The sequence below is a fragment of the Acinetobacter sp. YH12145 genome (genome assembly GCF_013418335.1).
Classification (GTDB): domain Bacteria; phylum Pseudomonadota; class Gammaproteobacteria; order Pseudomonadales; family Moraxellaceae; genus Acinetobacter; species Acinetobacter amyesii.
Map to the genome: position 1 here is coordinate 57,672 of NZ_VPCE01000012.1, position 57,671 is coordinate 115,342.

At 40.8% G+C, this 57,671-nt stretch carries 54 protein-coding genes (2 of these 54 cut by a window edge); 20 read left to right on the forward strand and 34 right to left on the reverse strand.

The window, feature by feature from the left end; translation table 11 throughout:
• The 8 genes from FTU80_RS12425 to FTU80_RS12460 form a co-directional block, all read right to left on the reverse strand.
• A protein-coding gene (locus tag FTU80_RS12425) for a hypothetical protein (protein WP_180085358.1) crosses the window boundary here: on the reverse strand, positions 1-175 show its 5' portion. Its footprint begins 56 nt before the window's first position; the window shows 175 of its 231 coding nt (coding positions 1-175); the start codon lies at positions 173-175; its stop codon lies off the left edge, out of view.
• Positions 176-217: 42 nt separating this feature from the next.
• Positions 218-913: a hypothetical protein gene (locus FTU80_RS12430; protein WP_180085360.1), complete on the reverse strand. Its 696-nt coding sequence runs from the start codon at positions 911-913 to the stop codon at positions 218-220.
• Between the two features lie 106 nt (positions 914-1,019).
• Complete coding sequence (gene lysM / locus FTU80_RS12435; protein ID WP_078190053.1) at positions 1,020-1,493, reverse strand: peptidoglycan-binding protein LysM; 474 nt, start codon at positions 1,491-1,493, stop codon at positions 1,020-1,022.
• Positions 1,494-1,684: 191 nt separating this feature from the next.
• A complete protein-coding gene (acpP, locus tag FTU80_RS12440; protein ID WP_078190054.1) occupies positions 1,685-1,921 on the reverse strand; it encodes an acyl carrier protein in 237 nt (78 codons plus the stop codon).
• A gap of 85 nt (positions 1,922-2,006) precedes the next feature.
• Entirely contained in the window at positions 2,007-2,741 is a 735-nt protein-coding gene (fabG, locus tag FTU80_RS12445; RefSeq protein ID WP_078190055.1) for a 3-oxoacyl-ACP reductase FabG, read from the reverse strand.
• Positions 2,738-3,718: an ACP S-malonyltransferase gene (fabD, locus tag FTU80_RS12450; RefSeq protein ID WP_168379587.1), complete on the reverse strand. Its 981-nt coding sequence runs from the start codon at positions 3,716-3,718 to the stop codon at positions 2,738-2,740. The genes fabG and fabD overlap by 4 nt, the downstream gene beginning before the upstream one ends.
• A 205-nt stretch (positions 3,719-3,923) precedes the next feature.
• The gene (gene rpmF, locus FTU80_RS12455) at positions 3,924-4,106 is read right to left on the reverse strand and encodes a 50S ribosomal protein L32 (protein WP_004279227.1); all 183 of its coding nucleotides are present in this window, start codon (positions 4,104-4,106) and stop codon (positions 3,924-3,926) included.
• Between the two features lie 77 nt (positions 4,107-4,183).
• Positions 4,184-4,741 carry a DUF177 domain-containing protein gene (locus FTU80_RS12460; protein WP_078194223.1) on the reverse strand — a complete coding sequence of 186 codons (558 nt, stop codon included), beginning with the start codon at positions 4,739-4,741 and terminating at the stop codon, positions 4,184-4,186.
• Positions 4,742-4,838: 97 nt separating this feature from the next.
• Between FTU80_RS12460 and FTU80_RS12465 the strand changes: the two genes are divergently transcribed.
• The 3 genes from FTU80_RS12465 to FTU80_RS12475 all read left to right on the forward strand — a co-directional run bounded on the left by FTU80_RS12465 (position 4,839) and on the right by FTU80_RS12475 (position 6,635).
• Complete coding sequence (locus tag FTU80_RS12465) at positions 4,839-5,501, forward strand: elongation factor P hydroxylase (RefSeq protein ID WP_180005434.1); 663 nt, start codon at positions 4,839-4,841, stop codon at positions 5,499-5,501.
• Positions 5,502-5,590: 89 nt separating this feature from the next.
• Positions 5,591-6,208, forward strand: coding sequence for an L-threonylcarbamoyladenylate synthase (locus tag FTU80_RS12470; RefSeq protein WP_078190059.1), 618 nt, complete (start codon positions 5,591-5,593; stop codon positions 6,206-6,208).
• A gap of 100 nt (positions 6,209-6,308) precedes the next feature.
• Positions 6,309-6,635, forward strand: coding sequence for a hypothetical protein (locus FTU80_RS12475; protein ID WP_180085363.1), 327 nt, complete (start codon positions 6,309-6,311; stop codon positions 6,633-6,635).
• A 14-nt stretch (positions 6,636-6,649) separates the two neighbouring features.
• Here the strand turns inward: FTU80_RS12475 and FTU80_RS12480 are convergent, their stop codons facing one another.
• On the reverse strand, positions 6,650-7,369 hold the full coding sequence (locus tag FTU80_RS12480) for a GNAT family N-acetyltransferase (RefSeq protein ID WP_180085365.1): 720 nt from the start codon (positions 7,367-7,369) through the stop codon (positions 6,650-6,652).
• A gap of 339 nt (positions 7,370-7,708) precedes the next feature.
• Between FTU80_RS12480 and FTU80_RS12485 the strand changes: the two genes are divergently transcribed.
• Genes FTU80_RS12485 through rluB form a run of 3 tightly spaced genes read left to right on the forward strand, consistent with a single transcriptional unit; the run spans position 7,709 to position 10,256 of the window.
• Positions 7,709-8,503 (forward strand): ScpA family protein, encoded by a 795-nt coding sequence (locus FTU80_RS12485; protein WP_180085368.1) that lies wholly within the window; start codon positions 7,709-7,711, stop codon positions 8,501-8,503.
• Positions 8,500-9,096, forward strand: coding sequence for an SMC-Scp complex subunit ScpB (gene scpB, locus FTU80_RS12490; protein ID WP_078190063.1), 597 nt, complete (start codon positions 8,500-8,502; stop codon positions 9,094-9,096). Before FTU80_RS12485 ends, scpB begins: the two co-directional genes overlap by 4 nt.
• Before the next feature lie 41 nt (positions 9,097-9,137).
• Entirely contained in the window at positions 9,138-10,256 is a 1,119-nt protein-coding gene (rluB, locus tag FTU80_RS12495) for a 23S rRNA pseudouridine(2605) synthase RluB (protein WP_180085370.1), read from the forward strand.
• Between the two features lie 51 nt (positions 10,257-10,307).
• Here rluB and FTU80_RS12500 read toward each other — a convergent pair whose 3' ends face one another.
• The 6 genes from FTU80_RS12500 to FTU80_RS12525 all read right to left on the reverse strand — a co-directional run bounded on the left by FTU80_RS12500 (position 10,308) and on the right by FTU80_RS12525 (position 19,754).
• A complete protein-coding gene (locus tag FTU80_RS12500) occupies positions 10,308-12,047 on the reverse strand; it encodes an ABC transporter ATP-binding protein (RefSeq protein ID WP_180085372.1) in 1,740 nt (579 codons plus the stop codon).
• A 13-nt stretch (positions 12,048-12,060) separates the two neighbouring features.
• Positions 12,061-13,200 (reverse strand): ABC transporter permease, encoded by a 1,140-nt coding sequence (locus FTU80_RS12505; RefSeq protein ID WP_180085375.1) that lies wholly within the window; start codon positions 13,198-13,200, stop codon positions 12,061-12,063.
• Between the two features lie 7 nt (positions 13,201-13,207).
• A complete protein-coding gene (locus tag FTU80_RS12510; RefSeq protein WP_078190067.1) occupies positions 13,208-14,146 on the reverse strand; it encodes an ABC transporter permease in 939 nt (312 codons plus the stop codon).
• A 10-nt stretch (positions 14,147-14,156) separates the two neighbouring features.
• The gene (locus FTU80_RS12515; protein ID WP_180085377.1) at positions 14,157-16,172 is read right to left on the reverse strand and encodes a M3 family metallopeptidase; all 2,016 of its coding nucleotides are present in this window, start codon (positions 16,170-16,172) and stop codon (positions 14,157-14,159) included.
• 23 nt (positions 16,173-16,195) lie between these two features.
• On the reverse strand, positions 16,196-17,959 hold the full coding sequence (locus tag FTU80_RS12520; protein WP_373423847.1) for an ABC transporter substrate-binding protein: 1,764 nt from the start codon (positions 17,957-17,959) through the stop codon (positions 16,196-16,198).
• Between the two features lie 67 nt (positions 17,960-18,026).
• Positions 18,027-19,754, reverse strand: coding sequence for an ABC transporter substrate-binding protein (locus FTU80_RS12525; protein WP_180085451.1), 1,728 nt, complete (start codon positions 19,752-19,754; stop codon positions 18,027-18,029).
• Between the two features lie 773 nt (positions 19,755-20,527).
• On the opposite strand from FTU80_RS12525, the gene FTU80_RS12530 reads away from it, so the two are divergent.
• The 5 genes from FTU80_RS12530 (at position 20,528) to FTU80_RS12550 (ending at position 25,806) form a co-directional block, all read left to right on the forward strand.
• Positions 20,528-23,194, forward strand: coding sequence for a TonB-dependent receptor (locus tag FTU80_RS12530; RefSeq protein ID WP_180085379.1), 2,667 nt, complete (start codon positions 20,528-20,530; stop codon positions 23,192-23,194).
• Between the two features lie 149 nt (positions 23,195-23,343).
• Positions 23,344-24,042, forward strand: coding sequence for an energy transducer TonB (locus FTU80_RS12535; protein ID WP_180085381.1), 699 nt, complete (start codon positions 23,344-23,346; stop codon positions 24,040-24,042).
• Positions 24,043-24,079: 37 nt separating this feature from the next.
• Complete coding sequence (locus tag FTU80_RS12540) at positions 24,080-24,934, forward strand: MotA/TolQ/ExbB proton channel family protein (protein ID WP_373684559.1); 855 nt, start codon at positions 24,080-24,082, stop codon at positions 24,932-24,934.
• A gap of 14 nt (positions 24,935-24,948) precedes the next feature.
• Positions 24,949-25,374 (forward strand): biopolymer transporter ExbD, encoded by a 426-nt coding sequence (locus FTU80_RS12545; protein ID WP_078190074.1) that lies wholly within the window; start codon positions 24,949-24,951, stop codon positions 25,372-25,374.
• A gap of 18 nt (positions 25,375-25,392) precedes the next feature.
• Complete coding sequence (locus FTU80_RS12550) at positions 25,393-25,806, forward strand: biopolymer transporter ExbD (protein ID WP_078190075.1); 414 nt, start codon at positions 25,393-25,395, stop codon at positions 25,804-25,806.
• A 103-nt stretch (positions 25,807-25,909) separates the two neighbouring features.
• On the opposite strand, the gene FTU80_RS12555 is transcribed toward FTU80_RS12550, so the two are convergent.
• From FTU80_RS12555 to FTU80_RS12580, 6 genes are all read right to left on the reverse strand, one after another.
• Complete coding sequence (locus FTU80_RS12555; RefSeq protein WP_180085386.1) at positions 25,910-26,368, reverse strand: nucleoside deaminase; 459 nt, start codon at positions 26,366-26,368, stop codon at positions 25,910-25,912.
• Between the two features lie 39 nt (positions 26,369-26,407).
• A complete protein-coding gene (gene bioD / locus FTU80_RS12560; RefSeq protein WP_180085388.1) occupies positions 26,408-27,052 on the reverse strand; it encodes a dethiobiotin synthase in 645 nt (214 codons plus the stop codon).
• Positions 27,049-27,837, reverse strand: a complete 789-nt coding sequence (gene bioC / locus FTU80_RS12565; RefSeq protein WP_180085390.1) for a malonyl-ACP O-methyltransferase BioC — start codon at positions 27,835-27,837, stop codon at positions 27,049-27,051. Before bioC ends, bioD begins: the two co-directional genes overlap by 4 nt.
• A 7-nt stretch (positions 27,838-27,844) precedes the next feature.
• A complete protein-coding gene (locus FTU80_RS12570) occupies positions 27,845-29,002 on the reverse strand; it encodes an 8-amino-7-oxononanoate synthase (RefSeq protein WP_180085392.1) in 1,158 nt (385 codons plus the stop codon).
• Positions 28,999-30,291 (reverse strand): adenosylmethionine--8-amino-7-oxononanoate transaminase, encoded by a 1,293-nt coding sequence (bioA, locus tag FTU80_RS12575; RefSeq protein ID WP_180085394.1) that lies wholly within the window; start codon positions 30,289-30,291, stop codon positions 28,999-29,001. The genes FTU80_RS12570 and bioA overlap by 4 nt, the downstream gene beginning before the upstream one ends.
• A gap of 86 nt (positions 30,292-30,377) precedes the next feature.
• Entirely contained in the window at positions 30,378-31,139 is a 762-nt protein-coding gene (locus FTU80_RS12580; RefSeq protein WP_180085396.1) for a hydrolase, read from the reverse strand.
• A gap of 193 nt (positions 31,140-31,332) precedes the next feature.
• Here FTU80_RS12580 and FTU80_RS12585 point away from each other — a divergent pair, with 193 nt between their 5' ends.
• Positions 31,333-31,866: a peroxiredoxin gene (locus FTU80_RS12585; protein WP_373685224.1), complete on the forward strand. Its 534-nt coding sequence runs from the start codon at positions 31,333-31,335 to the stop codon at positions 31,864-31,866.
• A gap of 58 nt (positions 31,867-31,924) precedes the next feature.
• Here the strand turns inward: FTU80_RS12585 and bfr are convergent, their stop codons facing one another.
• The 3 genes from bfr to FTU80_RS12600 all read right to left on the reverse strand — a co-directional run bounded on the left by bfr (position 31,925) and on the right by FTU80_RS12600 (position 34,959).
• A complete protein-coding gene (gene bfr, locus FTU80_RS12590; RefSeq protein ID WP_067762676.1) occupies positions 31,925-32,389 on the reverse strand; it encodes a bacterioferritin in 465 nt (154 codons plus the stop codon).
• Between the two features lie 361 nt (positions 32,390-32,750).
• A complete protein-coding gene (gene rlmF / locus FTU80_RS12595) occupies positions 32,751-33,725 on the reverse strand; it encodes a 23S rRNA (adenine(1618)-N(6))-methyltransferase RlmF (protein WP_180085400.1) in 975 nt (324 codons plus the stop codon).
• Positions 33,726-34,092: 367 nt separating this feature from the next.
• Positions 34,093-34,959, reverse strand: a complete 867-nt coding sequence (locus FTU80_RS12600; RefSeq protein WP_180085402.1) for a hypothetical protein — start codon at positions 34,957-34,959, stop codon at positions 34,093-34,095.
• 429 nt (positions 34,960-35,388) lie between these two features.
• Between FTU80_RS12600 and FTU80_RS12605 the strand changes: the two genes are divergently transcribed.
• Positions 35,389-36,453: an aldehyde reductase gene (locus FTU80_RS12605; protein WP_249733321.1), complete on the forward strand. Its 1,065-nt coding sequence runs from the start codon at positions 35,389-35,391 to the stop codon at positions 36,451-36,453.
• Between the two features lie 65 nt (positions 36,454-36,518).
• On the opposite strand, the gene FTU80_RS12610 is transcribed toward FTU80_RS12605, so the two are convergent.
• Positions 36,519-38,696 (reverse strand): TonB-dependent siderophore receptor, encoded by a 2,178-nt coding sequence (locus FTU80_RS12610; RefSeq protein ID WP_180085407.1) that lies wholly within the window; start codon positions 38,694-38,696, stop codon positions 36,519-36,521.
• Positions 38,697-39,127: 431 nt separating this feature from the next.
• A complete protein-coding gene (gene omp38 / locus FTU80_RS12615; protein WP_180085409.1) occupies positions 39,128-40,177 on the reverse strand; it encodes an outer membrane protein Omp38 in 1,050 nt (349 codons plus the stop codon).
• Positions 40,178-40,555: 378 nt separating this feature from the next.
• Between omp38 and FTU80_RS12620 the strand changes: the two genes are divergently transcribed.
• The 3 genes from FTU80_RS12620 (at position 40,556) to FTU80_RS12630 (ending at position 43,022) form a co-directional block, all read left to right on the forward strand.
• Complete coding sequence (locus FTU80_RS12620; RefSeq protein WP_180085411.1) at positions 40,556-41,077, forward strand: GspH/FimT family pseudopilin; 522 nt, start codon at positions 40,556-40,558, stop codon at positions 41,075-41,077.
• Between the two features lie 113 nt (positions 41,078-41,190).
• Positions 41,191-42,366: a thiolase family protein gene (locus FTU80_RS12625; RefSeq protein ID WP_180085413.1), complete on the forward strand. Its 1,176-nt coding sequence runs from the start codon at positions 41,191-41,193 to the stop codon at positions 42,364-42,366.
• Positions 42,367-42,572: 206 nt separating this feature from the next.
• A complete protein-coding gene (locus tag FTU80_RS12630) occupies positions 42,573-43,022 on the forward strand; it encodes a VOC family protein (RefSeq protein WP_180085415.1) in 450 nt (149 codons plus the stop codon).
• A 69-nt stretch (positions 43,023-43,091) separates the two neighbouring features.
• Here FTU80_RS12630 and FTU80_RS12635 read toward each other — a convergent pair whose 3' ends face one another.
• From FTU80_RS12635 to FTU80_RS12655, 5 genes are all read right to left on the reverse strand, one after another.
• Positions 43,092-43,577 carry a DUF934 domain-containing protein gene (locus FTU80_RS12635; RefSeq protein WP_180085417.1) on the reverse strand — a complete coding sequence of 162 codons (486 nt, stop codon included), beginning with the start codon at positions 43,575-43,577 and terminating at the stop codon, positions 43,092-43,094.
• Positions 43,570-45,213 carry a nitrite/sulfite reductase gene (locus FTU80_RS12640; protein ID WP_078190090.1) on the reverse strand — a complete coding sequence of 548 codons (1,644 nt, stop codon included), beginning with the start codon at positions 45,211-45,213 and terminating at the stop codon, positions 43,570-43,572. The genes FTU80_RS12635 and FTU80_RS12640 overlap by 8 nt, the downstream gene beginning before the upstream one ends.
• A gap of 265 nt (positions 45,214-45,478) precedes the next feature.
• Positions 45,479-47,884 (reverse strand): glucose/quinate/shikimate family membrane-bound PQQ-dependent dehydrogenase, encoded by a 2,406-nt coding sequence (locus tag FTU80_RS12645; protein WP_180085419.1) that lies wholly within the window; start codon positions 47,882-47,884, stop codon positions 45,479-45,481.
• Positions 47,885-48,054: 170 nt separating this feature from the next.
• Positions 48,055-49,293: a carbohydrate porin gene (locus FTU80_RS12650; RefSeq protein WP_257221519.1), complete on the reverse strand. Its 1,239-nt coding sequence runs from the start codon at positions 49,291-49,293 to the stop codon at positions 48,055-48,057.
• Between the two features lie 216 nt (positions 49,294-49,509).
• Positions 49,510-50,631, reverse strand: coding sequence for a CaiB/BaiF CoA-transferase family protein (locus FTU80_RS12655; RefSeq protein WP_180055237.1), 1,122 nt, complete (start codon positions 50,629-50,631; stop codon positions 49,510-49,512).
• Between the two features lie 210 nt (positions 50,632-50,841).
• Here FTU80_RS12655 and FTU80_RS12660 point away from each other — a divergent pair, with 210 nt between their 5' ends.
• A complete protein-coding gene (locus FTU80_RS12660; RefSeq protein ID WP_078190094.1) occupies positions 50,842-51,852 on the forward strand; it encodes an AraC family transcriptional regulator in 1,011 nt (336 codons plus the stop codon).
• A 50-nt stretch (positions 51,853-51,902) separates the two neighbouring features.
• On the opposite strand, the gene FTU80_RS16445 is transcribed toward FTU80_RS12660, so the two are convergent.
• Entirely contained in the window at positions 51,903-52,340 is a 438-nt protein-coding gene (locus FTU80_RS16445) for a hypothetical protein (RefSeq protein WP_257221513.1), read from the reverse strand.
• A 38-nt stretch (positions 52,341-52,378) separates the two neighbouring features.
• On the opposite strand from FTU80_RS16445, the gene FTU80_RS12670 reads away from it, so the two are divergent.
• The 3 genes from FTU80_RS12670 (at position 52,379) to FTU80_RS12680 (ending at position 56,251) form a co-directional block, all read left to right on the forward strand.
• Positions 52,379-53,584, forward strand: coding sequence for an acetyl-CoA C-acetyltransferase (locus tag FTU80_RS12670; RefSeq protein ID WP_180085421.1), 1,206 nt, complete (start codon positions 52,379-52,381; stop codon positions 53,582-53,584).
• An 11-nt stretch (positions 53,585-53,595) separates the two neighbouring features.
• On the forward strand, positions 53,596-55,728 hold the full coding sequence (locus FTU80_RS12675) for a 3-hydroxyacyl-CoA dehydrogenase NAD-binding domain-containing protein (protein ID WP_180085423.1): 2,133 nt from the start codon (positions 53,596-53,598) through the stop codon (positions 55,726-55,728).
• 184 nt (positions 55,729-55,912) lie between these two features.
• The gene (locus FTU80_RS12680; RefSeq protein ID WP_180085425.1) at positions 55,913-56,251 is read left to right on the forward strand and encodes a hypothetical protein; all 339 of its coding nucleotides are present in this window, start codon (positions 55,913-55,915) and stop codon (positions 56,249-56,251) included.
• A 77-nt stretch (positions 56,252-56,328) separates the two neighbouring features.
• Here the strand turns inward: FTU80_RS12680 and FTU80_RS12685 are convergent, their stop codons facing one another.
• Positions 56,329-56,754, reverse strand: a complete 426-nt coding sequence (locus tag FTU80_RS12685; RefSeq protein ID WP_257221514.1) for a GNAT family N-acetyltransferase — start codon at positions 56,752-56,754, stop codon at positions 56,329-56,331.
• A gap of 11 nt (positions 56,755-56,765) precedes the next feature.
• A protein-coding gene (locus tag FTU80_RS12690; RefSeq protein ID WP_180085429.1) for an SAM-dependent methyltransferase crosses the window boundary here: on the reverse strand, positions 56,766-57,671 show its 3' portion. It continues 318 nt past the right edge of the window; 906 of the gene's 1,224 nt are visible here — the last part of the coding sequence; its start codon lies beyond the right edge, outside the window; the stop codon is at positions 56,766-56,768.

Below are 57,671 nucleotides of genomic sequence, written 5' to 3' on the forward strand. Positions count from 1 at the left end.
CTTCATATTGCTTAAACAATTGATTTGCAGTTTGATTTAGCAAATACAACCAATACATCAAGGAGGTATTCCAGCCCGATGACTGCTGCACCTGATCCAACACCGCATATATGCCATAGGCTTCCAATTGTGCTGCTGAGCGCAAACTCAACTGACTGGCACTTAAAGGCTCCAAATAAACTACTTGTCCAGTCTTTAACTGCTCATTACGTATAATTCAAACATAACGTGCCAGCCAGCTTTGAATCAACATCCTTTCAACCAATGAGATCGGGCGCTCAAGCATCTGCTGCAATCTTTGATATTCAGCCATATATGCATCCAGCTTATCCTCTTTATTTAACGCAATATTGATCTGATAAAGGATCACCAACTGATTTAAATACTTAAAGTCTGGATATGCGGAATTGCTCGGCATACTTAAACTGCGGTATTGGTCTGCATGCTGCAACCATGTGTTAAAGCGCTGCAACGGCACCTTTTCTTGCTGTATCAACGCACCAAGCACCAGACGATGCTCAACAACAAATGCACTAACCGCCGTAGGATCATCGACCAGCAATTGCTGAAAGTCCGCAACTAAATTCGTCTGTTCTTCTGACCACTTTTCATGCGTTAGCTTCGCATTCAATGGCTGGCCCAATACATTCTGATGCTCTTGCCCCAACAAACTAAATGCCCAATCTTGATGATAACGATAGCGCCCAACATTCAATGCCGAAAACCGATCTCCAGCATTCAGCCCAAGCAAGTTAAAATACGGCTCTTGTGTGTAATTTGAATGATAAGAAATTTCAGACTGCTGCCACTTGAGCACCCGAGGATCAATACGCTCCTCCCACCGCAGCCAAAGACAAAAACACACAACAACTGCAAGCAACAGCAAGAAAATAAAGATGATTTTTTGTTTCATTGATTTCTTATTTTGAATTATTTCAGCCGCATTATATTCAACTCCACCATTCACGCATACAAAAAAAAGCCATCACAAGATGGCTTTTTGTTTTAAACGCAAATACTTATGCAGGAATACGCAGTACTTGCCCTGGGAAAATGTCATCGGCATTTTTTAACAAAGGACGGTTTGCTTCAAAAATTTTATTGTATTGATTTGCATCACCATAAAATTCTTTAGAGATTTTAGATAGGTTATCCCCCGACTTGACAGTATAGAACTTACTCTCAGGCTCAGGACTCGTCACTGTTAACTGATCATCCACTTGCGCCACATGATCAATATTCCCTACTGCCAAGATAATCTTTTCACGATCTGCTTGGCTTTGTACCTGACCTTTCACTGTCGCTAGATCTGAAGTCCCGTTATAACTCACAGACAAGCCTGTTACAGGTAAGCCCAGTGCTTTGATATGACCCAATAACTTATTGGCAATTTCTTGTGCAGATGGTTCAGAAGGTGTTGCTGGCGCTGCTTGAGGTTCCGCAGGTGCTGTATTTTTTTTACCAATACCTTTTACAAAATCAAAAAGACCCATATTTTTCTCCGTTGTTTTTACTGTTTTAAATCATTTAACTATTGTTCAAACTCTATTCTTATAGCTAAAAAATAACCGCTTTTGAGTTGTTGTTGGTGACAGAAACGTAAGCTAATGTAAAAACAAAATATTCGGCATAAAAAAAGCCACCGAATGGTGGCTTTTTAAATCAGCATCGCTGAAATCTAAAATCAACCTAGTTTCTTAGAAACATAGTCAATTGCAGATTGTACAGTAGTGATTTCGTTTGAATCTTCATCAGGAATAGTGATGTCGAAATCGTTTTCGAAAGACATAACTAATTCAACTAGGTCTAGAGAATCTGCACCTAAGTCATCCATGAAAGAAGCTTCGTTTTTGATCTCGTCTGCTTTAAGACCAAGTTGTTCAGCTACTGCTTGTTTTACGCGTTGTTCGATATCGCTCACAGGAATTCTCCTCATTGCTTGTGGCGTTTTTAATGCCGTTAGTTTAATTGAATCTAAATCGTTTTGAAAGTTTATACTTGAGCGCTTAGCTCATGTATAAACCACCATTTACATGTAATACAGTTCCGGTAATGTAACTTGCCTTTTCAGAAGCAAGAAAACTTACGGCATTTGCGATATCTTGCGGCTCACCTAAACGGTTTAAGGCCACTTGATCACTCATCTTTTTACGAATTTCTTCGCTTAACTGTTCTGTCATTTCTGTTGCAATAAAGCCCGGAGCCACTGCATTCACAGTGATTTGGCGGCTTCCCATCTCTTTTGCAAGGCTGCGACCAAAGGCCTCAATCCCTGCTTTTGCAGCAGAATAGTTTGCTTGTCCTGGGTTAGCAAAATGTGCAACCACAGAACTAATATTAATAATTCGGCCAAAACGTGCTTTGGTCATGCCCTTTAAAACACGTTTAGAAAGTCGATAAACGGCTTTCAAATGAATGTTGAGAATGTCATCCCAATCATCTTCTGACATACGAAGTAACAAATTATCTTTGGTAATACCCGCATTGTTCACCAAAACCAATACAGAACCAAAGTTTTGCTCAATGTCTGATACCAATGCATCAATTGCAGTTGCATCACGTACATCTAAAACTTTACCCGCACCATTTTCAGCAAAAGCAGCAGATAATTTTTCCGCACCTGCTTCTGAAGTTGCAGTACCTACAACAAAATAACCGTCTTGAATCAATTGCTGAGCAATTGCTGCTCCAATCCCACGGCTCGCACCTGTTACTAAAGCAACTTTGCGTTCTTGTGTCATGCAATTTTCCCTTCTGCCACTAAAATGGCATTCAGTGCATCTTCCATACGACCTTTCGTGTCGAGTGGGAATGCTTTTTCAATATTTGGCAAACGTTTTGCGAGATTCGCAAGGACATTACCCGGACCACATTCAGCAATGTACTGAATACCTTGGTCTTGCAAATACTGCATGGTCTTTGTCCACTGTACAGATTGGTATAACTGTGCAGTTAACGCCTGACGTAATTGCGCTACATCAGTCGCGATTTCAGCGCCTACATTTTGTATTACAGGTATAGTAGGCAGCTCAATGGCAGTTTGTTCCAATGCTGTCGCAAACTGTTCAGCAGCAGGTTTCATCAATGCACAATGCGATGGCACAGAAACCGGAAGTGCGATTGCCTTACCGCCATTTTCTTTAGCAGCAGCCATAACCGCTTCAACCATGGCTTTATCGCCCGCAATGACAACTTGACCTTGTGCATTGTAGTTTGCAGCATCTACTGAACCTGGGCCTTCTGCTTGAGCACAAAGTTCAATGACTTTGGCATCATCTAGACCCAAAATTGCCGCCATTGCACCTTGACCTTCAGGTACAGCACTTTGCATTAATTGACCACGTAGGTTCACCAGTTTAACGGCATCACCTAGGCTCATCGCACCTGCAGCAACCAAGGCGCTGTATTCACCCAATGAATGACCTGCAAGGTATTTCGGTGCAACACCACCTAACTCTAACCACACACGCCATAAAGCAATACTGGCAGTCAGTAGTACAGGTTGAGTAAATTCTGTTTGGTTTAACCCTTCACCACTTTGCGCAATCTGCCAAAGATCAAAGCCAACTGCTTCTGATGCTTCTGCAAATGTTGCTTGCACACTACTAAACTGTTCTGCAAGTTCAGCGAGCATGCCGACTTTCTGTGACCCTTGACCCGGGAACACGAATGCAGTTTTAGTAGCTTGAGCTGCTTGCTCGAGTTGTTTAGCAGACATAAAAAAATCCTTTATCAAGACTGGTGAATTTATGCTATTTGGACATTAATTCAACACAATCCCATGTAAGCTTGTTTCAGGGACGGAAATTTAACACTTAATTTTTGTCTTGGTAATTGCCAAATGCAACAAAAAATCGGTACAAAAAAAGGGAGCTTAACGCTCCCATTTTTTCTACTAAGCTTGACGCTTAATACATCACCAATTATTCAGCAGATGCTTTAGCGAATAATTGACGACCACGGTAGATACCATCTTTAGATACGTGGTGACGACGGTGAGTCTCGCCAGTAGCTTGGTCTACAGTTAATGCATTCTCGGTTAAAGCGTCATGTGAACGGCGCATGTCACGGCGAGAGCGACTTTTACGGTTTTGCTGAACGGCCATGATGGCTCCTTACAAAGATCGAAAAAATGGATCAGAACAAATTCGATTGTCTTATACTCAAGAGTATAACACAAAAATTAGTTAAGTTTACCCTTCAAACCTGCCAAAACATCAAACGGGTTGTCCCGTTTTTCTTCAACAAGCTCTTCAGCGGCAGGTTGATGCTTATGTTCACAAGCGTCGTGCTTAGGTGACAAAGGCATCAACAATAACAATTCATCCTCTATCAGTGAGAGTAAATCAGCAGTCGCAGGCGCATCATATGAACCTTTGGTTGTTGCTTCACTTTCACCTAAAACGATGAAATCAGCATCCTCATCCAAGCGCTCTATCAGTGACTCGTCATCTACAAGAGCTAGATGAAAACTTGAAACAAGTGGGATCTCAACAGTATCCAGACAACGCTGGCATTCCATTGGAACATTTGTTTCAACATGACCATCTAGCCATACAATGCGATGATAAGCATCCATTGATAGCTTACAGTCTATGTTAATCAATTGATCATCAATTGATCCAACAGCTTCACGAGCAATACGAACAAAGCGAGATAATGGCAGTGTTCCTGACCATTTAAAGCCCTGTTCAGCCCATTTAAACGGCTCAATCTGTGCCGGAAAGGTATTTGCTGACATAATTAAGGCGGCAATTCTACAAATTCATCAGTACTCTGTCAAAGATTAAGATACAATTTTGTACTTATTTAGACAGACCATTTGGGTAACTTAAGTTATGCATCTGTTGCAGCCGCAAACAGAAGTGAATGTTTCATCACTTATGAGCACAATTTCAACGCTTGATTCTGACATTTCAACTGACCAAGTGCAACTCTCGGCTTGGGAGAAACTTTCCACAGAAACAGAACACGTCGATTGGCTCATCTTACACTTTAATCATTGGTTTTCCCACCTGAATGTGAGCTTAGTGAAAGGTGACTTTGAGCCCGAGTACTTTCCTGCCGATTCAAACGGCCCTGCCCGTATTCAATTTGCCCATGGTTATTTCAATAGCGCCCTGCATGAAATTAGCCATTGGACTATTGCTGGCGATCAACGTCGTTTACTTCCCGATTTAGGCTATTGGTATGCACCTGATGGTCGTAGTAAAGAGCAACAAGCCCTCTTTGAACAGGTAGAAATTAAGCCCCAAGCGATCGAATGGTTATTTGCCAAAGCATTTGGGCGTAAGTTTCGTGTCTCACTTGATAACCTCACTGGTGAAGGTGGTGATGGCAGCAGCTTTAAAGATAATGTCTATGCACAATTACAGGCTTATTTTAAAGGTGAAGCCAAACTTCCACGCGATGCTTGGCGCTTTATCCAATGCATTTGCCACTGTACACGTGCTGGCAAAATGTTACAGGCGAATGAATTTCAACGTGAAATGCTTGATTAAATTATACAATTTGACTGCATTTCACATTGCACAAAGCAAGTAGACCGCGACATAATGTCTAGAGCTTTTAATAATAAGAGGAAAACGACATGTTGCATTTAAGAATACATCCGGAAAATCCTCAGCCCCGTTTAATTACGCAAGCCGTTGAACGGATTCGTGCCGGCGATGTGGTGGTTTATCCTACAGATGCCGCCTATGCCATCGGCTGCCAAATTGGGAACAAAAATGCCATGGAACGCATTGCCCAAATTCGTCAGCTCGATGCTAAACATCAATATGCGATTATTTGTGCAGATTTATCTGACATTGCCACGTATGCCAAAGTCGACAATGCCATGTATCGTTTATTGAAAAATAACACCCCTGCTGTCACTACCTTTATTTTGCCTGCCACCAGTGAAGTTCCTCGCCGTTTAATGCATCCTAAAAAGAAAACCATTGGACTGCGTATTCCGAGCAACCCGATTTGCCAATTATTACTCAAAGAATTGGGTGAGCCTTTATTAACATCGACCTTAATTTTACCGGGCCAAAAAGAACCGATTGATGATCCTTACGAAATTGAACTGCAAATCGGCAAACGAATAGATGTATTAATTGATGGCGGCTTAGGTACTTTAAATACCACTAGCGTTGTAAACCTTGCAGGTGAATACCCTGAAGTGATTCGCCGTGGTGTCGGTGATGTCAGTGCATTTGAATAGCATGTACTATTAAATACATGCTGTCGATTAGAAGCACAGCATGTAAAATACATCGGCTCAAAACGCGGTTAAAGCACCTTTCGATAAAGGAATCGACCTGATGACTTTATTTCAGATTTTACTCAAGCTCCAAAATGCGACAGACCTCAGTGTCTCCGAGCAAAACAGCCTTAATCATTTTGCTATATATGCCACTGAGCCTTGGACTTTAGAATCCACGGCTCAACTAAGGGCAATAGATAAAAATTTAATTTCACCAATAGCGACAACACAGCCGCAAATTTTTCATTATTTTCTGCATGCATCAACGGTCAAATCGCTGTTTAAACGTAGAGCTAATCAAAATCTCTGCTCGCAAGCGCAGTGCCAACTCATCATCGAATTTGCACTTGAACATAGGGTCTTACCAACAGGCTCAAAACCTTGATAGTGTGCTTTTCCTCAAGCGTAATAAAGCTGCATAAATTCCTTTAAATGAATTTTCTGCTGCCCCTGCTCATCAAAGTTGTTTGTATCGAGCCATGCTGCATATGCTTGAGACAACATTGGCCAATCCTGATCCAACATCGCAAACCAAGCAGTATCACGATTACGACCTTTCACTATCACATGTTGACGAAACAACCCTTCAAATTGAAAGCCAAAACGCAAAGCAGCGTTTTTCGAAGGCGTGTTCAAGTCATCACACTTCCACTCCACCCGTCGATATCTCGCTGCAAAGCACGCTTTTAACAATAGATAAATGGCTTCTGTTGCGGCTGTTGATTGCTTCATTAAACTTGAAAAATAGACATTGCCAATTTCGATGACAGCATGTGCAGGGCGTACATTGAGCAAAGCAACCCATCCTACAATGGCATCACCAACCTCAATGACATAATGCATCGAACCGGCAAAATGAAAGGATTGCTGAAAATAATCAAGCAATTGCTGCATGCTTTGAATTTGAGAATAAGGCAAATACGTCCAACAGCGTTCATCAGGTTCTTGTTGTACTGTCTGCCATAGCCGCTGTAAAAGACTATCATCAAGCTGATCGGGCAACATCGGAATAAGTCGAACAGATTGCCCCACTTCGGTTTTACATCTGAACTGGCAAGGTTCAAACTGCGCCAACGTCATCCCTACGGCCTGATCCCATTGATTATATTGTTGTGGCATAGTAAATATTCTTTTAGTCAATTCATTCAAATCATTTCATGCTGGACGCCCATCATCCAGATATCACAGCTTAAATGAGTTCATGGATTGATGAGTGTATTTTTTATAATTAACACAAGATGTGATCGATATCACAGCTTTAAAATTTTACATGTGTATAAATAAAGCCTATTCCCTATAAATTTTAAGTTTTTTACCCAATTCAACCGTTCAGTAATTTCTTTAAACGCATTTTTCCATTACACTATTCCCTATAACTTTTGTGCTTTTACTTTCGATGTGAGATCGAAGCGAAAGCTGTCTGCATGCCTTTGAAAATTCGCGTGGCCTATAATTGCAATGAACCAAACTGTCCATAATTCTATGGAAGATGCTCCACACATTCGCGTTTTGGATGAGTGGCAAGAAGCTATTCCAGAAGATTTGTACATTCCACCCGCTGCATTTGAAATTCTATTAGAGCATTTCGAAGGACCACTCGACTTTCTGATTTACCTGATTCAAAAAAATGGCTTCGACTTATTACAAGTCGATATTGCCCCGATTGCATCCCAATATTTGTCTTATATGGATGCAATGAAATCCCTAGATATTGAATTAACCGCAGACTATATGGTGATGGCAGCCCTATTGGCCGATTTAAAATCGCGTCTATTATTGCCAAAACCTAAATCGACCGCGGCACATGAACAAGATCCTAAACAAGAATTGATTGACCGTTTAGAAACGTATTTGCGCATCAAACAAGCTGCGGAAAGATTAGGTCAAATGTCAGTGTTGGATCGAGATACATTCGATACCAATGTCAGTTTAGGAACAATAGTCGAAACCAATTATGGCTATGACATTCAATTACTTCGTGATGCCATACTCTGTGTTTTTAATCGACCAGAACCGGTTACCCACCAAATTTTACAAGAGCCTGTTTTACTCGAAGAACGTATTGCTTATATTGAAACTAAGCTTGAGTCAGGTGAAGTATTAGATTTTGCGGACTTACTCAAGCCAAGCCAAGGCCGCATGGGTGTTGTCGTGACATTTATGGCCGTGTTGGAACTGACACGCCAACAAAAAGTTCAAATTGTCGCATCAGGTGTAGAAGCACCGCTTGCAATTCAGGGAGCACGTGCATGAACACTGAACTTAAACAAATGACTGCAGTGTCTTCAGAAGATAATCTGCATGAAATTTTGATGCAGCTTGAAGCTATTATTTTTGCCAGTGAAGCGGCGGTGAGTATTGCCCGTTTAAAAGAGGCTTTCCAAGACCGTTTCAGTAAAACCGAATTACGCCAATATTTGCAGCAGCTTTCCATGCTGCAACACGGCAGATCAATTGAACTTGTTGAAACCGCTCAAGGTTTCCGTTTTCAAGTACGTGCAAAATATCGTAATATTATTGCACAGACCTGGCCTGAACGACCAACTCGTTTATCGCCATCCTTGCTCGAAACTCTTTCTGTCATTGCTTACCATCAACCGGTAACCCGCGCAGATATTGAGCAAATCCGTGGGGTGACCAACAATAGTCAAATTTTACGTACGTTATTTGACTGGAACTGGATTAAAGAATCTGGTTTTCGTGAACTCCCAGGACGACCCGCGTTGTTAGTTACAACGCCTCAATTTTTAAATGCTTTTGGTCTAACCTCATTGGGCCAATTGCCTCCCCTGCAGGATGCCAAGGAAGCTTTTATGGCCCTCGATGCGAATGCACCGAAGTCATAAATAGGTGAACTGTTGATGATAATTTCTAAGGTTATGCTGTCATGAGTGAAAAATTGCAAAAGGTGCTCGCACGCGTTGGTTTGGGTTCTCGCCGTTATATGGAAGAAGTCATTGCCGCTGGTCGTGTGAGCGTAAATGGGCAAGTTGCCCAAGTGGGTGAACGTATTGAACCGGGTGATGAGCTTCGCATCGATGGTCGTAAAGTTCAGTTCCAAATTGAAGACGAAATTCGTCGCCGTGTGTTGATTTACTATAAACCAGAAGGCGAAATTTGTTCACGAAATGACCCTGAAAACCGTCCAACGGTATTTGAGCAATTACCTCAAATTACAGGTGATCGTTGGGTAATGGTAGGTCGTCTAGATATCAACTCTACAGGTCTATTGCTGTTCACGAATGACGGTGAACTGGCGAACCGTTTAATGCACCCTTCTAGCGAAATCGAACGTGAATATGCCGTTCGTGTCATGGGTGAAGTCACTCCTCAGTTAAAAAACAACATGTTACAAGGCGTTGTTTTAGATGATGGCCCTGCAAAATTTGAGTCATTCTCTGAAATTGGTGGTGACGGTATTAACCGTTGGTATCAAGTGGTTGTAAAAGAAGGTCGTAACCGCGAAGTTCGTCGTATTTTCGAATCTCAAGGCTTAAAAGTGAGCCGTCTTTTACGTACACGTTATGGTTCAGTAATTCTGCCACGCGAACTACGTACTGGTCGTTGGATCGAGCTAGATAAACAAGATATTGACAACTTAACCAAGTCGGTTGAACTTAAACCACGTCAAGGTACTGGCCTGTTTGGTATGGCGAAACGTCGTACTGAACGTATGCAAGACAAACCAATGGCAGCACGTCGTGGTGGTTACTTACGCCAACAACGTCGTGACAGTGACGAAAACCAGCCACTACAAAGCAATGGTTATCAAGACAATCGTGGCGAACGTCGTACTGGTCGTACTGAAGGTGGATTCCACGGCAATGGATTTAATCGTTCAGAGCGTCGCAACGACGGTTTCAACAATAACCGTAATGATCGCAACAGTGAAAACTTTGGTAACCGTGAACGTCGTAACGACAATTTTGGCAATCGTGAGCGTCGTAATGACTCTGTGCCAAGTCGTGCATTTAGCGGAAACAACAAAGGCTTTAAGAAATTTTAATTTCTTAAGCACAAAAAAACCGCTCATTTGAGCGGTTTTTTTATACCAACACTAAACAAACTGTTCAGTGGTTTGTGGAATCGCACTCAGCAAACGCTTGGTATATTCATGCTGTGGTGATCGATACAGCTCATCCGAGTTTGCAATTTCAACGATATCACCATGGTTCATCACCATGATTTGGTCAGAAATATATTTCACCACAGATAAATCATGTGAAATAAAGATATAGCTCAAACCAAATTCATCTTGTAAATCTTGCAATAAATTCAGAACTTGGGCTTGAACCGAGACATCTAGGGCAGAGACAGACTCATCACAGATCAAAATTTCTGGCTTTAAGGTCAAGCATCGTGCAATGGCAATACGTTGACGCTGACCACCAGAAAACTCATGTGGATAGCGATAAAATGCTTGGGCAGGCAAACTGACACGTTCAAGCAAATCAAATGCCATTTGCTCCCGTTCAGCATCATCCTTCCCTATCTGATGCACTTGCATCGGCTCCATCAAAATTTGACCCACAGTAAATCGTGGATTGAGCGAAGCATATGGGTTTTGGAAAATGATCTGTATTTTGCGCTGATATTGAGTAAATTCTTTGTCACTCATCGCCAAAATATCATGACCTTCAAACAGCGCCTGACCACCTGTCGCTTCCTGTAGACGCATCAGTAAAAGGCCAATTGTGGTTTTACCTGAGCCAGACTCTCCAACCAACCCGAGCGTTTTACCTTTCGCCAGTTGAAACGAGACACCTTTGACCGCCTGATACTCATCCTTACCAAATAAACCCTTGCGGCTATAGAACGATTTTTTCAGGTCTTTGACATCTAAAATAATCTGTTCATTACCCGTAAGACCACGCGTTCGTTGTCTACGGGTTTCCTCAGATAAATGCACATCCTCAATCAGCTCATCACCATTTTGACGCATAAAATCACTGATCATCGGTAATTTATAAGGACGCTCTGACATCTGTGGACGACACTTAAGCAAAGCTCGAGTGTAGATATCTTTAGGATGATCCAGCACTTCATTGACCAAGCCTTGTTCACGGATTTCTCCATGACGCATAACAATCACCTGATCGGCAATTTCGCTTACCAATGCTAAATCATGCGTAATGAATAGCATCGACATCTCACGTTTCTTTTGCAAGGCTTCAAGTAAATCTAAAATTTGCTTTTGAATCGTCACATCAAGTGCCGTGGTCGGCTCATCGGCAATCAATAACTTCGGCTCACATGCAATCGCCATAGCAATCATGACACGTTGCTGTTGACCACCTGACATTTGGCTAGGATAGGCATCAATTTTCGTTTCAGGAGAAGGAATACCCACTTCCTTCAATAATTCCAAAGTCCGTGCTCTTGCCTGCTTACGTCCCATACCTAGATGAAGTCGTAATACTTCGGCAATTTGATCACCCACCGTAAAGACTGGATTGAGTGACGACATCGGTTCCTGAAAAATCATCGCAATATCTTTACCACAGATATTACGCATTTCTCTTGGAGACAGACTCAGTAAATCCTGCCCTTCAAAAACTATTTTACTACTTGCATCTATACGGCTTTGATCACGTGGCAACAGCCCCATAGTTGCCAACGAGGTCACCGACTTGCCACTGCCAGATTCTCCCACAAGTGCCACAGTTGTATTGGCAGGAATGTCAAAAGATATTCCTTTGACCGTTTCGATATAGCTTTTATCTTCGGCTTTAAAGCTCACTTTCAGGTTTTGAACACTGAGGAGCGTTGGTTTAACAGTTTGATTTTGTTCCGTCATCCTTTACTCCTCCTTATTTCAATTTTGGATCTAATGCATCACGCAATGCATCAGTAAACATCGAAAATGCTGTAACCAAAACCGCCATCGCTACAGATGCTGCGATAAGCTGCCACCATTTACCTAAAATCAATTCACTTTGTGCTTCATTAAGCATACTGCCCCATGACACAACCCCAACAGGAACACCAAATCCCAAGAAGCTCAAAATCACTTCCGACTTAATAAAGGCCACCACTAAAATCGAGATTTGCACCAATGCAATATGACTGACGTTCGGAAAGATATGCACAAAGATGCGTCGGAAATGACTCACCCCTATCGCTTTGGCAGCGAGCACATATTCACGCGAAGTATGTTTCATATACTCTGCACGAATCAGACGATACACCCCCGTCCACCCAGTAAGTCCTAGAATGAGGACAATCGATAAGATCCCCTTTTGCTGTAGTACAGCTGCAATCGCAAGAACCAAGAGCAAATACGGAATCGAGGTAAAAATGTTATAGAACCAGTTTAAAATATCATCGACCCAACCACCGAAATAGCCAGAAATTGCCCCTAAAATTGTCCCAATCACGACAGCAAGTAATGCAGCTACCACGCCAACAATAATAGATGTTTCAGCACCTTTAATGGTTTTTTGCAGGACATCCTGCCCCCATTTATCCGCACCAAACGGTAAAGTTTGTTTTAGCTCGCTTTGTTGATCTAACAAATGGCCACCCAATTGCTGATCAATCGCTTTCATATCTTCTGCTAATGGATCTACAACGCCATAGTAGTCAATTGCATTGGTACCACCTTGCTCAGTCGCAATCTCTGCATTCAGTTCAGCAATTACATCTTTTAAAGGATCAACAGGATTTTCAGGCAATGCCATATCTTCTGCTGATGCTTTGGTTTTGGCTGTTTCATTAAGTTCCGCCCCAATAAAACTTGGAGGTGCATAACTCACAGCCACTTCTTTATTCCAATTGGATGCAACCAAGCCTGTCATCGACAATAGCAACACCACGAAATAACACAGTACAACGAACAACGACACCATCGCTAATTTATCGGCTTTTAGGCGTCGCATCGCCAACTTCCACAAGCCAGTCGATGCAGGTGTTGATGCCGTTGCTTTGGTCTTATTGAATATTCCTAGCATAGGCCACCTACTTCAACTGAACGCGAGGATCGACAAGTTTATAAATCAAATCCGCGATTAAGTTAAAAATCATTGTAGCCGCTGCAACGTAGACCGTAATCGCCTTAATGACAGGGAAGTCACTGCGTTCAACAGCAATAATGACTTCACGACCAATACCCGGAATACCAAAGAATCGTTCAATCAGGAAAGCGCCTATCAGCAGTGCCGGTAGACTCGACATGACATCGGTAATAATTGGAATTGAGGCGTTACGCAGTACATGTACACCTAAAATACGGCTTTCACCCACCCCTTTCGCACGCGCAGTTCGAACATAGTCTTGATTGACTTCATCCAATACAAAACTACGGTACAAGCGCAAAGTTGGTGCAATACTCACCACCAACATAATTAAGATAGGCAGTAAACCGTATTTAAATAAGTTTTCGCTAAAGTGATCACTCCAGCCTTGAACCGGAAACCAGCTTAACTGATATGCAAAAACGTATTGGAAAACAATAATGTAAACCAAAATACTAATCGACATACCAATCGTACATAGCATCATAATCATACGATCGGTTAATGTGCCACGAACTGAAGCCACAGCAAGTGCCAAACCAATTGAAATGATCGTTTGCAAAATGGTTAAAGGAATTAAAATCGTCAGTGACGGTCCTAGACGGGTCAAAATAATATCTGACACCGACTCACCTGTACTCCAACTCATTCCATAATCAAAAGTTAAAATCTGCTTAATGAAAATCCACAATTGGACATAGTAGGGTTGATCAACCCCCAACTGTTGTCGGATGTTTTCAATTTGCTCTGGGTTCGACATTTTGCCTGCTAGAATATAAGCAGGGTCCCCACCTACCCAGTTAAATAAGAAGAATATGAGCAGAACAACCCCCAACATCGTTGGGATCATCTGCCATATACGCCGTATGATATATGCCAGCATAAAGTTGTCCTTACTTCACTCGTTGTCCAGTAATTTCATCAAAGAAAGCTTTGTTATCAGGTTTACGACCTAAGAAATCATGCACCAATTTTTCTGCTTCATATTGACCACCTTGCGACAAGATTGTTTTACGGTAGCGTTGTCCCACTTCTGGGTTATTTAGGTTATCTCCGAAAGCAGACAACATATCGAGTGCCATCACTTCAGACCACATATAGCCATAATAGCCAACTTGGTAACCGCCCATGATATGGTTGAATTGTCCTGGGAATTCAGTGCTTGGGACATAGCCTAAAGCTGTCTCGCCTTCCATTTTCTTCCAGACATCTAAGGGTTTAACACTCAAAGCATCTGATGAGTGAAGTGCCATATCATATTTTGCATACAAGGCTTGACGTGCATAATGCAAACCACGTCCATAGCTATGAACCGCTTTTAATTTATTAATCAGTGCGTCATCTACAGGTGGACACGCTGGATTACAGTAATTTGCGAGTGTAGATAAAGTTTCTTTACGACGCGCCCATTCTTCATACATTTGTGAAGGTGCTTCTACAAAGTCGCGCTCTACTGAAGTCCCCGATTGGGATGCATAGCGTGTATTGGACAAAATACCGTGCAAAGCATGACCAAACTCATGAACAAAGGTTTCAAGTTCATCACTATTTAAACCTTTACGGTTAAAGTTGGTCACCAAAGCAGAAATCGGTTTACGCTTAGTCAAGGTACTGCCACCTTTTACGCCCCAAACAGCCGCATGACCATACTTCCCTTCACGTGGGTATTTATCGATATATAAACCACCAAGCAACTCACCGGTCTTTTTATCTTTTACATCGTAATATTCAACTTCTGACTGCCAAACATCGACTTTCGCAGGCTTAAATTCAATGCCATAAAGGTCAGATGAAATGGCAAAAATCCATTCTTGAGATGCTTGGGTTGGGAAATAGTCACGCAATTTTTCTTGATCGATTTGATACTTTTCTTTGCGAAGTTTTTCACTCCAGTAACTCTCACTCCAGCGATTGATTTCAGCTTTTTCGAGTGGAATTTTCAGGCTTTTCGCTTTGAACTCACGTAAAGTCTCAACTTCTTTTTTCTCTAAAGGTGCCACCGTTTGATGAACATCGGCTAAGAACTTATTCACTGTTTCAGGGTCTTTTGCCATACGGTGTTGCAACACCCATTCGGCATAGCTTTTTTTGCCAAAGAGCTGCGCAATTTCATAACGTAAATCCATTGCTTGCTTTAACAATACTAAGTTTTTCTCAGTACCACGACGCGTGAATGCAGTTTGGTAACGCTTACGCGCATCATCGCTTTCTGCTAGTTCCATAAATGGACGGTATTCTGGGTATTCAAAACCGAGCAAATAATTGCCCTTTTCATTTTTCTTTAAGCCCGAAATATAGCTGTCTGGCAAGCCTTTCAACTCCGCCGGTGTAAACTCCAGTTTTTCTTTATTATCTCGTACATTACGCGCATATTCTTGTTCAATTTTTGCTAATTCATCAAAGATAGCTTTCAAACGAGCACGTTTTTCAGGTGTAAATTGTACCCCTGTATTTTCAAAACCATCCAAGATGTCTTGACGCATTTTTTTATCAATTTCGTCATTGGTTTTGAGTTTTTTAATTTGCTTGTAAAGTTTTGGATTTTGATAAACCGAAGTTTGAAACTCCATAATTTTAATTTCACAATCTTCCGCCGCCTTACGTAAAGCCTCATCAGGATCGACGTTACTATACAGTCCGATTGGTCCATAAAAATCTTCAAATTTGGCAAAAATTTGATCCCACTCCGCCAAAACAGGTGCTGCTTTTGCATTATTTTTTATCTTTTTTTGCTCAAATGCCGCTAAATCTGTTTTCACTTGCTGAATTTTGGCATCACACAGCGCAGGTATTTCTTTGGCTTGGAACTTTGGCAAAGTACTCCGTATTGAATCTTCGGCTTGAACGAATTGGCTAGCGCCGATCATCAACATACTGAGGGTGGTGAGTTTCAAAGCTTTATTTTTCATAATTTCTCCAGTTTTGTTCCATTTTATTTTTTCGGGTCAATATCGATGTACATCCATTCTGTTGCCAAAATTGGATGCTTTTTATAACCAATCACGCGTGGTTGCGACAACACACTACGGTAACGTGCATAATTAATTTGGACAGGCATGTACACTTCTAATATGCGTGACATTTTCCGATAGATTGCATCACGCTCCGGTCCCGGTTTCATACGCTGCGTCTGTTCATATAAACGGTCGTATTCAGGAATTTTTGAACAGCCGTTGTTGGTGACATTGATATTTTTGCCATAGAACAATTGCATAAAATTGTCTGCATCTGGATAGTCTGCGATCCATGCAGATGCTTTAAACATGGTTTTACACTGTTTTTCGGCTTTTAAAGCTTCTGCAAATGGCATCGACTTTGTTGTCATTTTAATTTTGATGCTATCTAAAGTTTTCTTCCAAAATTCACCCAACTGCTGACTACGGCTACTATTGCCCGATATCGTCATTTCAATCGTTAGCGGTTTACCATTCGGTTGAGTACGCCAGCCATCTGCGCCGACTTTATAGTTATAACGATCGAGCAATAAATTTGCCGCTTTAACTGAGTATGGAATACTCGACTTATAATTCGGGTCATAGCCGACAACGCCAAGTGGAATTGGGCTTTGTAATTTTTGTGCATCACCATTCATCAAAATTTTGATTTGATTATCTGCTGAATAAGCCATCGCCATTGCACGACGTAATGCAATTTTTTCTTTACTAAAACCTCCAACCACAGGGTTTTGCATATTCCAATAGTGATAGTCGATAGAGGGGTCAGAAATCCGCGACATTTGGATGCCTTTTTTAGCCAACTCAGGCTTTAGCTCTCCATCTTTTAAGGCTTGTACCGACAAATCTCCATCTAGTACCAACAAATCCGCTTCATTTTTTGCAAAGGTCAACCAACGTGATTGTGATTCTTCCATCACCTGAATATCAATCACGCCAATTTGCGGCATTTTTTTGCCTTGCATGGCTTTTACAATCTTTTCATCTTTGGCATCTGATGCTTTAAAGTCCCAGACAAAGCCACGATAGTTTGGATTGGCCTTTAAAATAATTCGTGAACCAGGTGTCCAGCGTGTCAAAATATATGGCCCTGTGCCCACAGGTTTACCCATCACAAAACCCGCTTTGTCTCGATATTTTTCGACCACTTCACGTGCCATGGCCGAGGCAGGTTGATGAGCCAATAACATTGGAAAGTTTTGATCTGGAGAATTTAAACGAATGACAAGGGTATACCGATCAGGGGTTTGTATGCCTTCAATGGGCGCATCATAATCAAACTTACCTGTTTTTTTTGCCTTTTCTAAAACCTTCTCCATCCCTAAAATACGACCATCAAGTAGCCAACTGTTTGGTGAACGAAGTTGTGGATCGACTAAACGTCTAAAGGTATATGCATAATCAGCCGAGGTTAACTCTCTTTTCTTGCCCTTAAATACAGGATCATCAGCAAAATAAATGCCTTTTTGCAGGCGAATGGTATAAGTCAAACCATCAGCACTGATTTCTGGCATCGCAGCCGCCGTTTTAGGAACCAACTTTGCTGGTGATGCTAAATAGTCATAAGTATATAAGGTTTCAAAGATTGAGGTATTCACATGTGCAGAATACAGATCATGTACGCCAACTGGGTCAAAACCTGTTTCTGCGACAGGGAAAATATGACGTAAAACTTTATTTGGATCTGCTGGATTCTTTGCCAATGCTAATGTCGGCATCGCACTGAACAACACTCCCCCCATCAAACACGCTGTAGCAAATTTGGTGAGCGTAAAATTCGAATTTCGCTTCATTGTAATCCTGACTCAATTATTTTTTACTAGGCTGAATATCGAGATATTGCCAACTGGTGTTCATCATTGGATGTGTTTTATACCCCTGAATTTCAGGGTGAATTAACCAATTACGAATCCGTGTAGAATGGATAATCCAAGGGTTATCCGCTTCAATTTGACGGTTCATTTTTTCATAAAAAGGTTCACGATCTTTAGGTTTCAACACAATTGCTTGCTTATATAATGCGTCATAAGCTTTAGATTGATAACAACTTAAATTCCCTTGTCCTGAATTTGGCCCATATAGTAATTGAGCAAAGTTCTCCCCTTCAGGATAATCTGCAATCCACGCTCCAGACCACATCATATATTTACATTGCATTGCTTCTTTTAAATTGTCAGCAAAGTTACTGACCTTAAACTGTACCCGTATCCCAATGGCATCGAGATTTTTTTTCCATAACTCAGATTGAATCACTGATTTAGAGCTATTTTCAGTATTTATTTTTAAGGTCAACGCTTTACCATCGGGCAAGGTTCGATAACCATCAACACCTTTCTTATACCCAAATCGATCCAGTAATTTATTAGCCAGCAATGGGTTATATCCCAAACTACTGCGATATTTTGGATTAAAGCCACTCACGCCTTCTGGTAAAAACATTTCAGCCTTTACGGCCTGCCCTTGATATAACTGTTTAATCGATTCAGCTTGATTGTATGACATGCTGATGGCACGGCGTAAAGCGATCTTTTCAAGGCTTTCACCACCGACAAGCGGGTCTTGCATATTGAACATGCTATAGGTGATTTCAGCATCTTTATTTGGATAATGCTTAATGCCGAGCTTTTGCATATCAGGCTTAAGTTTATTTTGCGAATCTAAAGCTTGCGGTACTGCATTTGAGGTCAATTTATCAAAATTCAGCTGCCCTGTTTTAAATGCTAACCACCGTGATTGTTCTTCTTCAATAATACTGACGGAAACCTTGCCGATTTGTGGCATTTTTTTCCCGTTCATTTCTTTGACTAACTGATTGTCCCAAGCTGTGCCTGTCGATTTAAAATTCCAGACAAAACCACGATAATTCGGGTTTGCAACCAATTCGATCTTGCTACGTGGCACATATTTACTGAGCTGATACGGTCCTGTTCCCACAGGATGCTGTGCAATTTTATTGCCATAAAATTCAACAACTTCTTTTGAAATTGCACCAAACGTAACATAGGCCAAAATATATTGAAAATTATAGTCAGGGCGCGTCAAAGTAATTTGCAAAGTATAAGGATCTATCGCTTTTAGGCCGGCAATAGCCGCATTGTAATTAAATTTTCCTGACTTCTTTGCATCCGCAACGACCGCATCCCCCCCTAAGATTTTGCCATCAATAAATGAATAGGTCGGAGAACGGTTAGCTGGATCTAAAATTCGTTGAATCGCGTAAATGTAATCTTGCGCAACTAGCTCGCGTTTTTTTCCCTTAAAGGCTGGATCATCTGAAAAATGGATGCCTCGTTTGATTTTGAAGGTATAGACTTTTCCTTCTTGTTCAATCTTTGGCATCGTTTCAATAGTATTTGGAACAAGAACAACAGGACGTGCTAGATAGTCATATTTCAATAAGGGTTCAAAAATGGCTTCCGCAATATTGCCACTATAATAATTATAGGTTTTGACCATATCAAAACCATCATCCGGTGCTTCAAATGCAATATTTAAAACTTTATTCGATTGTGCAGAAGCTTGAACCTCGGCCATCATCCCTGTTGAAATTAATAATGCAAGGAGCGCTATTTTAAATTTTCTAGTTTCCAAACCTTTTCCTTTCTGATGATTTTTTAATAATACAAAGCCGCAAGCAGACTTTAAATAAAGCCACCTTTACTAAAATAAAATGAACCAGTTTAAATTAAGTTTTAAACGTAGAACTTAATACAGTAGTTAATATAAAGCGAAATTCATGCCACCACTCCTTGGTTGAAAGTTATCTGAATTAAATATCCTTTTAAATTCATTTTTTAAGATAAATTTATACTAATAGCGACTTTCCGAGTAAAGCTCGTTTTTATCAAAAATTCAACTCTTGTTGTTGAACGCATCCAAGCATATTTTGCACAAATATAATACATTCCTGATTCATAATGGATCACCTTCAGATGAAATGACAAGTCATCAGCATATAAACCTATGAATTATATGTTTTTATTTTTTATTTATTTCACTGATTAATCTTATAAATCAAACACATAAATATGAATTAATTCACACTTTTTAAGGTTTAATTTGCACCTAATCATGTTTTTAAAAAAAATTTTGATCAAAAGTTAAATTCCTGATAAAAACTAATTAAAAGGATAACTTTAAAAAAATATACTTACCGTTCATCTTAAAGTTCTCCACTTTAAAACCAATAATGTAGATATTTATCAGTATTTTATATTTGAAAAGAAAATATAAATATATATTTGGCACTTGAATTGCTTAAAAAGAATCAAGCAATATCGCTAACTACAACAAAAAGGAATACTTTTACTATGAAAGAGAAAAAAAATGCTAAATCTGTGGGGGGTACACCATTTAGCAAAACAATACTTAAATTAAGTACTCTTAGTTTAAGTATGCTGTGTTTATCTTTAGCGAATGCAGCAGATAATACGGACGAAGAAGAGAAAGCTCAGCCAAAAGTAGCTAAAGTGACCGTAACAGGCTCTTCAATTAAAGGGGTAGCAGCACAGAGTGCATCACCAATTACGGTGATTAAAGCTGAAGAATTAATTAAACAGGGTGTTACCACTGTTGAAGAAGCGATGAATAAAGTCAGTGCTAACCAGGCTGGCTTTGTAACTTCCCAGAATATTGGTAAAAGTAATACCTCTGGTTCTTCAGCAAATTTACGTGGTATTGGTACCGATAAAACACTTGTCCTTTTAAATGGTCGCCGTCTGGCAAATAGTCCATTCAGTACTTCAGAAGTCAATTTGAATATCATTCCATTGGCAATGGTAGACCGCGTCGAAGTCCTACGTGATGGTGCATCTGCCGTTTATGGTGCAGATGCAATCGCAGGTGTAATCAACTTTATCACTAAAAAACAATATACAGGCGCTGGTATTAGCGGAGGTATATTTGCACCTGAAGAAGCTGGAGGCGATAAAAAGGACGTCTCTATTTTTGGTGGTTATGGCGATTTAGATGAACAAGGTTTTAATGTCTATGGTGTTATCGATTATCGTAAAACCGACCCAATCTGGGCTAAAGATCGTAAAGTCAGTAAACGTGGCGGTTTAATTCCTGAACTCGGTATGGCAATTGGATCGACAGCTGGATTCCCTGCAAATATCGGTGATTCAGGCGTTGGTATTGTTAACCCGTATATCAACGATAACTGTAATAATGCACCAAATACATTTGTCTCTGGTAAACGCTGTTTACTTAATACCCAAGCATTGATTGGTATTATTCCGGAAGAAGAAACACTATCTGCTCTTGGTAAAGCTACAATTAAAATCAATGACAATATCAATGCTGTTGCTGAATACATCTATACAAAAAGCGAAGTCACCACTTCTATTGCTCCAGATGTTTGGGGTGGTAGCCTAACTATTCCGAATACAAGTAAATACTACCCTGGAAATGGCATAACTCCAGGTATAACTGGTTTAAAAGATGATGAAGCTGCCCTTTATCTTCGTTCTCAAGCTGGTAATCGTGTATCACACACCATTAATGAATCGAATCGTGTCTTTGCTGGAATTGAAGGTGAAGCTTTAGGTTGGGATGTGAACGCCGGGGTGACATATGCCAAAGGTGATTCAAGTGACAGCTTCAAGAGCGGCTATCTCAACATGGAGAAAGTACAAGATGCGCTGAATGATGGAACACTTAATCCATTTGGTGCACAAGCACCTGAAGATGCAGGGAAATGGTCGACTTTTGATGTTAGAGGTAAAACAAACGTCGCGAGTTTAGAATCAACTTCTGTTGACTTCACAATTAGCCGACCAATTTTCGAACTACCTGCGGGTGAAGTTGGTTTTGCATTCGGTGGTAGTTTCACTAAGCAAGATTGGGAGGCTAAAGTAAACTCACCGATTGTCGCTTTAGTTCCTGGTAGTGGTATAGACCCTGATAAACCAATCAGTAAAGGTGATCGTGAAAATACAGCATTCTTTACAGAATTCCACATTCCGATTTTACCAACCTTAGAAGCTCAACTTGCAGCGCGTTATGATGATTTCAGTGATTTCGGCGATACATTCAACCCGAAAGTTTCATTACGTTGGGAACCGACAAAGCAATTGATGTTCCGTTCGTCATATAGCACTGGTTTCCGTGCCCCAAGCCTTTGGGAAATCAACGCTCCACAAAGCGAAACATACACTAGCGCCAGCTTCGACAATCCAAGATTTTGTGATGCTGAGGGCAAGCCAAATGATGTTAACTACGCCGACCAATGTGGTATGCAATTCAAACGCAAGCAAGGTGGTAACCCAGATCTTCAACCTGAAGAATCAACATCATATACAGCTGGTTTCGTCTTTGAACCAATCAAAAACTTAGTCTTTACTGCTGATTACTACAATATTGAAATTGAAGATCTTGTTGGTTCAATTACACCTGACATGATTTTCGACAATCTTAGTCAATACGGTAACTTAATTGTATATGCACCAGATGGCCGAATTCAGTATTTAAATACAACATTGCAAAACATGGGTGGTTTAAAAACTTCTGGTGTTGATTTAAGTCTAAATTATCAAACTCCAAATACACCTACAGGACGTTGGGGCTTCGGTATTGATGGTACTTATGTCATCAAAATGGATTACCAAACTGAAAAAGGCGGTGAATGGGAAGGCTTAGTCGGTGTTTATGATGACCCTGCAGTTGTCCGCTGGAAACATACGGCCAACCTAAATTGGGCATATGAAAACTGGGGATTGCGTTTCGAACAACAATTCACCCGCGGTTATGAAGACGCATCTGAAACTCGTGATGTTGCTGACTACACCTTGTATAACGTTGCAGGTACTTACAAAGGCTTTAAAAATCTAGAGCTTACAGCAGGTATCAAAAATATGTTTGATGCCGAGCCAGCTGCATCTGACGCAACAAACAATGCACAGTATGGTTATGACCCTCGCTACAGCGATCCAACAGGACGTACTTACTTTGTACGTGGTACATATAAATTCTTCTAAAACATAACTTTGCTAACACGGTTACTCGTCTAACCGTGTTAGTAGCGTTAATTTATTTAATTAGTCAAACATAAAAAAATGCAAAAAACACTTATATCTCAAGTGCCAATTTCACTATTGATTGTTTGTCTCACATTTCAGGAGTAGTAATGGGCAAAAGCTTTTCCGAATTAGAAAATAATTCCGGCAAACGCCTGATCGGAATTGGGGCAGTCATTCTTCTGCATCTCATTGTACTCTACGGATTAATTACTGGCCTGTCCAAAAAAGGTGAGAAAACTGTAGAAGAACCTGTTGAATTAATCATTATTCAAGATAAAAAACCTGAGCCAGAAAAACCGAAACCAATTGAAAAACCACCTGAACTACCAAAACTCGTTAAGGAAGTGCTCAAAACACCAGACCCTCAACCTGAACAAAAGGTTGTTGAAAAAGCTGCACCAACACAAACAGTGAAAGCCGTTTCAACACCTACGCCTACAGCCTCTCCATCTCCTAGCCCTGTTGCAGCATCTGCACCAGTCGCTGCGGCAGCACCCGCTCCTGCCCCTGCTCCAAAACCAGCTGGGGAAACACGTGGTGCATCTGAGGGAAGCGTTGGATGTAAAGAACCAGATTACCCTCGTGAAGCTGCAATGGCAGAAGAAGTAGGAACTGTCCGCATCTCTGTATTGGTTGGGCCTGACGGCAGTGCGAAACAAGTGAAGGTCAAAAAATCGAGTGGTACTAAATCTCTAGATAAGGCTGCTAGCAAAGCATTCAGCTTATGTACATTTAAGCCTGCACTCAAAAATGGTGAGCCAGTTGAAGATTGGTTTGATATTGAATACGAATTTAAACTTGATTAATGAATCTACAAAAATTTGGAGAATATAAATGAATAAAATGATGAAATCTGCGCGTATTTTTGCATCTGCTACAGTTTTAGCAACAAGTACATTACTCCCACTGCAAGCAGCATTTGCTGAAGAATCTACAAATACTGCAACAACACAAGTAGAAACTACGACTACAACAAATACACCTGCACCGCCACCAATGCCTACAGCAACCAAAGAAGTCTATAACCCGTATGGCTTAGAAGCACTATGGCGTGAAGGTGACATCGTTGCTAAATCGACACTCTTTATCTTGGTCCTGATGTCGATTGGAACTTGGTACATCATGGTCACTAAATTTATTCAACAAGCTAAAATTAAGCGCCAAGGCAAAGAAGCTGAAGCTAAATTCTGGGATGCTGCTTCAATTGATAGCGCAGCAGAAACCTTAGACGAATCGAGTGCATACCGCTTTATTGCAGAAAAAGGCATTAATTCAACCAAAAAACACGGCGGTAATCTACTGGAACGTATCGACTTCAACACATGGGTGACTATTTCAATCCAGCGTGCCATTGATAAAATTCAAAGCCATTTAAGTGGTGGATTAGCTTTCCTTGCTACTGTAGGTTCGACTGCACCATTTGTGGGATTGTTCGGTACAGTTTGGGGTATTTACCATGCCTTAACGGCAATTGGTATTTCAGGTCAGGCATCTATTGATAAAGTTGCTGGCCCAGTCGGTGAAGCCCTGATTATGACGGCAATTGGTTTAGCTGTAGCAGTACCTGCGGTTCTTGGCTATAACTGGTTAACGCGTCGTAATAAAGCAGTTCTAGATAATGTTCGTACCTTTGGTTCAGATCTACACACCGTACTTTTAAGCGGTGAGATCAAAAACAATAACAACGACACAAAATAAGAGAGGCATCAGCCATGGGAATGATGGTCAATTCAGATGGTGACGAAGATGATGTAATTTCAGCCATTAATACAACACCTTTGGTTGATATTATGTTGGTGCTGCTCATTATTTTCTTAATTACAGTACCTGTTGCAATCCATACAGTTCCGGTGAAGTTACCTGAGGAAAAGAACACGCCTTATGAAACCAAACCGATCAATATTCAGATTGCTGTCAATAAAAATGGCGATATCTTCTGGAATGAAAAATACATTGCAGATAAAGATACGCTGATCAGTCGACTACAAGCGGAAGCTAAAAAGCGTCCGCAACCTGAAGTTCATATCCGTGGCGATCAGGTGACAAAATATGAAGCGATTGATGAAGTCATTAGTGCAACACAAGCAGCAGGAATTGGCAAAATTGCTTTTGTCACCACCCCTGTTGCAGCACCATAATCGGATGAGGGACAAGGTATGGGAATGAATGTCGGTTCCGATAAAGACGATGATGTTATGTTGGATGTCAACATGACGCCATTGATCGATGTGATGTTGGTTTTGCTCATTATGTTTATTATCACAATTCCAATTCCAAATAACTCGATCAATATTGATTTACCAAACGGTACGCCACCGCCAACCAATGAAAAGCCGCCTGAGCCGGTCACCTTACGCATTGATGCGCAGGGTAAATTATTTTGGAATGGTCAACCCGTTGCCAATAAGCAAGCTTTAGAAACACTTTTTGCTGGTGTTGCACAACAAGCAGATCAAGATACGATCAAAGTGCAACCTGACAAAATGACAGAATATAAAGATGTCGCTATGGTGATGGCGGCAGCACAACGTTTGAATGTCAAAAAAATTGGGGTCTCAGCAAATCAATAATTGCTCCCCAACAATAAAGCCAACTGATCACCTCAGTTGGCTTTTTTAATTATTCACAGAAATCTATACAGTTAGTGACTCAGAAATAAACACATAGTATTTATTAAGTATTTTTCTGCTTCCAAAATTCATATAGCTCATGATCACAGTTTGGCTTTAACTGACTAAAACTCAACCCTTGCTGTTCATGTGGTTCAAGTCTTAATTTTTCGGCAATCTCTGCTGTAGATAAACCATAGGCTTCTGCATCAGCATTTGAATAAGCATATACAATTTTTTCAACTCCAGCCATTCGCAGAGCCGCCAAACACATTGGACATGGTTGTCCGCTCGCATAAACGACACAGTCCTTCAAAGACGTCGTATTTAAATTTTGGGCGGCTTGTCTTAATGCATTTAACTCGGCATGAGATGTCGGATCGCCTGAGATTAATATTTGATTCACCCCTGTACTCACCACAGCACCATGCTTAACGATCACAGCACCAAATGGTCGCCCACCTTGCTCAATATTTTCTTTCGCAAGTTGAATCGCAAGTTCTATAAACGCATGATCCGTCATAAATACGCCCAATTATTGTCAATATAAAGAGTTAGCCCATTATGCCAATACAGGAACATCAATCCATAACGCCTCTGGAAAGTGTTTCGCTAAATATGCTTTTAAATATTCAGCAGTATCTTTAGAAATCAATGCATCTTGCGATTCATCATTTAAATTATAAGCCAGTGCATAAAGCACTAAGCCACGACTTTTTAGTGCTTCCAAACTTAAAATCGTATGGTTAATGCTGCCCAAACGACCTGATGTCACCAAAATAACGGGATATTGTTTCTCTACAACATAATCGATGGTTAAAAGATCCGTAGTCAATGGCACCATCAAACCACCCGCACCTTCGAGTAAAACGTTGTCATATTTTTCAGTTAAACGTTTTGTCGCATATTCAATTTTAGCAAAATCAATGTCACGTCCATCGAGTTTGGTGGCGAGATGTGGCGACGCAGGATAACTAAATATTTCAGGCATCGTGAGTTTGGTTTCATCTTCGACCAACAACCCTGTACCCATAATTTGACGATGTTGTTCTATATCCTCAGAAATATCGACATTGCCTGTTTGAATCAACTTTTGCGTGATCGTTCGCGCCCCTTGTTCATTCCATATTTTAGCCAAATAGCCCGTGGTATATGTTTTACCGATGCCTGTATCGATCCCACTAATGAAATAAACTTGCCCTGTCATGGCATTCTCCGTGCAATACAAAAAATCGGATGATAGGTCAGTGCATAACGCATCTGCCCAGATTCATCACGCAAAGAAAACTGTTGATATGCTGAATAAAAATCAAAGAGCGATTGTTTCGTCCAACGAAAATGTGAGGCTGTCGCAGTCACACCTGTCGCTTTTAAATGCTGCAAAACCTGCTTTGGATGATCAAAATATAATGCCGCTGTCTGCTCTGAAAGATGCAGAATTTCAAAACCATTTTGACTTAATATGATTTGAAGCATATCAACATCGAGGTAGTCCAAACCCTGCCCAGTCAAAGCTTTTATTTCCTGTAAATTCTGCTGCCCAAAGGTCGAAAAACAAAAATATGCCTCTGGATTTAAACTTTGAAAGGCTTTCTCAACAATGCCCGCTAAGTTCCCTACCCATTGCAAAGCTGAACTAGATGCGATCAAGTCGATATGCTGTGGAAATTCAAGTTGTTCGATATCTCCAAGCCAGTACTGAATCTGCGGACTTGACTGAAAATGCTGTTGAATTTCTGCATATAGATCATTTAAAACCAAACGATTGATTTGCATATTTTCCAGCATCAAATGGCTTAAATTCCCCGAGCCACATCCAATTTCAAAAACCGTTTCCACAGGATGATTTTGCAACTTTGGACAATACTGCTGCATCAACTCAAATACATGTTGAGCAATCTCTTTTTGTGCTACGGCATGTTCAGCATAGCTGTGCCCTGCCTGAGCAAAGCGCAACGCCACTTGGGATTTATCAATCTCAAAATTATTCACAAGTCACTCACAACAATTGAGTCAACTGATCAAGATCTGTTTGTGTAATCTGAGCAGTGAGTGAAATGCGTAAGCGCGAACTATGCTGCGGCACAGTGGGCGGACGTACAGGCATGATATAAAAACCTGCCGTTTGCAATGATTGAGCCTTGGCAACTGTTTTATTCGACTCGCCAATAATGACGGGCACAATATGTGATGTAGATGGACAATCAAAACCTTTGTCTTGCACCGCTTGTTGCAAATTTTGACTGATTTGTTGTAAATGGTGACGCTCTGCTTTTAAATTTAAAACATTCTTGAAAATAAAATCTGTCCAAGCCATACAGATCGGGGGCTGTGCAGTACTAAAAATCAACGGTCGCATCGAGTTAATCAAATAGTCACGAATAATCGCATGACAGATGAGATACCCCCCTATTGAAGCCAGTGCTTTACCAAATGTCCCGACTAAAAGATCAATATCATCAATCACCTGATATTGCTCAGCACAGCCTAAACCACGCTCACCGCGCACACCGATTGCATGCGCCTCATCGACATACAACATCACTTTGGGAAATTGTTTTTTGATCCTTACCAGTTCAGCCAAATCGGTTTCATCACCATCCATACTGAAAATCGATTCAGTCACCACAATGATCCGCTCAAAAGCCTCATCTTCATGATATTTGCATAAAAGCTGAGAAAGATGCGCCAAATCATTATGGCGATAACGTACATATTTCGCACTCGATAATCGGATGCCATCAATCATACTGGCATGAATTAACTTATCCGCCAATATCAAGGTTTTACTGTCTGCCAGTGCAGGTAAAATCCCGATATTCATGTGATAGCCGCTGTTAAATAACAGTGCAGATCGACGATGAAAGGCATCACTTAATGTTGATTCAAGTTGCTCATATTCTGGAAAATTCCCCGTCAGCAACCGCGAAGAGGATGAACTCATCCAACGCTGTGCGTTCGGGGTTTCATCAAAAAATTGTTCACGTAGATGTTGGTTTGAAGCCAACCCCAAATAGTCATTTGACGCTAAATTCAACATAGTGTGATCGTGAATACTAATGTAACGATCGTGCTGATGATTTGACGTGAACTGACGTAAGTTGCCATGCTGTTTCAGCTGATCAAGTTGATCTGAAAAATGGTTGAGCAGATTCATGCTGGCTGCACCATGTTTTTCACCACCTCAACCATGTGTTCTAACAAATTTTTTAATTCATACTCAGAAATAATATAGGGTGGCATCACATAAACCAGTTTCCCAAATGGACGAATCCAAATACCACGACGAACAAACTCCTGTTGTAGGGTTTTCATATCGACATTAAAGGTCAATTCCACCACACCAATTGCACCAAGTATTCGTACATCTTTGACATGTTCAAGCGATGAAAGTGCTAGTAAATGAAACTTCAATTGAGCTTCGATACGTCGAATATTGGCTTGCCAATCTTGAGAAAGTAGCAGTTCGGTACTTTTTACAGCCACAGCACATGCCAACGGATTTGCCATAAAGGTTGGGCCATGCATAAACACACCAGCTTCGCCTTGGCTGATCGTATTCGCAACTTTCTGCGTGGTTAGAGTTGCAGACAAGGTCATATAACCGCCTGTCAGTCCTTTACCAATGCACATAATATCTGGCTCAACTGCGGCCCATTCCCAAGCAAAGAGTTTTCCTGTACGCCCGAAACCTGTCGCGATCTCATCGAAGATCAGCAAGATATTGTATTTTTCGCAGAGTAATTTAGCTTGACGCAAATATTCAGGATGGTAGAAACGCATGCCTCCTGCACCTTGCACAATCGGCTCTAGAATCAATCCCGCAACATTTTCATGCTGTTCAGAGACAGTCTTTTCTAGTTCAGCAATATCCGCAGGATTCCACGCTTGGTCAAAGCCAACTTGCGGCGCAGGAACAAAAATTCGATTGGGCAAACTTGGGCCAAAAATTTGATGCATCCCTGTCACTGGATCACACACAGACATCGCATTCCAAGTGTCGCCATGATAGCCAGAACGTGGTGTGATAAAATTGGTTTTATTCGGTTGATGCAAAGACGCCCAATACTGCACTGCCATTTTCAAGGCTACTTCGACAGCAACCGAACCTGAATCGGCAAAGAAGATTTTATCTAAACTGGGCGGTGTGATTTTTAACAGTAATTTAGCCAGTTGAATCGCGGGATCATGTGTCAATCCACCGAACATGATATGTGACATCTGTTGCAGTTGATCGGTCACAGCCTGATTTAGCTCGGGATGGTTATAACCATGAATTGCACACCACCATGAAGACATACCGTCAATCAATTGACGACCATCTTCAAGCTCAATCATTACCCCTTGCGCACGTTTCACTTTAAACGTTGGAAGGGGCTGAGTCATCGATGTATAGGGATGCCAAATATGCTGCTGATCAAATTGTAGATCGGTTAAATTGGCCATCCCTCACTCCATGTATCAGGCTTAAACATCAATGAGGCAAGATGTTAAACCCACTGCAAGGAAAAATAAATTGCCATAAAGCCCAGCTAGTCAGAGATTTGTTCTATTTTCTTTAAATATTGGCAGATTTTGCAACTTATGACTTCAGATTGAAACAATGGAAAGCCATGTGATCCAGAAACCAATTCAGTCTCCAAAAACTTTACAGCTAAATTACGCAGTAAGCGTTCAACTTTGTAACTAACTAAAAAATCTTGCTTAGCAAACAAATGGTATTGATGACCAGTGTAATTTTTCAAGATACTGACATTATTAAGCTTCTCCAAACAGTTCAATCCTGCTCGAAGCACATCTAAATTTTGTGCTTGAATCAAACTTTGCAAGGTGATGAAATCTTGCTTGCTGCTATCAGTGCCCTGACAAACCATATAACCAAACTTTTTTAGGGTCGAAATTGCATCCTGCTCGAAAGATTGTTTGAAGCTTTGAAAACTGACTTGATCCATCGCAGCAGGCCACTGTTCATCAGCCACAAAACTTGGATTTGAGCCTAATGTGATCAGCACTCTCTGTTGTTGATATTTTTTTTGAATTTCATCTACCAAAATCGTCGCCAATTGACCACCAAGTGACCAGCCAATAATCACATCAAATTGCTGCGCCAATTCAACTTTCTGTTCGAGCACTGCTAGATTTAAGGCATCAAAAATATTCCATAATTCGACCTGATAACCTTGTGTGATCAATGCCTGCTGTAAAGGAGCAAGTAATTTACGACCGCCGCCCCAGCCAGTAATAAGTAAAATATGTTGATTCAATACAAACTCTAAAATTAAACGATTCCACATAGTATAAAAGTTCAAAGCACGTTTGATAGTGGCATTTCAGCACAACAACCGATTTGCCAAAAGACATTCGCAATCGACTTTGATAAATATAAAATCAGCCTGCCTACAGTGCTTTAAAATTTGCTAAGATCAGATAAAGAACGATATAAACTGATGCTCTATGAAAGTTTCTTCATTGCTAAAAATCTGTTTCATGACATGTGCTTTAATAGCAACTACCCAAATCACAGTTGCCGAAACATCAATACTCAGCACCAGTCAAAACAAACAAAAACAATGGGTAGGCACACCCGCACCCAACTTTAAATTGCAAGATCAAAATGGAAAATGGCACGAACTGAAGCAATATCAAGGGAAATGGCTCGTTCTGTACTTTTACCCTAAAGACAACTCACCCGGTTGTACAGAAGAAGCCAATCAATTTAAAACCCTATATCCACAATTTTTAAAAAGTAATGCGGTTGTTTTGGGCGCAAGCTTAGATGATGTTGCATCACATCAAAAGTTCTCTAAAGCACTACAACTTCCCTTTCCAATTCTTGCCGACCAACAGCACAAGCTGGCGACACAGCTAGGTATTGTACGAAACTTAGGGATTTTGAAAGTTGCCAAACGTGAAACCTTTCTCATTGATCCGAAAGGCTTTATTGTTTATCACTATACCAGCGTGAATGCACAGACACACGCGGCGAAGGTCCTGACAGATATTAAAAAACTACAACAATAGTTTTCATGGTCCAATAAAAAACCCAGCAGAAGCTGGGTTTATTTTGATATTTTTTAAATTACATTTGAGACTGAATATAATTTGGTAGGCCAATAAGTTCGATCAAACGCATTTGCTTTTCAAGCCAGTAGGTATGATCTTCTTCAGTATCTGACATTTGCTGACGGAGCATATCACGGGTCACATAGTCACCCTTTTCTTCACACAATTTTACGCCTTGAGCAAGTTTCTCACGAACATGATATTCAAGCGCCAAATCCGCTTTTAAACAGGTCACGACGTCTGTACCGACTTCAATATCATCACGATTCATATTCGGCGTACCTTCAAGGAACAATACACGACGAATCAATGCATCTGCATGTGAGCCTTCTTCTTGGCTTTCATGATCGATACGTTCAAAGATTTTACTTAAGCCCCAATCTTCATACATACGGGAATGAATTAAGTATTGATCACGAGCAGCCAGTTCGCCACCGATCAGCATATTTAAGTAGTCTACGACTTCTGGATTGCCACGCATTTTCTTCACTCCATACCCTTTTCAAATATTATGGACAAATTTCAAAATGAATGCAAAATATAATTTTTGTAAGTTTATGATTTATATAAAATTTAAATGATAAACATACGCATTTGCAGTTCAATTCCGCGTATTTTTCACATATAAAAGAAGCCCTTGCAGAAAATTTAAGGCATTTAGAACACGAAATAATCAAAAATCGCTGGATGCTGTTTTTTGTAACAATTAACAATGCGTCTTGTTTAGCAAAAATATCTCCAGATTGATTCAACACACTGAGCTTATCGCTATGGGAAACTTTATATTGATACCCTATGCATTGCAGTCAAGAGCAAGGTGAACATTTCCAAATAAGACAGGTTTAAGCTGAAGTCCAACGTGCATTCTTCCATGCTTGCTGCTGCTTTGAATCTAAAAAAGTCCAAGCGACAAAACGGCTTTCTTTTTGTCCCTGTGTCATTTTAATCGTTTTTACATCCACTGCACCGCTCTTCGCTATGGCTTTTAAGAGCACAGGCAATGTTATTTTCTTGGAAACCAGCGTACTAAACCAAAGACATTGTTCAGCAAACTGGATGCTCTCTTGTACCATTTGGCAGACAAATCGCTCTTCGCCGCCATCACACCAGAGTTCGTTCTTTTGACCGCCAAAGTTTAATACCACCTTGCTCCGATCAACTGGCTTGCCCAGTTTTCTTAATTTTTGCGTTGCTGTCGCGTTGGCTTCATCTTGCGAGGCATGAAATGGTGGATTACACATGGTCAAATCAAAACGATCTGAAGGTTTAATCACACCATTAAAAATATTGCTCGCTTTTTTTTGCAATCGAATCTGAATGCCTTTACGCAGATTCGGATTTGCCTCCACAATAAATTGAGCACTTTTAACCGATGCAGCATGTATGTCTGAGCCTACAAATTTCCAGCCATAGCTGCGATGACCAATGATCGGATAAATACAGTTCGCGCCCACCCCAATATCTAAGACTTGAACGTTGTGTCCTGTTGGAATCTGCCCTTCTTTGTTGGCACTCAACAAGTCAGCCAAATAGTGAATATAGTCAGCCCTGCCCGGAATAGGCGGGCAAAGAAAATCTTTGGGAATATCCCAATATTGAATGGCATAAAAATGCTTAAGCAATGCTTTATTGAGCATTTTCACAGCGTGTGGATCAGAAAAATCTACCGATAAATCATTATATTTATTTGGGCTGACAAAAGGTGCAAGTTCCGGACAGCTCTGTATTAACTGAGGAAAATCGTAACGACTGCGATGCAGATTTCGTGCATGTAATTCCGATTTTTGCTGCGGAAAAGATTTCTTTGCTTGCGCCATGTGTATGCCAATATTCAACGGGAGAACAGAATCATCTGATAAGGCAGGATCAATACCTGCAAATTAGTCAATATTGTACGTGAATTTAACCATCAATGACGCCCCAATCCTTTTATTTGTCTATCTGCAAATCAATAACCACTTGCACATCTATGCTAATTTAATCTGGACATTTTTGGTTGCAATAGCATTTAATCTCATTAAACAAAACTGCGAAACATTGATTAAATAATAGCCAAATAACATGAGAAATCAAAAAAAGTCCACTCGGTGATGATTGGGCTTTTTATACAAGTATAAGATATTGATTTATATGAAATAAAAAATAGAATTTCGTATAAAGTGTATTATGTTGATTTTAGAAATACTAATCAGACGCTTTAGTTAAATCAAAAAGGATTTTTTCATCGTCTTCAGAAAAAATTACTGATACAACTCTATAAATCTCTGTCTTAAGACCTTTAAACTCAAAAGGAATAATTTCATCATAACAGATATCAAAAGAGGGTAATTTATGGGATGAAATCCTAATTATCTTATCTAAATATTCGATTGTTATCTGAGTACTTTTAGCTAATTTATGCAGAAAGTCTTTTTCGATGAAAAAGCCATTTACTACAAAACGAGCTTTTGTTCCTTGAGAATCAATTGAATAAGCTTTAGCAAAAGCAGTATTCATCTGAAATTCAGCTGGGCTATATAAGTAATTCTGTTTTAACATTTTTTCTGTAAATGGACTAATTTTTTCAGCATTGTAATAAGACATAGAGTACCCAGTTTTTTCATTATGTGAGTATTGGATTCTTTCTCCGCCAGCTACCACTGTTCTAACACCTAATCCATATTTCTTTGTAATAATCAAGAGATGATAATGAGCAATAAGTAGTTCCTCTATATATTTCGAAATTAGGATTCCATCTGTATGTTCTAAATTAGTTAAATCAACTGTTTTAGCAACCCCATCATTTATAATAAGAGTAGTTTCAAATGGAAATGGTGGTACACCTACCCAAAATGGATCAGATAACCTCAAATAGACAGAACTTAATAATTTTAATAAATTCTGATTTTGTAGTTCTATAAGACTCCAACCAGCTTTTTCTAATTGAGATCCAAAACCACATATATCAATCCAAGCAGCCACACAGGGTTGTGGGGTCAAATTATTACTTTGGGCATTCTCATGCCATTCCATAGTTTTTTTAAATTCTGGATGATCATATGGGTTTTTCATTGGATTATCATTTGTAGGTTTCATAACAATTGAAATAAAAAATCATGTGGGCATAGTATGATGTATTTGTTTGAAAAATAATTAAATAGCCATCCAAAAGAAATTCCCATTTAACATAATGGCTGTTATACGAAATAAAAAACCAAGACCTAAGATTTAGGCTTTAAATTAAAGCGCACAAGTTAGATATGACTCTTTGTCCATTTTTCTGTGAGATTTTGCATCCATACTCATAAGAATATACATCTATCCAACATTCATCCCATATTTACGTTTTTAAGATCAATAAAAAAGTTCTTTTACAGCATTCTCTGCTGAATTTAGTGCGCATTAAACCCAATCATCAACATATATTTTTTCAAATCAATCAAAGACAAAACTAAATATTCTCAATATGATAAAAAAATGCGTCTATTAAAGTTGAAGAATATGAATAGCAAGACAACAAGACAGATACTCGTCACAGGCGCGACAGGCTATATTGCCAGTTGGGTCATTAAAAACTTACTTGAATTAGGGCACACGGTACATGCCACAGTTCGTGATCTGAATAAAACATCAGGATTTGCACATCTCGAAAAAATTGCAGCTGAAACAACTGGCGCTTTAAAACTGTTTCAAGCCAATTTATTGGATGAGGGTGCATTTGATTCAGCCATGCAAGGTTGTGACATTGTGATCCATATGGCATCCCCTTTTGTTGTGACCAACTATAAAAACGCAATAAAAGACATTATTGAGCCGGCTATTTTAGGCACTGAAAATGTACTCAACAGTGTCAATAAAACAGAATCTGTACAACGTGTTGTCGTGACTTCAAGCATCGCATCAACCTATGGTGATGCCATTGATATTCTACAGACCGAGCATAATGAATTTGATGAATCGCATTGGAATACCTCCAGTTCAGAAACTCATCAGCCTTATCCATATTCAAAAGTGATGGCTGAGCGCAAAGCGTGGGAAATGCAAAAAGCACAAAACCGTTGGGATCTGGTCTGTATTAATCCAGCACTGGTCATGGGGCCATCTTTAACAGCGTCAACACAGTCAGGAAGCGTTGAAGTTCTACAACAGTTTGCCAATGGTATGACTTTGGCCGGTGTTCCACCAATGTGGAATGGTATCGTCGATGTCCGTGATGTCGCCGAAGCGCACGTACAAGCAGCATTAAACCCTAAAGCATCAGGTCGTTATATCATTAGCGGTGGTACTTTAAGTTTATTAGAAATGGGGAAAATATTACGCTCGCATTTTGGTAATAAATTTCCTTTTCCACGTAATACCTTACCGAAGTTTGCCTTTAAAGCATTTGGCCCTCTTGCAGGTTTCCCACGAAAGTTTGTTGAACTGAATATGGGTTACCCAATTTACTTTAATGCTGAAAAAAGTAAAAAAGAATTGGGCATTGAGTACCGAAATATTCAACAAAGTGTTGTTGAACATTTCCAACAACTCCTCGATGACGGTGTGGTGAGGCAATATATTCCGTAAATCATTCATTTGCAAAAAAGCCACCTTGAATAGGTGGCTTTTTATATTAAAAAAACTAATCTAACTTAGAAATCAAAAGTCACGCCGACTTTATAGGTACGTGGACCACCCACTAAGGCATAACCTGAGTTGAATGTACCTTCCCAATATTTCTCATCAGTCACGTTATCAACATTGGCTAAGAATGTAGTATTTACACCACCCAAATTGGTTTTATAACGCGCACCTAAATCTAAGATTGTATAGTCTGGTAGTTTAAGACTATTAGTTTCATTTAAATATTGTTCACTCACATAATTTGCACGCGCATTCACATTTAAACCATCTACATAAGGTACCGCATAATCTAAGCCAAGCGTTGCGGTAAAGTCAGGAATACCATATACCGTATTGCCTTGATTAGTTACACCATTTTTCACCGCTGCTTTGGTATATTCCGCATCGATATAAGCCAAACTACCCATCAGATTTAGACCTGTATAAATCTCTCCTGAAAATGCCCATTCCACGCCACGTGAACTTGTTTCTGCATCATCTGTGGTAATTTGATTGATTGTACTATTGGGTTGACCATCAGAATATGAAGATACCATGGTCGATGGTTTTTCAATTTGATAAAGGGCAAATGTATTCAACCAAGAACCTGCTTGATATTTTGCACCCAATTCATATTGTTTGGTTTGGAATGGCGCAAAGGTGACATTATTGTTGGCATCTGCAACGTTATTCACCGTTATACCTTCAGAAAGACCTTCAACATAGTTTGCATAAATAGAAAGATTCTCACCAAATGGTTTAACCACAACACCTAAGCTTGGCGAAATTTTATCATCTTGATAGCCAGTCTTTCTTTGTAAATTCTTGGTATCGATATCCTGATAGCGTGCACCAACAATCAGCTGCAATTTATCATTTAACATTGAAATCTGATCAGATACCGTATAGCTGGTATATTTATTATCTAAATTCGGTTTAACCATTGGGTACGCTGAAGGCATCCCTACAGTCGTGTTAGGAGCATACAAATTGGTTGACTCAATATTCTCTTGCGTCGCTTTCACATGCTGATCTGTTTCTTTGGTCAAGTAGTCAGCTCTTACATTTAAGGCATGTTTTACAGCACCTGTATTAAACTTATATTGGAAACCTGTATTGGCTGATGTAATCGACTCAGATGACCCTGTACGATAGTACTGTGAAGTAGCATGACCATCAGCTTGCCCTACGATAAGACGCGTACCAAAAATATGTCCGCTATAGGCCTTTTCAATATGCCCTACACCCGCATACACATTTAAATCAGGCGTGAATGCATATTCACCACTTAATCCTACAAACTCACTATCTGTATGACCTTCTAAATTACTAAAATAATTGGTATCGCCTTTAGGCGCATCCAGCACGCCATTATAGATATGACCATGTGCGTCTTTCACGCCGAACGCGACCATTGCAGGTGACCCACCATTACGATCATCACGTACCGCAAAAGCATCAAAATTAAGTTTTAACTTATCCGTTGTATAGTCTGCAGCAATTGCACCTGATGCATGTTTATCTTCCATGCCTTCAATAATGTGCTCACCTTGACCATAAGCACCATTCACACGTAGACCAAATTCTTTTTCAGCACCAAAACGTCGCGAAACGTCAAAACCTGATTGGTAAAAACCACCTTCTTCCATTGAAGCTGAAACTTGAGTTTTTTCTTTATCTGCACGCTTAGTTTTAGCGATGACCACACCACCGACCCCACCAGCAGGCGACATACCTGCAACCAAGGCATTCGGGCCTTTTAAAACCGTTACCGAATCTAGAAATTCAGTCGGTACGCGTCCATAAGGCGCCATACCGTACATACCATTGAGTGCAATGTCATCGTGATTGATGTCAAAGCCACGAATATTAAAGTTTTCGTTTATATGACCTTGGTTGGTGGTAATACGGATACTCGCATCATTTTTTAAAACTTCACCAACTGTCCTAGCCTGCTGTTCTTCAATTAACTTTTCACTATATGCAGCAACGCTAAAAGGCGTATCAACAATTTTTTTATTTCCCAGTGCACCAAGGTCTGTCTGCGCTTTCAATTTTCCATTTGCAAGCTGCTTTTCGGCTGGTACCTCAACTTCAATCGTTTCAAGCACGGTTCGCTCTGCTGCATTTACTACTGCAGATGTGCCCACCCCTAAGATCGCGATTGAAATCGCACGGACTAAATGAGTTTTTGGAAAATTGATCATTGTTGAACGCTTAATTTGTTTGAATAAGAATCATTATTATATTTAGAATAATTCTTAACTGTATCATGAATCTCGATGATAATATTTTTTTAATGAAAAATATAAATATTCATTTTTTATAAATTGTAGATAAGACAAATGTAAATAATTGTTTATTATTAATTTTATAAAAAATAAAAACACAAACTGTGCATGTTAAATTAAAGTTCTCAGGCAAACAAATGATTAATTAATATACAAATAGTTTGAATTATTACATGGTTAATTGCCACATGAATAGATAAATCCTTTTACATCCAACGATTATTTAAAAGTAAATAACGCTTTTGCGTTAGTGCCTTTTAGCCAAATTTAAATCTCCTTTTTTAAATTTTTAACAAAAAAAAGCGACTCAAAAGAGCCGCTTTTTTCTAACCGAAGTTAAACTCAAATTATTGAGCTTGACCAGGTTGAGCCACTACAGTACGGCTACCAGAAATCGTAGCGAATACGCGACGGTTCATAGCACGGCCTTCTTTAGTGTTGTTGTCAGCGATCGGTTGATCCCACGCGAAACCTTGAGTAGATAAACGAGCTGGGTCAACGTTGTATTCGTTAACAAGTGAAGATTTAACAGAGTTAGCACGAGCTAGTGATAAACGTTCGTTTAGAGCACGTGGACCAGTGTTATCTGTGTGACCTTCGATGTTAGCTGTAGCATTAGGGTATTCACCTAATTTTTCAGCAACTTTAGCGATTTCAGGTTTGTATTGATCTTTGATGTTAGATTTGTTTGTATCAAAGAACACACGAAGTTCCATGTTAAGATCTTCAGTCAACTCTTGAGGAGCTGGAGCAACTGGAGCAACTGGAGCTACAGGAGCAACTTCAACTACAGGAGCAGCAGGTTTCAAGTGACCGCCAAGAACTACGTTAAGACCAGCTAAAGCTGTGTAGTTCCAGAAATCTTCATCGATGTTGTAAGTAGCACGAGCTTCAGTACGTAGAGATAAAGCATCGTTTAAGCGCCAGAAAGCACCTAGACCAGCATTACCCAAAGTACCTTCTTCAGTAGTACCACGGTCAGCACCTAAACCACGAGCAGCAGCTTCGTCAAATTTGTATTTGTAGTGACCAGCACCTAACAATACATATGGCTTAACTTTGCTGTCATAGTTTTTAGTGATCAAATCAGAAGTAGCATAGAAGTTACCGTTGATTTGAGTTTGTTTGTACTCACCCCAATCAGTATCCACATCGCCTTTAACTTGGTTGTATTCAGCTTCGAAACCTAACCATGGAGTTAATTCAACACCAAGTGCTGCACCAACAAACAAGTCGTCTTGTAGCTCAGGACTTTCAGTTAAGTTGTCGCGGCCGTTGTTGTGTTCAGAATCTTGGAAAGTGTAACCAAGCATTAATGGAGTAACAGTTACGCCTGCGTTTGCAGCTGCTAAAGGAGCAGCTACGAGCATTGCTAATGCAATACGACTCATTTTCATGGATTTATCCTCCAGAGATAACAATTGTTGTTCAAGCTCAAGCCGAAAAATTGGCTATCCTGAGATAGGCTTTCTTATACCCCAGTTTTTTTTTTAAGCTATTCACGCTGAATCATACAAACACTTTTTTCTTTTTCCAAGTGCTTGATTAATCTAATCAAGTAAATTATTGACAAAATTACTTACAATTTCCGTTGTAATTCGGTAAATTTTTACTCAATTTTGAGCAGTGAATCGCCTATTGTCACTTGCTATTTTCATTTTAACAGCTTTATCTAAAATTGAGTAATAAAATTCTATACTCAAAATTAATATCGCCATTAAAAACACATATAACATTAGACATATAAAAATAATATTAAATTTTGTATTAAATCAATGCTTTACAATAAAGAAACCGGCTTTACGTTATTTGAACTTTTGGTCTCAATTGCGATTATGGTCATTATCGTGACGATAGCTTTACCACATTTCAACAATTTAATGGCGCAGCGAGAAGCGAATAACATCAAATTGACTATTCAGAATCACAATGCATTCGCACGGGCTCAGGCCACTATTTATCATTCCAATATTGTGATTTGTCCTAGTCTTAACTTTAAACTTTGCCAACCTAACAACTGGAACAGTGGTCTGATCATATTTATTGACAGTAATAAAAACCGTCAAGTCGACGCAAATGAAAAAATATTGCTGCAAGATAAACTCAATTTAAAATATGGCGATCTGTCTTGGCGTGGGACTTTACACATTCCGAGCCTAACCTTTCAGGCTAGCTCCGGTTTACCCAATGGTTCAAATGGTAGTTTCTACTACTGTTCGAAATCAACGCTTCAACCGATCCGAGCAGTCTTAAGTCGAATGGGACATTTACGATTTGAAAACCCAATCAGTTGCTAATTTGAGAACCGGTGAGTCCAAAGCAGCCTTTTAAATTTGCTTTATTCCTGTTCAATTTTACTTATACTGCTGACGTATTCAAAAATTAATGTATAAGAAAATGGAGACATGTAATGACTGATATCGTCATCGTGAATGGTGCCCGTACAGCAATGGGTGGTTTTCAAGGGAGTTTAGCCGCTGTCACTGCACCAGAATTAGGCGCAGTTACGATTAAAGCAGCCATCGAACGCGCGGGTTTACAACCGACAGATGTTGAAGAAGTCATTATGGGCTGTGTGCTTCCGGCTGGTCTGAAACAAGGTCCTGCCCGTCAAGCGATGCGTAAAGCCGGTCTTCCAGATTCAACTGGTGCCGTAACCATCAACAAGCTGTGTGGTTCAGGTATGAAGGCCGTGATGCAAGCGGCAGATATGATTAAGGCAGGTTCGGCTCAAGTCGTGGTTGCAGGTGGTATGGAGTCAATGACCAATGCCCCTTATGTTTTGACCAAAGCACGAGCTGGCTACCGTATGGGCCACGGTGACGTTAAAGATCATATGTTCTTAGATGGCCTAGAAGATGCAGAAACGGGCCGACTCATGGGGGCTTTTGCTCAGGATATGGCAAACACAAAAGGCTATACACGTGAACAAATGGATGACTTCGCCATTCGCTCGCTTAAACGTGCGCAAACTGCAATTACTGAGGGATATTTTGCTGACGAAATCGTGCCTGTCACTGTTTCGAGTCGTAAAGGCGATGTGATTATCGATAAAGACGAACAGCCTTTTAACGCTAATATCGAAAAAATTCCAACGCTGCGCCCTGCTTTTGCTAAAGATGGAACGATTACCGCTGCCAATGCAAGTTCTATTTCTGATGGTGCATCTGCTTTAGTTTTAACTTCAGCAGATCAAGCTTCAGCAAAAGGTTTAAATCCGCTCGCAAAAATTGTGGCTTATGCATCAAATTCACAACATCCATCCGAGTTTACCATTGCACCTGTAGGCGCAATTCAAAAAGTTCTAGATAAATCGGGTTGGAATGTTGCTGATGTAGATTTATGGGAAATCAATGAAGCCTTTGCGATGGTCACGATGTGCCCTATTGATGAATTTAAATTAGATGCTGAAAAAGTAAATATCAATGGTGGTGCTTGTGCGCTTGGACATCCAGTTGGTTCTACAGGTTCACGCATTATATTAACGCTGATCCATGCATTAAAACGGACAGGTGGTAAACGCGGTATTGCAGCACTGTGTATTGGTGGCGGTGAAGCGACTGCTGTGGCGATTGAATTGCTTTAATCCTCTGCTGACTCCCTTCACAAAGGGCGATTTAGAGGGAATATTCTTTAATCCTCCCCTAACCCCTCCTTTAATAAAGGAGGGAGACTGAAAATCCCTCTGTAAGAGGGATTTTTTATGCTTACATTTTAGACATAAATTGTTCACATACAGCTCAGCCAAGGCTCTTAAAATAAATGTCGACATAATAAAAATGGATGACCACCATGCAGCTCAATCACTACTTGAATTTTCAAGGCAATACCGAAGCAGCCTTTAATTTTTATCGCTCTGTACTTGGTGGAGAATTCCTCAATGTGATGCGTTATGGTGATATGCCTGATGAGGAGGGCATTTCACTATCCGATACAGATCGGCAAAAGATTATGCATATTTCCCTGTCGATCAATGAATTTACCGTGCTGATGGCCTCAGATGTCAACGAACAATTCTGTGCGCAATCCAATCAACCCTTTACCTTAGGCAGCAATCATTATATTTCGATTAATTTAGACAGTAGTGAACAAGCTGAAGCCAAACGACTGTTTGATGCATTGTCCAAAGGCGGCTCTATAGAAATGCCTCTCGAAAAGACCTTTTGGGGTGCGCTGTATGGCGCATTTACCGATCAGTTTGGTATTAAATGGATGGTCAATTGCCAACTTAAAAATGAATAATCACTCATTAAAAGTATTTTGATCAATAAAAAAGCCTCCGAATGGAGGCTTTTTTATTGATCAAGGCACTTAAGCACCAGTTTGATAATGCGCTTGCGGCACTGCAGTTGAAGCTTGATATGGATTGGTAAAATCACCTAAACCAGCAGCAGCTTCAGCAATATCTTTACCTTCTTTCACTACAAAAGTATCGAAACCTGAACGCTTCATGTAGTTCAACACATCTTTGAATACATCACCTGTTGCACGTAGCTCGCCTTGAAAACCTTGGCGACGTAACAATGCAGCAAATGAATAGCCACGACCATCGTTAAAACCAGCAAACTCGATAAAGATTGCATCTAACTGATCAAGCGGGAATTCATTGGTTTCAGGTGAAGCATCAACCGTGACGAAAAGTGCTTTTTTACCAGTTACATTCGCAAGTTGATCTAACTGCTCAACTGTTAAAACCACGTCACCTTGTGGCAACACACCATCTTCACCAATGACTTGGTAAGTATTGTCTGCAATCGAGCCATCTTTAGAGAGGACTTGTAGTGCTGTATTAAGCATATGCACGCTCCTTAAATGGTTGGATGCCAACACGGCGGTAAGTATCAATAAACTCTTCGCCTTCTGCACGAAGGTCTAGATAAGTATTTAAGATTTCTTCGATGATGTCTGGTACAACTTCGGCTGCAAATGATGGGCCTAAGATGTCACCAATCGATGCATCATGGTCGGCATTACCACCCAAAGTGATTTGATAGAACTCAGCACCCTTTTTGTCTACACCTAAGATACCGATGTTACCCACATGGTGGTGACCACACGCATTCATACAACCAGAGATGTTCAGATCCAATTTACCTAAATTGTAAATGGTATCTAAGTCATCAAAACGACGAGAGATCGCTTCAGAAATTGGAATCGATTTCGCATTTGCCAATGAACAGAAATCACCACCTGGGCAGCAAATGATGTCGGTTAAGAACCCAATATGCGCACGTGCAAGATTGTGTTGATCAAGGATTTTCCATAGATCAAACAAATCTTTTTGCGGTACATCCACAAGCGCAATGTTTTGCTCATGTGTGGTACGGAACTCACCAAAGGTATATTTGTCAGCCAAGTCAGCAATCAGGTTCATTTCTTCAACAGTCATATCGCCCGGTGCAATACCCGCACGTTTCAAAGAAATCGTAACGATGCGGTAACCTTTGACTTTATGTGCATTGGTGTTGATGTTGAACCATTGTTTAAATTTCGGCTCTGCGGCAAATTGCTCTGCAAAATCTTCATCCGCATAATCTTGGTAATCAAATGGTGTGAAGTTCTCATCCATTTTCGCCAAGGTATCAGCATCAATTTTTAAAGTTTTGATGGTATGTGCAAATTCAGCTTCCACTTTCTCTGCAAATACTTCTGGTGTTAATGCTTTCACCAAAATTTTGATACGTGCTTTATATTTGTTATCACGACGACCGTGTAAGTTGTATACACGAAGTACCGCTTCTAAATAAGCAATCAAATCTTCACGTGGCAAGAAGTCACGAATAAAGCTACCAATCACTGGTGTACGGCCTAAACCACCACCAACTTTGATTTTATAGCCAATCTCGCCTGCTTCATTTTTCACGATATACACACCGATATCATGGAAAGACGTTGCCGCACGATCAGTTTCTTCCAGTGCTGAAACTGCAATCTTGAACTTACGTGGCAAGAAAGCGAATTCTGGGTGGAAAGTTGACCATTGACGAATCAATTCACACGTTGGGCGTGGGTCAGCAATTTCACCCGCAACCACACCTGCATATTGGTCAGTAGTTGTGTTACGAATACAGTTACCCGAAGTTTGAATCGCATGCATTTGAACAGATGCGAGCTCTTGTAACATATCAGGCACATTTTCTAGTGCAGGCCAGTTAAACTGAATGTTTTGACGAGTAGATACGTGCGCATAACCACGGTCATAGTCCTGAGCCAATGACGCAATTTTACGTAATTGTTTAGAATTCATCAGGCCATAAGGTACTGCAATACGTAGCATCGGTGCATAACGCTGTACATAAAGGCCGTTTTGAAGACGCAGTGGACGGTATTCATCTTCCGTCAATTTACCTGCTAAATAACGTTCCGTTTGATCACGGAACTGTGCAACACGTTCATTAACCAGTTGCTGGTCAAAATCAGTATATAAATACATGGCGTACAGCTAGTAATTTCTATTATAACAATGCACAGCATAACGAGATTTTATCTATCAAGAAAATGCGTTTTTTACATATTTAATAGCGATTTTATTGATAAGACTGTCGCAATTTCACTGATATAGCGGATTCCGGTCATTTACTTTTTATTTATTAATATATTGAATTATTTCTCCATTACTTAGCATAAATTTACATAAAGAATTTAAGCCAATAAAAAGCCCGATAAATCGGGCTTTTTATTTAGCGATGTAAAATCACTTATTTTTTATCTGGTAAAGCATACGCAACAAGGTAATCACCAAGTTTTGTACCAAATGAACCATGACCACCAGCCATGATCACAACATATTGTTTACCATTTGCTTCATAAGTCATTGGAGTCGCTTGACCACCTGCTGGTAGACGACCTTCCCACAAAGTATCACCATTCGTTACATTGATTGCACGGATATAGTTATCTTGTGTTGCGCCTACAAACATGACATTACCAGCAGTCGAGATTGATCCACCAAGACCCGGTACACCAATTTTCACAGCAGGTAATTGGAACAATTTCGGTAAACTGTCACGAATTGTACCAATACGTTTTTTCCAGACCACTTCATGTGTATTTAAATCTACACCCGCAGTAAAGCCCCATGAAGGTTGTTTACAAGGTAAGCCAAGTGGTGACAAGAATGCTTTGATTTCCACCCCATAAGGTACGCCATACATCGGTTGCACGCCTTGTTCAGTACCCGCACCTTTCGCAGTTTGCTCACGGTTTGGATCTGTAGGAATCAACTTAGTGACAAATGGCAAGCCAATTGGGTTCATCACAGCAACTTGACGGTCTTGGTTCACCGACATACCACCCCATTCGAATACCCCAAGGTTACCAGGGAATACCAATGTGCCATTTTCAGATGGTGGTGTATAAATACCGTCGTAGTTTAATGATTTGAAATACACACGACACATCAACTGGTCAAACATAGTGGCACCCCACATTTGTTTATCAGTCAATTTATCTTTTGGTGCTAAATCAAAATCAGAGAACGGTTGAGTTGCAGAATAATGCTCACCTTTAGTTTGTGGACCACGTTTTACAGTTTGTGGAACCGCTTTTTCAGTGATTGGCACAATCGCTTTACCGGTACGACGGTCAAGGACGAATGCATTACCTGTTTTGGTTAAGACATAGATCGCAGGAACAGTATTACCTGATTTATCTTTGATATCTGCCAATGAAGGTTGTGATGGTACATCCATATCCCACAAATCATGATGCGTGGTTTGGAAATTCCAAATTAATTTACCTGTTGATGCATTTAATGCCAACATTGAGTTTGCATAGCGTTCATCTAATGGCGTACGGTGACCACCAAAAATGTCTGGTGTGCCTACACCTGTTGGCACATAAACGATGTCAAGTTTTTCGTCATATGCTAAAGGTGCCCATGCATTCGGTGAGGCTACAGAGTATTTTTGACCTTCGCCTGGCATGGCATTTGGATCTTCCGCCCCTGTATCAAAGATCCACAATAATTCACCGGTATTGACATCATAACCACGGATGACACCAGATGGCTCTTTAGTCGAGAAGTTATCGGTAGTTGAACCGCCAATCACAATGGTTGTGCCAGTAACCACTGGAGGTGAAGTTGGGATATAACCACCCGGATACGGATAAGGCATATCTTTTTGTAGATCGACTTCGCCGTTATGACCAAAATCACTACATGCTTTACCTGTGTCAGCATTGACTGCAACCAAACGACCATCATTTACAGGCAAGATCACTTTGCGCGGACATTCAGTTGAAGTCGAGCGTTTGTTCTCTAAGCTTTTTGCAAACTGAGTGGTATTTGCTGCGTCAAAATAAGACACACCACGACATGTTAAATGTTGATAGGTATTGTCCGCTTTAAGTTTAGGATCGAATGCCCATTTTTGTTTACCTGTCGCAGGATCAAGTGCAATTAAACGTTGGTGAGTTGTACACATAAACATGTCATTGCCGACTTTAATCGGAGTGACTTGGTTTGTGGTTTCACCTGAGTCATTTTCTGTTGGTAACTCACCTGTACGGAAAGTCCATGCTACTTCTAAATCTTTAACGTTGTCGCTATTGATTTGGGTGAGTGGAGAATAACGTACACCTCCTTGTGTACGACCATAGGCAGGCCAATCTTCAGGAGCAATACCCTCAATCGCTTTGGCTGTTTGAGGTTGTGCATTTTTAATCTCACCGTGAATTTCTTGCGGATCATTAAAAATTGAATAGATCATCACGATAATCGCAATCACCAGTGTGCCTGATAATGTAATTTTCGCAGTTTTGCCATTTTCCATACCGCGTGTCACGGCAGGAATCAGTAACCAAAGGCCCAATAAGCCTAAAATATCAAAACGCGGTGCAAGTGCCCAAAAGTCAGAACCTGCCTCCCAAAGTCCCCAAATCACTGTACCCAGCATCAACGCTGCATAAATGTATAAAGAACTGTTTTGAATTTTTCTTAAGTATATTGCTGAAGCCAGCATTAACAGGCCGGCGATAATGTAGTACCAAGAACCGCCAAGGACTGCCAGCCAGATACCACCAATCAATAGAACTAAGGCGAAAATTGCCATCACAACGACGGTAAATGTTCGCATCCCAGTTCCAGTAGATGGGTTGCTCATGTTGACCACCTCTATTGTCGAATGTTGTATTTGGTGCGTGAAACACATTCAACACACCACCGTTTTTATGTCGCAAAGAGAAGTTGTTACAAAAACAATTCAAGGGAAAATATCGTAATTTTTCTCAGAATTACCGAATTGCTTTTATAAGAACTCTAATTTGACATCAATTAAAATGCTGTTTGAAATTTGATACCGCCGACCCACGCATTCTCACCATTTTTGTAAGCACCGACGTGACGGATATATTGAATATTTGGACGAATAGTCAGCCAGTTTGCTGCATGAATACCGTAGTAAATTTCTGCGTCATACTCTTCACTTTGTAGACCGCGTGCATCAACGCTGTTATTGGCAATATTGGCATCATTCACATCATCATTAATGCTGATACGACCTAAACCAATCGCAATTTCATCCTGAGGACGTGCATCGAATGCACCTTTGTAGACCAAGCCAATGTTTTGCATATCACTCACATTATTGGTGTCTGAGTCATGCACGGTGACATTCACAAAACCGCTTAAGCCACGTGAAGCATCGTCTTTGTGTGCTGTCAGTTGCTGTTTCGCCACAATCCAACCACCTTGATGGTGATCTTTTTCATTTATTGGGCTATCAATGACATCGGCATCAGCGGTACTGTAGTAGTAACCTGCACGGTATTCACCCGGAAGCTTTTGTGTCCCCACTTTTGGAGTCCACACTACTTCAGCAGGAATAATCGCACCTTTTGAACCATCGGTACTCAAGTTCCAACCTTTACCACGTTTTAGATTTTCAGGGTTGTATTCATAAACCCCGACTTGTGCATAGAGTTCAGGCTGAATGTTATATTTCACGCGAGCAGCCCATTGGCTGACTGGCCAGTTGTACCATTGGTCACCGACCCAGTTACCCACTTGTGAACCACAAAGTGCTAAGTTTTGAAAGTCACAGTCAAAGCTGTTGAAATCTTCACCTTCACCAAAACGACCGACTTTAATATCTAATTTTTGGTCTAAGAATTTTTTCTTGATCCAAAAATCAGTCAAACGCCAAGTTTGACCACGACCCCACACTTCTTGTGTTGCACTTAAATGACCATTTAATGCATCTGAAGTTTGAGACAATGAACGACCATTACGTTCAGTGATATTGATTTGCGCTTCGGTATCTTTCCAACCCGCAATTTTTTCTAAATCGAGATGTGCCCCGATCGCGAATTGGTCCGCATATTCAGTGCCATGGCCAGAAGCATGCTTTGCATCTAACAAAGTGGCTAATTCGCCACCATAACTAAAACTAAAATCGTAACCTTTCTGTTGGAGAGCTGTTCGTTGACCGTTCCAATCACCGAACATCCATGGGCTTTCAGAACTGAAAGCATCTGCAGTAGTTGCCGCTTGGGTTGCTGAACCCGCAAGCATTATTCCGAGGCTAAGATATAAAGATCCAAGTTTACTCACAGCTATTTTCATTTGGAGACCTATATACCAATTGTGTTAATAGTTCATATAATACTCTCACATTTGTATAATTTATTTATTTTTTTGTTAACAACTCTCAATATTTACATAGATGTTTATCTAATTAAGAGATTTTAAAGGTTTTATTGTTTAACTTATCACTTTTTTTTATACCATTCATAACCAATTATCCGCACCTAAAGTTTTACCCACATGGGTATAAATCAATGCTGATCTAGAAAATTTAATCGGACATGCCAGTTGAGTTTGTGTCATTGTGTCGCCTTCTTGTAGCGGAACTTCAACACACCAATGCCGCTCTTGGGCCAATTGTGAATTTAGAGCTTCGTCCAAACTTAAAACTGGTTCCACACAGACATCTTGAGAGGCAAAAATCTTTTTCCACTCAGCCCATGTTTTGGTTAGTATTTTTCGGGCAATTGCATGCTTAATTTCAGTCTGGTCTTGCGGATCAAATGACATGCCTTGCGTTGCTAAAGCGGGTAAATCTAGAATTTGCGCCAATCCATGTAAAAACTGTGGCTCCAAACCACCTATAGACAGATAGCGACCATCTTGGGTTCGATAATAGTCATAGAAACTTCCGCCATTCAGATGTGCCGTCTCTGCCGCGGTTACCGCATTGGCAGCCAATACGCCAGCTGCAGCCATATTGTTCAATGCGACAGCGCAATCGGTCATGGAAATATCAATATATTGTCCTAAGCCGCTCCGGTAACGCTCAATCACCGCAGCTAAGATGCCAGTAATCGCATGCATTGATCCACCTGCTACATCGGCAATTTGAATCCCCATCGGTGGCGGGCCACTATCTTGGCGTCCGCTATGACCTGAAATGCCTGATAAAGCCAAGTAATTGATGTCATGCCCTGCACGGTCTTTGTAATGTCCGGTTTGACCATAACCCGTAATCGAGCAGTAAATAAGTCGCGGATTAATTTCGGCCAAATCTGCATAATCCAAACCCAAGCGTTGCATAACACCTGGACGAAATTGTTCTACCACAATATCAAAATCTGAAATTTTGGCTTTGATCAATTCAATACTTTTCGGATCTTTTAAATCTAATGCGATGGATTGTTTATTGCGATTTAAATAACTATGCGCTGTGGCTTGCCCATTGGCATAAGGTGGCATCAAACGAACCAGATCGGGACGCGTCGGTGACTCAATATGCACAACTTCCGCACCCATGTCAGCCAAATACAAGGTCGCAAATGGCCCTGGGAGTAATGTCGAAAAGTCGAGTACTTTCAATCCTTTTAAAGCAGCTTCCATGGATATTTTTCTCTAATTGTGTAGATTTTTTATCCATGGTAGAAATATAAAATGATTAAAACAATGTCATGTTCAGCCATTTACCTTGATAGTTTCGGCAATTTACCATGTAAAAATGGCAAAACCGCTGTTGTAAATTGCCATGATTTCTTTTTTTAGCGTCATTTAGGTCAAACATTTGTGAACATTAAAGAGACTGAAGGATTAAACATGAGTCGTGATACGATCAGTATCCATTTCGTCAACGCAGCCTTAACTGGTGTGAAACGTCTCGGCATGGATGTCGAAACTTTATTGTCTCATGTTGGCATTGAGGCTGAACTTCTACGCCAACCCAAAGCGCGTATTTCACCTGAACAATACACACGTTTTATTAAAATGTTGTGGATGGTGACTCAAGACGAACATGTCGGTTTTGATATTCAACCGCGCCGCTTGGGTACTTTTGCCATTATGTGCCAATTGATTATTCATGCAAAAACCCTCGGTGATGCACTCGAATTGTCTTCGCAGTTCTACAAACTGTTTGGTGATGAATGGTCGGTGACACTAGAACGTGATAAGCACGAAGCACGTTTAGTTCCTCAAATTCCAAAATCTATGGACCCAGACCATTTCATTACAGAAAGTATGCTGATGATTTGGCATGGTCTCGCTTCTTGGTTGATTGAACGTCGTCTGCCTTTAGAGCGTGTTCACTTCGGTTATGAACGTCCTGAACATGCTGACGAATATGATGCCTTGTTTTTTGCACCTGTCATGCAGTTTGATACACCACGAACTGAAATTACATTTGCAGCGGATTATTTAGATTTACCCATTCGTCAAAACGAAGAAACGCTTGAAGAATTCTTAAAAGCGGCTCCTGCACAGTTATTGGTTAAATTTAAAAATACCAATTCATTAACATCTCGTATCCGTGATGTGCTGAAGAGTCAAATTGGCGAAGAAATGCCAACCTTGAACGATGTTGCTTCAATGCTGTATCTATCGCCGCAAACACTACGTCGTCGTTTAGCCGCTGAAGGTAAGAGCTACCAAGGTGTAAAAGATGCTTTACGTCGAGATGCTGCAATTCACTTATTGCTTAATCCAGACTTAACGCTTGAAGATGTTGCACAGCAAGTCGGCTTTAGTGAAACCAGTACTTTCCACCGTGCATTTAAAAAGTGGACCGGTGTAACACCAGGCCTATATCGCCAATTACATGGTTATCATTAAGCAATATTCAAAAATAGCATTCTCTAAAACCTGATCGAGATCAGGTTTTTTTATTTCGGAAAATCTGCACGTTGTTTTTGACAAAGCAATGGATCGACGGGCGTGATCACGCGTTTGCCATCCTGTATCCGATACATTTCTGCCTTGGTCACATGATCATTTCGATCATACTCACAGGCTAAACCGCCCGTCCCCTCATCTGAGGGATGAATGCCATAGATCATATAAACATAAAAACCGATCATGCATACAAAACCTAAGCAGCCTACTAGTACTAGCCAAGCCAGACCTTTCAACACTCGCTTCACATTTTTATGCATAAGCTGATCTTCAATTTGTACTGAATCGATAGCAACTGATCTTAGCCGATCCTCGCTTTCAATATGCAGGTTGATTTTTATCTTATTCAGCAGCAAGCGTTGACCAAAAATATCAAACGACTCACCCGTTCTCATCATTGCACTGGCTTGATTAATCCGTACACTCAAAAAACCAATAAAAATTTATAGATCATAGGGACAGGATTATGAGCGAGGCTTACATCATTGATGCCATTCGCACACCGCGCGGCAAAGGAAAAAAAGACGGTTCACTACATGCCGTTAAACCGATTAGCCTACTGACCGGTTTATTGAACGAATTACAAAACCGACATCAATTTGACACCGCTGCAGTAGACGACATTGTACTGGGCTGCGTGACCCCCATTGGTGACCAAGGTGCGGACATTGCCAAAACCGCAGCCATTGCAGCCGGTTGGGATAATGATGTTGCAGGCGTTCAGATCAACCGTTTTTGCGCCTCAGGTTTAGAAGCAGTCAATATGGCTGCGCAAAAGGTCCGCTCTGGCTGGGAAGACCTTGTGGTGGCTGGCGGTGTAGAGTCGATGTCTCGTGTGCCGATGGGCTCAGATGGCGGTCCTTGGGCGCTTGACCCTGAAACCAATATGGCCTGTGATTTTATTCCACAAGGCATTGGAGCCGATTTAATTGCCACCATTGACGGTTACAGCCGAGCAGATGTGGATGCCTTTGCAGCCAACTCTCAGCAAAAAGCCGCAGCAGCTCAAGCCAATGGTTATTTTGACCAATCTGTCGTTCCTGTTAAAGACAAAGCAGGCGTGACAGTTTTAGCCAAAGATGAATTTATTAAACCAACGACCACAGCAGAAGGCTTGGGCAAACTCAACCCAAGTTTTGCCATGATGGGGCAAATGGGCTTTGATGCCATCGCCTTGCAAAAATATCCTGAAGTCGGCGCAGTCAACCATGTACACCATGCGGGGAACTCATCGGGCATCGTTGATGGTGCTGCCGTAGTATTGCTTGCCTCTGAAAAAGCGATCAAAGAACAAGCCCTAAAACCGCGTGCCAAAGTGCTTGCCACTGCATTGGTGGGTGCAGACCCAACCATTATGCTGACTGGCCCTGCACCTGCTGCACGTAAAGCCTTAGCTAAAGCTGGCTTAACCATTGATGATATTGACCTATTTGAAGTGAACGAAGCTTTTGCAGCAGTCGTGATGCGTTTTATTACCGAACTCAAGGTTGATCCTACCAAAGTCAATGTGAATGGCGGTGCAATTGCATTAGGACATCCGCTGGGTGCAACAGGCGCCATGATTTTAGGCACCCTGATGGATGAACTAGAACGCCAAGGTAAAAAACGCGGCTTAGCAACACTTTGCGTGGGTGGCGGTATGGGCATCGCAACGATTATTGAGTTGGTATAAGGAGAATAAAAATGAGCGCAATTCAATTTGAAAAAAATGCCGACAATATCGTCATTTTAACTTTAGATTCTCCAAACCAATCCGCAAACACAATGAATGCAGACTTCCGCACGGCACTGGCTGAAACGGTAGACAAACTGCAAGCAGATGAAAATATTGCAGGGATTATTTTCCGTTCCGCAAAAAAAACCTTCTTTGCCGGCGGCGACTTAGACGAACTGATTCAAGCTACACCTGAGCATGCAACTGAATTCTTCAATATGATTGAAGAGATGAAAGCCAAACTGCGTTATATCGAAACCCGTGGCATTCCTGTTGTTGCAGCTTTAAATGGCACGGCGCTTGGCGGTGGTTGGGAGTTAGCTCTTGGCTGTCATTATCGAATCGCACTGAATGATGCTAAGGCAAAATTTGGCTTACCTGAAGTAACTTTAGGCTTACTGCCAGGCGGTGGCGGTATTGTACGCATGGTCCGTTTATTGGGTCTGCAAAATGCATTTCCGCTCTTGATGGAAGGCAAACAAATTGGTGTCGAAAAAGCCAAATCATTGGGACTGATTCAAGACACTGCTGATAGCCTTGAAGACCTGATGGACAAAGCCATTGCGTGGGTGAAAGCCAATCCAAAATCACAGCAGCCCTTTGATGTAAAAGGCTATAAAATTCCGGGCGGTACGCCATCGACTCCTGCTGTGGCGCAAATGCTCGCCATTGCCCCCGCTATGCTACGTGACAAAACCAAGGGCTGTTACCCTGCGCCTGAAGCCATTATGTCGGCTGCTGTTGAAGGCGCTCAGGTCGATGTTGATACGGCGCTCACGATTGAATCACGTTACTTTACTTACCTTGCAACCGGTCAAATTTCTAAAAATATGATCGGCACCTTCTGGCATGGTCTCAACGCTATTAAGTCTGGTGCAAGTCGTCCAAAAGACGTCGCGAAATGGCAAGCCACCAAAGTTGGTATTTTAGGCGCAGGCATGATGGGTGCAGGCATCGCTTATGCCACAGCATCAAAAGGCATTGCAGTTGTACTCAAAGATGTTTCTGTAGAAGCTGCTGAAAAAGGCAAAGCCTATAGCCAAAAACTGCTGGATAAAAAAGTAACTCAAGGCCGTTTAAGTGCAGAAAAACGTGATCAAGTCTTAGGCCTGATACATGCCACTGCAAATGCGGCAGATTTACAAGGCTGCGACTTGATCATTGAAGCTGTATTTGAAAATGTCGAATTGAAAGCCAAAGTGACACAAGAAGCAGAAGCCTATCTGGCAGAGAGTGGTATTTTTGCGTCCAATACTTCTACATTGCCGATTTCAGGCTTGGCGAATGCATCTCAAGATCAAGCAAAATTTATCGGGCTGCATTTCTTTAGCCCTGTCGACAAAATGCAATTGGTCGAAATCATTAAAGGCAAAAATACATCAGCAGACACTTTGGCTAAAGCCTTTGACTTTGTGCAGCAAATTGGTAAAACGCCTATTGTAGTCAATGACAGTCGCGGGTTCTTTACCAGCCGTGTCTTTGGCACTTTTGTACAAGAAGGTTTACGTCTATTGGCTGAAGGCGTACACCCTGCCCGCATTGAAATGGCAGCGCTGAAAGCTGGCATGCCTGTAGGCCCATTGGCTATTCAAGATGAAGTGTCTTTAACGCTGTCTGAGCATGTTGCGGCCGAGACACGTAAAGCCTTGCAAGCCGAAGGCAAAGACCTACCACGTTCAGGTGCGGATGAGGTGATTCAGACAATGATTCATGAGTTCGGACGTAAAGGTAAAGCTGCCGGCGCAGGTTTTTATGAATATCCTGAAGGCGGTAAAAAGCACCTCTGGGATGGCTTGAGCAAATGGCAGAATGATAATGCTATTTCTGAACAGGAAATGATAGACCGCTTCCTGTTTGTACAGTCACTTGATACCTTACGCTGCCTAGAAGAAGGTGTTTTGCAGTCGACAGTCGATGGCAATGTCGGTTCAATCTTCGGGATTGGTTTTGCCCCTTGGACAGGTGGTGCACTTCAATTTTTAAATCAATATGGTTTGGAAAAAGCGTTACTTCGTGCCAATACACTAGAAGCAAAATATGGCGAACGCTTCAAAGCACCGCAATTGCTGAAAGACAAAATGGCGAAAGCTGAGCAGATTTAATTATTCATTTTGAGCATGCAAATTTTGCTGTTCAATCACATCAAAAGGAGCTTCGGCTCCTTTTTATTTTCCTTCTCAGTCGCGTGTTTGCAAACAAGTCTAGAATTTACGCGAACTCTCATCTGTTTTATGTTATAAAGTAACAAGTTTTTTGATTTCTTTTTATCCGATTGAGTAGCTTGTTATGACTGATCATACTTCTCCTGAAAAATCACCGTGGGGCTGGAAGGCACTGATTATCTTCTGTATTTTAGGTGCGCTATTCATGGGTATTTTCTGGCTTGCTGTGACCAATGAACCAGACTATATGCCGAGCCAACAGAAAAAAGACAATACTCAACAGCATGCATTTAAAAATGCCCCTGTGATGTCAGAAGAAGCATTGAAAAAGGCGCAAGCTGATCAAGCAGCTCGTGAAGCTTCTGCGCCGACTGCAGCAGATATGCAGATGACTGAAGAACAACATGCACATATGGATGACATGAGCCCTGAACCTACTGCATCGAATGATCATAGTCACTAAGCTTTGACCTCATCTATATAAAAAAACGCTTAAAATATTAAGCGTTTTTTTATTTATAGATGTCCAATTTTAAGTATTTAAGCTAAAGCCATGTACATATCTTGATGCGGAATACCACAATCTAAATATTCATCACCTTCAACAACAAAACCCAACACTGCATAAAAAGGGATAGCATGCACTTGTGAAGATAGTTTTAAATATTCACGTTGCTCTAATGTCGCTTGTTCGATAATGGCTTGCATCAAGATTTTACCAATACCCTGACCGCGATAGGCCTTTAAAACAGCAACACGACCTATACTGTTATTTTTCAACAAACGAGCAGTTGCAACAGCTTTCATCCCATCATGAACAATAAAATGCAGTGAAATCGCATCTTCTGCATCCCACTCATCCGCGGGCGATATCTGCTGTTCTAAAATAAAGACCTGTTCACGTATCGGTCGAGCTGCAGATGCCAGTTGCTCCCACGGTCCGAATTGAATATTTAACTGCTGCATCCCCTCATCCTTTAGCATTTACAGCCAATATCTTGCTGGTCCCATTGATCATTCAACAATAATTCTAACGAATGCTTTTGAATGCCATACATGTCTTTTAAAGCTTGGATCTGCGCCAATACCGCTTGATCAGGTTCGACATAGTCTGCACGTTTGGTTGCCAAGATCATTTTATTTTTACTGGTATGTTCAAGTGCCACAAATTCAAAGACTTTGGTTTCATAACCATATGCTTTCAATAAAAGTGCACGAATCGTGTCAGTAAGCATCTCTGCTTGCTGGCCTGCATGAATACCAAATTGCAACATCGGTGCAAGTACTTGCGGCGCTTTCAATTGCGGACGCAGTTCTTTATGACAACACGGCGCACACATGATCATTTGCGCATTTAATCGAATACCGGTATGAATCGCAAAGTCCGTTGCCACATCACAGGCGTGCAGCGCAATCATGACATCTAAGCGCTCAGGCGCATAGGTACGAACATCGCCTTGGAAAAAATCCAGTTGGCTGAAATTCGACTGCTGCGCAATGCTTTGGCAAAATTCCACCATTTTCGGATTTAGCTCAACCCCTGTCACTTTAGGCACTTGCTGGTGTTTTGCTAAATAATCATATAATGCAAAAGTCAGATAGCCTTTACCTGAACCAAAATCTACAACATGTAGAGATTGATCGGTTTCTTTGATCTGGCTTAAAGCACCTGAAAAAATTTCTACAAATTTATTAATTTGTTTCCATTTACGTGCCATGCTCGGAATAATTTGTGCTTTTGCATCCGTAATACCGAGTGGCTGTAAGAAATAACTGTTTTGATCGACATAGCGATGTTTTGCTCGATCATGCCCTTGCTGCTCCGTAGGATTTTTCCCAAAAGCAGGCTGCTTTTTGCTAATGCTTAGCATCACTTTCTTTTT

Bases quoted from the DNA above. Each gene is read 5' to 3' on its own strand.
- FTU80_RS12430 (WP_180085360.1), bottom strand. From the start codon at position 913: ATGAAACAAAAAATCATCTTTATTTTCTTGCTGTTGCTTGCAGTTGTT.
- lysM (WP_078190053.1), bottom strand. From the start codon at position 1,493: ATGGGTCTTTTTGATTTTGTAAAAGGTATTGGTAAAAAAAATACAGCA.
- fabG (WP_078190055.1), bottom strand. From the start codon at position 2,741: ATGACACAAGAACGCAAAGTTGCTTTAGTAACAGGTGCGAGCCGTGGG.
- fabD (WP_168379587.1), bottom strand. From the start codon at position 3,718: ATGTCTGCTAAACAACTCGAGCAAGCAGCTCAAGCTACTAAAACTGCA.
- rpmF (WP_004279227.1), bottom strand. From the start codon at position 4,106: ATGGCCGTTCAGCAAAACCGTAAAAGTCGCTCTCGCCGTGACATGCGC.
- FTU80_RS12460 (WP_078194223.1), bottom strand. From the start codon at position 4,741: ATGTCAGCAAATACCTTTCCGGCACAGATTGAGCCGTTTAAATGGGCT.
- FTU80_RS12465 (WP_180005434.1), top strand. From the start codon at position 4,839: ATGCATCTGTTGCAGCCGCAAACAGAAGTGAATGTTTCATCACTTATG.
- FTU80_RS12470 (WP_078190059.1), top strand. From the start codon at position 5,591: ATGTTGCATTTAAGAATACATCCGGAAAATCCTCAGCCCCGTTTAATT.
- FTU80_RS12475 (WP_180085363.1), top strand. From the start codon at position 6,309: ATGACTTTATTTCAGATTTTACTCAAGCTCCAAAATGCGACAGACCTC.
- FTU80_RS12480 (WP_180085365.1), bottom strand. From the start codon at position 7,369: ATGCCACAACAATATAATCAATGGGATCAGGCCGTAGGGATGACGTTG.
- FTU80_RS12485 (WP_180085368.1), top strand. From the start codon at position 7,709: ATGAACCAAACTGTCCATAATTCTATGGAAGATGCTCCACACATTCGC.
- scpB (WP_078190063.1), top strand. From the start codon at position 8,500: ATGAACACTGAACTTAAACAAATGACTGCAGTGTCTTCAGAAGATAAT.
- rluB (WP_180085370.1), top strand. From the start codon at position 9,138: ATGAGTGAAAAATTGCAAAAGGTGCTCGCACGCGTTGGTTTGGGTTCT.
- FTU80_RS12500 (WP_180085372.1), bottom strand. From the start codon at position 12,047: ATGACGGAACAAAATCAAACTGTTAAACCAACGCTCCTCAGTGTTCAA.
- FTU80_RS12505 (WP_180085375.1), bottom strand. From the start codon at position 13,200: ATGCTAGGAATATTCAATAAGACCAAAGCAACGGCATCAACACCTGCA.
- FTU80_RS12510 (WP_078190067.1), bottom strand. From the start codon at position 14,146: ATGCTGGCATATATCATACGGCGTATATGGCAGATGATCCCAACGATG.
- FTU80_RS12515 (WP_180085377.1), bottom strand. From the start codon at position 16,172: ATGAAAAATAAAGCTTTGAAACTCACCACCCTCAGTATGTTGATGATC.
- FTU80_RS12520 (WP_373423847.1), bottom strand. From the start codon at position 17,959: ATGGGGGGAGTGTTGTTCAGTGCGATGCCGACATTAGCATTGGCAAAG.
- FTU80_RS12525 (WP_180085451.1), bottom strand. From the start codon at position 19,754: ATGATGGCCGAGGTTCAAGCTTCTGCACAATCGAATAAAGTTTTAAAT.
- FTU80_RS12530 (WP_180085379.1), top strand. From the start codon at position 20,528: ATGAAAGAGAAAAAAAATGCTAAATCTGTGGGGGGTACACCATTTAGC.
- FTU80_RS12535 (WP_180085381.1), top strand. From the start codon at position 23,344: ATGGGCAAAAGCTTTTCCGAATTAGAAAATAATTCCGGCAAACGCCTG.
- FTU80_RS12540 (WP_373684559.1), top strand. From the start codon at position 24,080: ATGATGAAATCTGCGCGTATTTTTGCATCTGCTACAGTTTTAGCAACA.
- FTU80_RS12545 (WP_078190074.1), top strand. From the start codon at position 24,949: ATGGGAATGATGGTCAATTCAGATGGTGACGAAGATGATGTAATTTCA.
- FTU80_RS12550 (WP_078190075.1), top strand. From the start codon at position 25,393: ATGGGAATGAATGTCGGTTCCGATAAAGACGATGATGTTATGTTGGAT.
- FTU80_RS12555 (WP_180085386.1), bottom strand. From the start codon at position 26,368: ATGACGGATCATGCGTTTATAGAACTTGCGATTCAACTTGCGAAAGAA.
- bioD (WP_180085388.1), bottom strand. From the start codon at position 27,052: ATGACAGGGCAAGTTTATTTCATTAGTGGGATCGATACAGGCATCGGT.
- FTU80_RS12570 (WP_180085392.1), bottom strand. From the start codon at position 29,002: ATGAATCTGCTCAACCATTTTTCAGATCAACTTGATCAGCTGAAACAG.
- bioA (WP_180085394.1), bottom strand. From the start codon at position 30,291: ATGGCCAATTTAACCGATCTACAATTTGATCAGCAGCATATTTGGCAT.
- FTU80_RS12580 (WP_180085396.1), bottom strand. From the start codon at position 31,139: ATGTGGAATCGTTTAATTTTAGAGTTTGTATTGAATCAACATATTTTA.
- FTU80_RS12585 (WP_373685224.1), top strand. From the start codon at position 31,333: ATGACATGTGCTTTAATAGCAACTACCCAAATCACAGTTGCCGAAACA.
- bfr (WP_067762676.1), bottom strand. From the start codon at position 32,389: ATGCGTGGCAATCCAGAAGTCGTAGACTACTTAAATATGCTGATCGGT.
- rlmF (WP_180085400.1), bottom strand. From the start codon at position 33,725: ATGGCGCAAGCAAAGAAATCTTTTCCGCAGCAAAAATCGGAATTACAT.
- FTU80_RS12600 (WP_180085402.1), bottom strand. From the start codon at position 34,959: ATGAAAAACCCATATGATCATCCAGAATTTAAAAAAACTATGGAATGG.
- FTU80_RS12605 (WP_249733321.1), top strand. From the start codon at position 35,389: ATGAATAGCAAGACAACAAGACAGATACTCGTCACAGGCGCGACAGGC.
- FTU80_RS12610 (WP_180085407.1), bottom strand. From the start codon at position 38,696: ATGATCAATTTTCCAAAAACTCATTTAGTCCGTGCGATTTCAATCGCG.
- omp38 (WP_180085409.1), bottom strand. From the start codon at position 40,177: ATGAAAATGAGTCGTATTGCATTAGCAATGCTCGTAGCTGCTCCTTTA.
- FTU80_RS12620 (WP_180085411.1), top strand. From the start codon at position 40,556: ATGCTTTACAATAAAGAAACCGGCTTTACGTTATTTGAACTTTTGGTC.
- FTU80_RS12625 (WP_180085413.1), top strand. From the start codon at position 41,191: ATGACTGATATCGTCATCGTGAATGGTGCCCGTACAGCAATGGGTGGT.
- FTU80_RS12630 (WP_180085415.1), top strand. From the start codon at position 42,573: ATGCAGCTCAATCACTACTTGAATTTTCAAGGCAATACCGAAGCAGCC.
- FTU80_RS12635 (WP_180085417.1), bottom strand. From the start codon at position 43,577: ATGCTTAATACAGCACTACAAGTCCTCTCTAAAGATGGCTCGATTGCA.
- FTU80_RS12640 (WP_078190090.1), bottom strand. From the start codon at position 45,213: ATGTATTTATATACTGATTTTGACCAGCAACTGGTTAATGAACGTGTT.
- FTU80_RS12645 (WP_180085419.1), bottom strand. From the start codon at position 47,884: ATGAGCAACCCATCTACTGGAACTGGGATGCGAACATTTACCGTCGTT.
- FTU80_RS12650 (WP_257221519.1), bottom strand. From the start codon at position 49,293: ATGCTTGCGGGTTCAGCAACCCAAGCGGCAACTACTGCAGATGCTTTC.
- FTU80_RS12655 (WP_180055237.1), bottom strand. From the start codon at position 50,631: ATGGAAGCTGCTTTAAAAGGATTGAAAGTACTCGACTTTTCGACATTA.
- FTU80_RS12660 (WP_078190094.1), top strand. From the start codon at position 50,842: ATGAGTCGTGATACGATCAGTATCCATTTCGTCAACGCAGCCTTAACT.
- FTU80_RS12670 (WP_180085421.1), top strand. From the start codon at position 52,379: ATGAGCGAGGCTTACATCATTGATGCCATTCGCACACCGCGCGGCAAA.
- FTU80_RS12675 (WP_180085423.1), top strand. From the start codon at position 53,596: ATGAGCGCAATTCAATTTGAAAAAAATGCCGACAATATCGTCATTTTA.
- FTU80_RS12680 (WP_180085425.1), top strand. From the start codon at position 55,913: ATGACTGATCATACTTCTCCTGAAAAATCACCGTGGGGCTGGAAGGCA.
- FTU80_RS12685 (WP_257221514.1), bottom strand. From the start codon at position 56,754: ATGCAGCAGTTAAATATTCAATTCGGACCGTGGGAGCAACTGGCATCT.